This window comes from Streptomyces sp. JW3 (assembly GCF_052216785.1).
Taxonomy (GTDB): Bacteria; Actinomycetota; Actinomycetes; order Streptomycetales; family Streptomycetaceae; genus Streptomyces.
Window position 1 is genome coordinate 1 of sequence record NZ_JBQOUX010000045.1, and the last position, 55,283, is coordinate 55,283.

A 55,283-nucleotide genomic window follows, 5' to 3' on the forward strand; every position below is an offset into this window, starting at 1 on the left:
CCAGCGCCCGGCGGCGGCGCGGCACCACGGCCCGCCGGTGCAGCACGGCGTGCCCGCCGGCCGCGATGGTGTCGAGGATGCCCCGGTAGAGCACGCAGGCGGTGCGGACGCACGGCCGGGCCACCGGGTCCAGCATGGCGAGGCCGGGCAGGGCCTCGCGGTAGACGGACCGGGTCAGGTCCTCGGCGGCGCGCAGCGCGGCGGTGATCCGGCGGTCGGGGCGGCCGGTGCGCCGGCTCCACTGGAGCAGCGCCCGGTCGACGCCGTGCGCGCCGAGCAGGTCCGCGGGGAGGTAGATCCGGCCGCGGTCCAGGTCCTCGCCGACATCGCGCAGGAAGTTGGTCAGCTGGAAGGCGACCCCGAGCGCGGCGGCGTGCGGGGCGGCGGTGGCGCGGGCGGTGACGGTGCCCAGCACGGGCAGCATCTGGAGGCCGATGACGGCGGCCGAGCCGTGCGTGTAGGCGCGCAGGTCCTGGTAGGTGGCGTAGTCGGTGACGGTCAGGTCGGCGCGCATGGACGCCATGAAGTCGGTGAAGTGCGCCGGGTCGATGGCGTAGCGGGCGGCGGTGTGCGCGACGGCGCGTACCACCGGGTCCGCACCGGCCGGGCCGCCGGTGAGGGCCGTGCGCAGCCGGGTGTCGAGCCGGTCGAGGGCGGCGGCGCGCCGCTCGGCGGGGGCGGCGGCCAGGTCGTCGACGATGTCGTCGGCCCGGCGGGCGAAGCCGTACAGGGCGTGCACGGCGGGTCTGCGGTCGGCGGGCAGCAGCCGGGTGGCGAGGAAGTAGGTGCGTCCGTGCCGGGCGTTGAGGCGGCGGCAGTGCGCGTAGGCGGCGCGCAGGTGCGGGTCGGTGATGCCGGCGGCGTCGAGTTCGCGGGCGGTCATCGGCGGCCCCCGGTGATGCGGGCGGCGGCCAGTTTCCCGGACAGCAGGACGGTCGGCACCCCGACCCCGGGGGTGGTGCCGCAGCCGGCGAGGACCGCGTTGGCGGCGGAGCGGACCAGGTTGCGGGGGCGGAACGGGCCGGTCTGGGCGAAGGTGTGGGCCACCGAGAACGGCGTGCCGGCGGCGTGTCCGAGCGCGGTCCAGTCGGCGGGGGTCACCAGGCACTCCTCCTCGATGGCGGCGGCCAGACCGGTCAGGCCCCGGCGTTCCAGGGTGGCGAGCAGCCGCGCGCGGTAGTTGGGCGCGAGGTCGGCCCAGTGCGCGGCCGACGGTCCGATGTCGGTGTTGGGGCAGGGCGCGAGGACGTAGTGGGTGTGCCGGCCCTCGGGGGCGAGCGAGGGGTCACCGGCGGTGGGCCGGGTGATGAGCAGCGACGGGTCGGTCATCAGGGTGCCGGTGCGGGTGAGTTCGTCGAAGGTGCGCCGCCAGGCGGCCCCGAAGGAGAGCGTGTGGTGGGCCAGTTCGGGCCAGGTGCGGGTGGTGCCGGCGTGCAGCACCACGGCCGAGGGCGCGTGCCGCAGCCGCAGCGGGCGGCGCGGGCGGCGGCCGAGCAGCCGGTGCGCGACGGGCAGGTCGGGGGTGAGGACGACGGCGTCGCAGCCGATGCGCCCCTGGTCGGTGACGACGGCGGTGATCCGGTCGCCGGACCGCTCCAGCCGGGTGACGTCCTGCCCCAGCCGCAGGTCGGCCCCGGCGTCGGCGGCCGCGGCGGCCATCGCGCGGGGCAGCGCGTGCATGCCGCCGCGCGGGAACCAGACGCCCGCGACGGTGTCCATGTAGGCGATGACGGCGTACGCGGCCAGCGCCCGGGCCGGCGCCACCCCGGCGTACAGGGACTGGAAGGAGAAGACCCGACGCAGCCGTTCGTCGGTCAGGAAGCGTCCGATCCGGGCGTCCAGGCGGCCGAAGCCGCCGAGCGCCGCCAGCCGGGCGAGGTCGGGGGTGAGCAGGCCGAGCGGGGAGTCGAAGTTGGCGTCGATGAAGCGGCGCATCTGCACCGCGTGCAGCCGGGTCAGCCAGGTCCGCAGCCGCCGGTAGCCGGCCGCCTCCCGGGCCCCGGCGAACCGTTCCACCTCGGCCTCCATCGCGGCCGGCTCGGTGTGTACGTCGAGGGTGGAACCGTCGGCGAAGCGGGCCCGGTAGGCGGGGTGCAGGGGGAGCAGGTCGACGCGGTCGCGCAGCCGCTCGCCGACCGCCGCGAACGCCTCGTCGGCGAGGTCGGGCATGGTCAGCACGGTGGGCCCGGTGTCGAACCGGTAGCCGCCGCGCTCCAGCCGCCCGGCCCGGCCGCCGGGCACCACCGCCCGCTCCACGACGGTCACCCGCCGCCCGGCACCCAGCAGATGCAGCGCGGCCGACAGCCCGGCGAGCCCGGCCCCGACCACCACCACGTGGTCGGTGCGCCCGGCGACCGTACGGGTCATCGGATGCCCGCCCGCGCGCCCGGCGCCAGTGCGACAGGGGCCTCGCCGGCCGCGGGCACGGCACTCCGTGGGGGCGGGCGGGTGCCGCGCGGGGTGTGGTCGGCCCGGCTGGGGCGCATCCCGTGTCCTCCTCGTCGTCAGGAACTGTCCGTACCAGGTGCATTCCGTGCCGTGGGCGCCGCGGATGCGGTCACCCGCCTCGGTGACACCCCGGCGGGGTGGGCTGATGTGTTCCCCCGGCGCGGGCCGCGCCACCCGCTCTTGGGCCGATCATGTACGCCGCTCACCCGCTCGGCGGGTGCCGGGCACCGCACCTCCAGCGCGGCTGCATCCGGGCGGGCCGGCGGAACGGAATACTCCCGCCGAAGCCGCCCCGGGACGCGCGGGCGGCGGGCGGAGAGAGGCGGTCGTGCTGGACACGGACATCGTCATCGTCGGCGCCGGGGCGGCGGGCCTGTCGCTGGCGCACCGGCTGCCGGCGGCGGGCGACCGCCGTACCGCTCCCTCCGTCGCGCTGGTCGGCGCGCCGCCCGGCCCGCTGCGGGTGCCCGCCCGCACCTGGTGCTTCTGGGAGGCGGGACCGGGCCGCTTCGACCCGGCGGTGACGGCGTCCTGGGAGTGGCTGCGGGTGCGCGGGCCCCGGGGCGCGGTGGTCCGGCGGCACATCGCGCCGCTGCGCTACAAGATGATCCGCTCCGCCGACTTCGAGGCCCTGGTCGACCGCGACCTGGCCCGGCGGCCGGGGACCCGGCGGATCGAGGCGACCGTCACCTCGGTTGCCGCCCGGCCGGACGGCACCGCGCGGGTACGGGGCACGGACGCCGCCGGGCAGCCGGTGGAACTGCGCGCCCGCTGGGTCTTCGACTCCCGTCCGCCGCACCGCCCGCCGGCCGCCCGGACCCGGCTGCTCCAGCACTTCCGCGGCTGGTACGTCCGTACCGAACGGCCGGTGTTCGACCCGGCGGTGGTCGACCTGATGGACTTCCGCACCCCGCAGCCCGGCCACGGCCTGTCCTTCGGCTACGTGCTGCCCACCGGTCGGCGCACCGCGCTGGTCGAGTACACCGAGTTCGGCCCCGCCCCGCTCACCCCGGACGCCTACGACCGGGCGCTGGACGACTACACCCGCCGGGTCCTCGGCACCGGCGCCGTACAGGTCCTGGCCACCGAACAGGGGGTGATCCCGATGACCGACGCGGTCTTTCCCCGGCACCCCGCCGGGCCGGTGTTCCGGATCGGCGGGGCGGGCGGCGCGACCCGGCCGTCCACCGGGTACACGTTCGCCGCCGTGCAGCGGCAGTCGGCCGCCGTCGCCGGTGCCGTCCGGGCGGGCCGCCGCCCCGTCCCGCCGCCCCCGCACCCGGTCCGGGCCCGGCTGATGGACGCGGTGCTGCTGCGCGCCCTGGACACCGGCCGGGTGGACGGCCCCGACCTGTTCCTCCGGCTGTTCGACCGGGTACCGGCTCAGCGGCTGCTGCGCTTCCTGGACGGCCGGACCCGGCTGTACGAGGACCTCGCGGTCGGCGCCCGCACCCCGGTCCGGCCGATGCTGCGCAGCGCCGCGGAACTGCCCTGGCTGCGCCGCCGCCCCGCCCCCTGACCCGCCCCGCCCCCGTGACCGTGGAGTTCACCCATGCCGCTCTTGCGCGACACCGCGCTGGCCGCCGCCTTCGACCAGGGCGCCGACAGCTACGACCGGCTGACCGGGCTCAGCCCCGGCTACCACGCCCAGCTGCGCCGCTCCGCCCGTCGCCTCGCCCTGGGCGCCGCCGGCGCACCGGTGTGGCGGGTGCTGGACCTGGGCTGCGGAACCGGCGCCTCGACGGCGGCGCTGGCCGGCGCGCTGCCCGCCGCGCGGATCACCGGCGTCGACGCCTCGGCGGGGATGCTGCGCCGGGCCCGGACCAAGACCTGGCCGTCCCGGGTGCGGTTCGTGCACGCGCCGGTGGAGGACCTGGACGGCGCCGGGGTGCGCGGTCCGTTCGACGCGGTGTTCGCGGCGTACCTGTTCCGCAATCTGTCCGACCCGGACCCGGTGCTGCGCGCGGTGCGCGGGCTGCTGGCGCCGGGCGGTGTGCTGGCGGTGCACGACTACGCCCTGGGCGGCCGGCGTACCGACCGGCTGGTGTGGTCGGCGGTGTGCCGGGGGGTGGTGCTGCCGCTCGGCACGGCCACCGGGAACCGGGGGCTGTACCGCCATCTGTGGCGCAGCGTCCTGTACTTCGACACCGCGCCGGCCTTCGGCGCCCGGCTGGAACGGGCGGGCTTCGACCGGGTCCGGGTACTGCCGCTGCCCGGCTGGGGGACCGGCATCACCCACACCTTCCTCGCCCGCCGCCCGCCCGCCGACCCGGCGGACGTCCGATGAACCGGCGCGCGCGGCAGGTGCCCGGCCGGGACCGGCGGGCCCGGGCGCATCCGCCCCGGCCCGGCCGGGAGCGGGTGACCGGCGAGCCGCCGTCCGTGGCGGTGGTCGGCGGCGGCATCGCGGGGCTGGCGGCGGCCACCCTCCTCGCCGAGCGGGGTGTCCGGGTGGTCCTGTACGAACGCGAGCCGGTGCTCGGCGGCCGGGTCGCCGGCTGGCCTCTCACCCTGGCCGACGGCACGCCCGCGACGATGAGCCGGGGCTTCCACGCCTTCTTCCGCCAGTACTACAACCTGCGCGCCCTGCTGCGCCGTGCCGACCCGGCACTGGACATGCTGACCGGGCTGCCCGACTACCCCCTGGTGCACGCCGCCGGGCTGCGGGACGGCTTCCGCCGGGTGCCGCGCACTCCCCCGTTCAGCGCCCTCGGCTTCGTCGCCCTCAGCCCCAGCTTCGGCCTCCGGGACCTGCTGGCGCTGCGCCCCGCCGCCGCCCTGCCGCTGCTCGACCTCCGTACCGACCGCGTCCACCGCCAACTGGACCGGGTCAGCGCGCACGACTTCCTGGACACCCTGCGCTTCCCCGCCGCCGCCCGGCACCTGGCCTTCGAGGTGTTCTCGCGGAGCTTCTTCGCCGACCCCCGGCAGCTGTCGGCGGCCGAGATGGCGCTGATGTTCCACATCTACTTCCTCGGCTCCAGCGAGGGGCTGCTGTTCGACGTGGTGCGCGAGCCGTTCCCGCGGGCCCTGTGGGACCCGCTGGCCCGGCACCTCGCCGCGCACGGCGCCGAGGTACGTACGGCCACTCCGGTGGCGGCGGTACGTCCGCATCCGGACGGCGGCCACGAGGTGACGGCCGGCGCCGGTGGTGCCCGGCGGTACGACGCCGTGGTGCTGGCGCTGGACGCCGCCGGGCTGCGCACGCTCGTGGGCCGCTCACCGGGGCTCGGCGACCCGGCCTGGCGGGAGCGGGTGGCGCGGCTGCGGACGGCGCCGCCATTCCTGGTGTCCCGGCTGTGGCTGGACCGGCCGGTGGCGCCCGGCCGCCCCGGGTTCCTCGGCACCAGCGGCTACGGCACGCTGGACAACGTCAGCGTGCTGTCCGCGTGGGAGGGCGAGGCGGCGCGGTGGGCGGCCCGGACCGGCGGCGCGGTGGTCGAACTGCACGCCTACGCGCGGCCGGCGGACGCCGTCCGGGACGTCGAGGAGAAGCGGCTGATCGGCCAGTTGCACCGGGTCTACCCGGAGACCCGACAGGCGCGGATCGTCACCGAGCGGCACGAGTGGCGGGCGGACTGCCCGCTGTTCCCCGTCGGCGGATACCCCGACCGGCTCACCGTCCGCACCCCGGACCCGGCCCTCGTCGTCGCCGGCGACCTGGTCCGCACGGGGCTGCCGGTGGCCCTCATGGAGCGGGCGGCGACCTCCGGTTTCCTGGCGGCGGGTGCGGTGCTGGAGCGGTGGGGGGTGCGGGGGGAGTTGCTGTGGACCGTGCCGGACGGGGGGCGGAACGCGGTGCTGCGGGCGCTGGCGCGTCGCGGAGGTGCGCAGGGGGTGCGTTGACGGCTGCGGGTGCGCGGTGGTTGCTCGCGCCCCTTGAGGGGCATGTGCCGGACGTGCCTGAAGGGGCGCGGGGAACTGCGCGACCAGCCAGGACACACCCGCACCCGCCCGCGCACCGAACCGCCCTACCGGGCCCGCGGCCGCCGATCCCCCACCCGGTCCCGCCCGGTCAGCGCCCGCTGCAAGCGCCCCAGCCCCGCCCCCCGGTACCGCCGCAGCGCCGCCCGCGCCGCGTTCGCGCCGGGCGCCCCGTGCACGCCGCCGCCGGGGTGCGCGCCGGCGGAGGCCAGGTAGAGCCCGGCCACCGGCGTCTCCGGCCGCCCGGTGCCGGGCACCGGGCGGAAGAACAGCTGCTGGTGGATGGCGGTGGTACCGCCGTTGATCGCCCCGCCGTACAGGTTGCGGTCCAGCGCCTGGAGCGTCGGCGGGGCCAGGATCCGCCGGGCGCGGATCAGCGTGCGGAAGCCGGGCGCGAACCGTTCCACCTGGCGTTCCACCCGGTCGGCCATGACCTCCTGTTCCTTGGCGTCCCAGCCGCCGGTGAGGCCCTCGTCGCCGGCGTCGCCCCGGATGTCGTGCGGGACGTGGGTGTAGGCCCAGGCCGACTCGGTGCCGCGCGGTGAGCGGGACGGGTCGGCGGTGGTCATCTGGCCGAACAGCGAGAACGGCCGGTCGGGGACCTGCCGCTGGGAGATCTGGGCCATGAACCGGGTCAGCTCGTCCAGCCCGTCGGCCAGGTGCACGGTGCCGGCCCGCGCCGCCGCCTCGGACCGCCACGGCACCGGGCCGTCCAGCGCCCAGTCGACCTTGAAGGTGGCGAAGTCCCACTGGAAGCGCCGCAGGTCGTCCAGGAGCTGGGCGGGCAGGTCCGCCGGGTCGAGGAGGGAACCGTACAGGTCGGGCACCGACACGTCGGCGAGCACGGCGCGCCGGGCGGCGACCGTCTCGCCGTCTGCGGTCACCACCCCGACCGCGCGGCGGTCGCGGACCAGCACCCGGTCGACCCGCCGGCCGCAGTGCAGGGTGCCGCCGCGGGCCTCCAGCCGGCGGGCCAGCGCCCCGGTCAGGGCGCCGGCCCCGCCGACCGGGACCGGAAAGCCGTAGGTCTGTCCGAGCATGGACATCAGCCAGCCGAAGCCGCCGCTGCCGGCCGCCTCCGGGGACAGGTCGGCGTGCAGGGCGTTGCCGGCCAGCAGCAGCCGGCCGCCCTCGCCGCGGAACTCCTCCTCGCCCAGCCGGCGCACCGGCAACAGCAGGGTGCGGGCCAGCCGCAGGGCGCCCCCGGCGCGCAGCCGCACCGCGAGCCGGGCGGTGGCCCGGACCGGTGGGAAGGGGGTGAACAGGGCGTCGAGGATGTCGGGCCGGTGCCGTTCCCAGACCGTGTGCAGCCGGTGCCAGGCGGCGCCGTCGCCGGGCGCGAAGGCGTCGAGGGAGGCCGCGGTGGTGGCGACGTCGCGGTCGAGGACCGCGCAGCCGCCGTCGCCGAGCGGGTGGGCCAGCACGTGCGGCGCGTGGCTCCACCGCAGCCCGTGCTCCTCCAGCCGCAGCCCGGTCAGTACCGGCGACGCGGCGGCCAGCGGGTAGAAGGAGCTGCACAGGTCACTCACGAAGCCGGGGGCGACCCCGCGGTCGTGGCGGGCCGCGCCGCCCGGTTCGGGCTGCTCCTCCAGGACCGTCACGCTCCAGCCGGCGTCGGCCAGCAGGTTCGCCGCGACCAGCCCGTTGGGTCCGGCGCCGATCACTACGGCGTCAGGCACGGCCCGCTCCGGGCCGGGCAGCCGATACCGGGCGGCGCCGCCCGCCGGCCGCTCCGTCCCGCGCCGCTCCCTCCCGTGTCTCGCACAGCTCCGCGAGCCGGGCGAGCATGGCACGGTGGCGCAGCTGGATCAGCAGTTCCACGCCGGCGTTGTGCAGGACGCCGCCCGGCCCGCGCAGCGGGTGCTCGTCGACGATGACCAGGCAGTCCTCGCCCCAGGGCCGCAGCTCGACGGCGATCCGGGCGGTGCCGAGCCGGCCCGCCTTGGCCTCCAGTTCCAGGGCGGTGCCCGCCTCGCAGCGGCGGACCACCGTCTCGTTGGTCAGCCGGGCGGGGCCGAGGCACACCTCGTAGTGGATGGTGGCGCCGACCTCCGGCCACTGGCCCTGTTCGGGGGTGACCTCGGAGGGGCCCACCACCCATTTCACGTAACTGTCGGGGTCGGCGAGTACCGCCCACACCGCCGGCGGGCTCGCCTGCACGAGTCGATGACGAACTGCCACGCGCTTCTCCCATGTCCGGTACCGGTGACACCTGCGCGTCGCACTGAGTGCCCCGTCCGCGCCCGGACAACCCGGCTGCGCCGAAGACGCTGCCCGGCGGCTCAGGTCCCGGGCCCGCTGTCCAGGCCGTCCCGCAGCCGGTGCAGGCCGCGCCGGGCGTGGCTCTTCACGGTGCCCAGCGGCCAGCCGGTGCGGGCGGCGATCTGGGTCTGCGACAGGTCGTCGTAGTAGGCCAGCCGCAGGACGGTCCGCTGGGCGGGCGGCAGCTTGGCCAGTTCCTGCCGGATGACCAGCCGGTCGAGCACCGTCTCGGGCCGGGCCGCCGGGTCGCCGGGCCCGACCGCGAGGGCCTCGCCGGCCGCCGCCAGCAGCGCGGTCCGGCGGTAGCGGGCGGCCAGTTCGTCGGCGATCTTGCGGCGGGCGATGCCCACCAGCCAGTTCTGGAGCGAGCCGCGCTCCGGACGGTAGCCGTGCCGGCCGCGCCAGGCGGCGGCGAACACCTGCTGGGTGACGTCCTCGGCGTCCCGGGCGTCGCCCAGCGTGCGCCGGGCCAGCCCCCGGACCAGCGGCGCCCAGGCGCGGTAGGCGGCGGCGAACTCCGCGCCGCCGGCCGGTTCGGCGGTGTCGGTGCCGCTCATGCCCGCTCCTCGTGACGGTGACTCCGTGCTCGTCCGGCACCGCGGGCGCCCGTCGCCGGGTGCGGGCGCCCGCGGTGCCGTCATCGTCGGAATCGGCGCGCACGGCGGACAACTCGCATCGCTTCTGCGTCGGATGACCACCCGTGTGCGGGACCCGGCCGGCCGCCGCGTTACCCGGCCGCGCGCACACGGGACACATGGACGGCACATGGACCCGCCGTCACCAGGAGGTCGCCCCCGATGCACTCGCCGAACCCGCCGCACCCGCCACACCCGTCACCCCCGGTGACCGCCGCGACCGCCGTGGACCCGCCGGACCCGGCACGGGACCCCGGTCTGCGGCAGGCCGTCGAGGCGGTCGCCGGTCTGCCCGCGCGGTGGACGCCGGCCGCCGAGCACACCGCGCGCGGCCTGTGGCGGCTGCCCCGGGCGGCCGACGCCGTGGCGCACGCGCTGACCGCGGGCGGCCCGGCCGGGCGCGACCGGGGCTGGGTGATGGTGCGGACCCGGGTGACCGAGGAGATCGCCTCGGGACGCGACTGGACCCGGGAGGCGGCCGGCTGGCTCTCGTTGGCCGAGGCCGGCTGGGCGGAGTCGGCGTGGCTGACCGGCGACCTGGCCTGGCGGGCCCGCGCCGAGGAACGCAGCGCGCTGATCTTCCTCACCGCCCGCCATGTGGCGGGCACCGACCCCGGCACACCGTTCGGCCGGGCCCTGTGGCACTGCTTCCTGACGACCCTGCGCTACGACTTCCGGTGCGCGGACATCGAGGACTTCTTCGCGGGGACCCTGGCCGGCGCACCGGACGACGACGGAGCCGGCCTCGACCCGTACAGCGCCGCCATGCGGGCCTTCGCCCTGCTCGGACGGTCCCGGGTGGCCGGGCTCCCGCTGCTGGCGGCCGTGCTGGCCCGCGCGGCCCACGACGAGAAGGTCGTGCACGCCCTGCTGCACGGCCTCTGGCTCGGTGAGGACCTGCCCGAACAGCCGGGCCGGATGCTGGAGTTGCTGAGCGCCCCGGCGTTCGCGCACGGCCTGGGGGCCGAGGCGCTGCTCCGCAAGGCGTCGGCGCTGCGCCGGCTGCGGCGGTTCGACGAGGCGCTGACGGCCGTGCGGTCCGCCATCGACGGCCTCGGCCCCTGCGAGGTGGTCGTGCACGGCGACTGCGTGCGCGAGCGCGCGCTGATCCTGGTGGAACGGGATCTGTACGGCTCCTGAGCGCCGCGGCCCGGCAGTCGCCCCGCAGCGGCGCGGGGAACTGCGCCCGGCATTGGCATGGACCTGACGCTCACGCCTGGCTAAACTCTGCCCAACCCCATCTGAGAGCGCTCTCAAACAGCGGTTGTTCCACCCCCACCTTGCTGGAACGACGAAGGGCAACTCCCGTGAGACGCAGCAGACTCAAGCACGCCGGGCTGGCCGTCCTGCTCATGCTCGGCAGCTGGACCGCGGCCGGCTCCCTGCCGGCCGCGGCGAACGAGGAGGCACCGGCCTCCGCCGGTCTCCTGAAGGCCATGCAGGACGACTTCGGCCTCACCCGCGCCCAGGCCGAGGAACGGCTCGCGGCCGAGGAACGGGCCACCGGCCTGGAGCCGGCCGCCCGCCGGGCCGCCGGCGGCGCCTTCGGCGGGTCGTGGTTCGACGCCGGGACCGGACGGCTGACCGTGGCCGTCACCGACGACGCGTCCGCCACGACGGTACGGGCCGTGCGGGCCACCGGCGCCCGGGTGCGCACCGTCGAGCACAGCGCCCGCGCGCTCGACGCCGCCAAGACCCGGATCGACGCTCTCTCCGCCCCGTCCGGCGTCGGCGGCTGGCACGTCGACCCGGCCGCCAACTCGGTGGTCGTCGAGGTGGTCGAGGACGAGCGGGCCGACAACGATGTCCAGCGCTTCCTGGACCGGGCCCGCGCGGCCGGCCCGGTCACCGTGCGCACGGTGCCAAAGGCGCCGGGCACGTTCGCCGCGGGCACGGTCGGCGGCGATCCGTACTACACGGGCAACGTGCGCTGTTCCATCGGTTTCTCGGTGTACGGCGGCTTCGTGACGGCCGGTCACTGCGGTGGCGCGGGGGCCGGGGTGAGCGGCTGGGACGGCTCGTACATCGGTACGTTCCAGGGCTCGTCGTTCCCGGACAACGACTACGCCTGGGTCAGCGTGGGCAGCGGGTGGTGGACGGTGCCGGTGGTGCTCGGCTGGGGCACCGTCTCCGACCAGTTGGTGCGGGGCTCGGCGGAGGCCCCGATCGGCGCGTCGATCTGCCGCTCCGGGTCCACCACGCACTGGCACTGCGGCACCGTGCTGGCCAAGAACGAGACGGTCAACTACAGCCAGGGCGCCGTCCACCAGATGACGAAGACCAGCGTCTGCGCCGAGGGCGGCGACTCGGGCGGCTCCTTCATCAGCGGCGACCAGGCCCAGGGGGTCACCTCCGGCGGCTGGGGCAACTGCACCAGCGGCGGCGAGACCTGGTTCCAGCCGGTCAACGAGATCCTCAACCGCTACGGGCTGACCCTGCACACGGCCTGACCGCGGCGGCGGCACCGGGGCCCGTCACCGGCGGATGCTGTTGGCTACCGGCGGGCGGGCCCCTTTGCGCGGGCGCCACGCGGCAGCGGGCCCCTTTCCGCGGGCGCCACGCGGCAGCGGGCCGGCGCACGCCCGACGCGCTCACCGTGCGGCTCGTGCCCGTCCCCGCCGCACCGGCCCCGGCCCCGGCGCCAGAGCGACGCCCTCAGTCGTCCCCCGCGCCCCAGCCCGCCGTCCCCCGCGCCTCGTACCCGCCCGCCGTGGTCAGCCGGCGGTAGGCGGCGCGGGCGTGTCGTACCCGGGCCAGCGCCGTACCGACGAGGGCGGCGGTGAACAGGCAGATGAGCCAGGCCGCGTCCCGGGTGCCGGCCCAGGTGAGGGTGCCGGCGGGCGGGATGGCGAAGCCGTTCAGGGACAGCCAGCACAGTACGGCGGTGCCGGGCGCGGCGGTGAACCGGGCGCACAGCCCCAGTACGGCGGCGAGCAGCGACAGGACCGACAGTGCGAGCCCCGGGCGGCCGGGGCCGACGACGCTGTTCAGCAGAGCCACCAGGACCAGCGCACCGGCGAACGCCCCGGTCCACACCAGCGGAGCCGCCACGGGCTGGGGGACGGGACGCGCCCCGCGTCCCAGGGGCACCCACTCGACCATGCTGACGGCTCCTTCCGGTCCCGGGCGGCGTCGACCACGACGTCGGCCGCCCCGCGGGCAGATTGTCCCACCGGCACGCGGACCGTACGGCGGCCCGGCCGAATCACGCCGCTGATCCGGCCGGCGGTGCCTACCGCTCGGCCTCCACCGGCCGCGGGGCGGCCGGTGCCTGGGGCCCGGCGCCGTCCGTACCGGCGGCACCGCCTCCGCCGCCCGGCCCGGCGCGCCCGGCGCGAAGTCCGCCGGCGGCCCGCAGGCCCGCGGCGAGTACCTGGGCCCGCCCCGCGACGATCGGGCCGAGCACGGCGAGCACCAGGACGTACCCGGCGATGAAGGGGGCGAGCCGCGCGTCGAGCCCCGCGCCGGCCGCCATCGCGGCCAGGATCAGCGCGAACTCGCCACGGGCGACCAGCGTCGTGGCGATCTCCGCGGCCGGTGCGGAGCCGTAGCGGTACACCCGGGCCACGCACAGCCCCGCGACGACGTTCATGACGAGGGTGAGGGCCGCCGCCGCGGCGACCGGTCCGGCGACGGAGGCCAGGTCGCCGGGGTCGATGGCGAGGCCGAAGGCGAAGAAGAAGATGGCGGCGAAGGCGTCGCGCAGCGGGTGCACCAGTTCCTTGACGCGAGGCCCGGAGGGTGTGCCGGCCAGGATCAGGCCGGCCATGAACGCGCCGATCGCGTCGGCGACCCCGAGCACCTCCGAGACCCCGGCGACCAGCACCGCCGCTCCGAGGAAGCTGATGACCAGCAACTCGTTGTCGGGGGTGGCGATCAGCCGTCCGGCCAGCCGGGTGCCCCAGCGGGCCGCGGCGGCCAGTACCAGCAGGAACCCGAAGGCCCTGCCCGCCTGGAGCGCCGTCTCGCCGAATCCCTCGGCCCCGCTGATCACCGGCTGGAGGGCGGCGAGGTACAGCGCGAGGAAGATGTCCTCGACCACGATGACCCCGAGGATCAGCCGGGTCTCCGGACGGCTGATGCGTCCGGTGTCGATGAGGATCTTGGTGACGATCGCGGACGAGGAGATGCCCAGCACCCCGGCGAGGACCAGCGCCTCCCGCACTCCCCAGCCCAGGGCGAACCCGAAGCCCAGGCCGGCCCCGACGTTCAGCACCAGGTAGCTGCCGCCCGCGGACAGCAGCCGCCGGCCGCCGCACCAGTCCGAGCGCCGAGAGCATCTCGAAGTCGTGCGCGTCCTCCACCAGGACGAAACCCGGCGTGTGCGGGCCGAGCAGGATGCCGGCGAGCATGAACAGCGGGATCGTCGGAAGTCCGATCCGGCCGCCGAGCCGGGCCAGGAGCGCGGCGGCCAGGAAGGCGCCGCCCATCGCGAGCAGCGTGTCAGCGTGCCCCGTGGCACACCGCCTCGGGCCGCGCGGGGAGTAGGGATCGCTGCACGTGACGGGGGTGGATGCGGGTCCTCCTTCGGCTGTCTTCCGCTGGGCCGGCACCGCTGGGCGGCGCAGGGGAACGCGGGCGCGAACGGCCGTACGGGGAGGACTCGACGGCGGCTTGCGACGGCCGGCCGGTCCGGTCCGGAGCGCGTCGGCGCGCCCGGCCCGACCGGGGCGTGCGGCCCGCGGTCCCGGCCGCTGCCGCCCGGCTGTGTCCGGGCTCCGCGACCGCCTCCCCCGCCCCGGCGGCCCGGGGCGCGGCGTGCCCCCACCGTCACATGGCCGGGTCGGCGGCGGCCATCGGGGGTGACACCCAATTCCGTAGGGGCCGGCTAGGGGCCGGCCCCCAGTACGCCGCGGCGGCCGCGCGAGGGGAGCCGCGGCCGACTCGGGGATGCCGGCCGCGGCCCGCCCTGCCGTACCGGGCGCGGGAGGACGCGCGCCCGGGTACGACCTGCGGCTTCCCGGCCTCCGGGACGGGACACTCCGCCGTCCGGGTGCTCCAGGTCGGAAACCGCGCCGCGCGGCTCGCCCCGGCGGCCGAGGAGGACCGGCTGCCGGCCGGAACTGCTGGGCTCCGCTCGGTGGGCGGCACGGATCCACGGATCCACCGTGTTTCTGTGCGTCAGGGCGCCGCCGGGGCATCGGCATCGGTTCGCCCCGGGGCCGCGGCCGCCACCGCTCCGGCCATCGGTCGGGTCATCGGTCGGGTCATCGGTCGGGTCATCGGTCGGGTCATCGGTCGGGTCATCGGACGGGGCATCGGACGGGGCATCGGTCAGGCCGTCGCCCCGCCTGCCGGTCGGACGGGCTGTCGGACCGCCTGTCGGACCGCCTGTCGGGCAGTCGCGTCAGGACTCGCGGTGGGTCGTCGCCCGGGCGATGTCGTGCAGTTGCCGGTAGGCGTCCGCGGTCGGCCGGGCGAGGGAGAGGGCGCGCAGCGCGGCCGACCGCTGGTGCCGGGCCTCGTCCTCGGCCGCCTGCCGGCCACCGGCCTCCTCGATCAGGTGGCGGGCCAGCTCGATGTCGTCCGCCCGCAGTGGCCGCGGGGCCCGGTACAGGTCGCGCAGCCGGGCCGCCGCCGGGCCGGCGGCGGCCAGCGCGGCCACCACCGGCAGGGACTTCTTGCCGGCGGCCAGGTCGGCGCCGACCGGTTTGCCGCTGCGCGCGCTGCGGCCCCAGATGCCCAGGACGTCGTCGGCGCACTGGAAGGCGACGCCGAGCCGGCGGCCGAACTCGCGCAGCCCGCCGACCCGGGTGGTGTCCGCGCCGGCCAGCATCCCGCCGAGGGCGCAGGCGCAGCCCATCAGCGCGCCCGTCTTGCCGGCCGCCATGGCCAGGTAGTCGGCGACCGTCACGTCGGGCGCCTTCTCGAAGGCGACGTCGCGGCTCTGGCCCTCGACCAGTTCCAGCAGGGTGCCGACCAGTTCCCGGATCGCCGTGGCGGCCTGGCCCGGCGGTACGTCGGCCAGCACGCGCAGGGCCGTGGCCAGCAGCGCGTCACCGGTGAGCACGGCGGCCGGGGTGCCGAACAGCGACCAGGCGGCGGGGCGGTGGCGGCGCAGCGCGTCGCCGTCGATGACGTCGTCGTGCAGCAGCGTGAAGTCGTGCACCAGCTCGACGGCCACCGCGCCGGGCAGCGCGGCCGCGGGGGCGGCCCCCATCGCCACCGCGGACAGCAGGGTCAACGCCGGGCGCACCGCCTTGCCCCCGCCGGTCGGCGCCGCACGCGGCGCGCCGTCGGCCTCGCACCAGCCGCGGTGGTAGGCGGCCACCAGGCGCTCCGCGGCGGGCAGCGTCCGCACCGCCTCGCGCAGGGCGGGCAGCAGCGCCTCGTCGACCCAGTCCAGGCGCGGGAACACACTTGCCGGGGACGGGTCGGTGATGTGCGACACGTACAACTCTCCTCACGGTGGCGCCAAGACGGGGGACGGGGCGGCAGGCCGGGCGGGGACCCGGCGGAGCGAGCGGCACCGCGCCGCCCGACCGCCCGACCGCCCGGTCAGTCAATCGGCCGCCGGGTCCGGCGAAGTGGCCGCGGCGGTCCGCCCGGCCAACGATCACCGGAGCAGCGCAGCCCTGTGACCATGTGGCCGGCCGACAATCGGACAACGGGGCGGACGTGCGCCGGCCCCGCCGCGGGGGTGTGCGGCGGGGCCGGCTCACGAACGGTGTGGGCATCCTGGACACGCGGGGATCACCGGGCACATGGCCCCGCGCGCCGGGCGCCGTCGCCGACGGTCGGTCAGCACGGCGTGGTGACCATGAGTTTCTCGAACGAGGCCATGCAGTCCGGGCAGTGCCGTGCCCGCTCGCCGTCGGCCGCCGCGATGCGTGCGCGCAGTTGCTGCCCGCACAACGTCGCCGCGGCCTTCTTGGCCATCACATGCCACACCAGGGCTCCGCCCGGCTTTTCCGGGCCTACGCACATCTCGTACATATCGGCCTCCCAGGTTGGACGCCGCTGTCACTCTCCAGGAGACACCGAGTCCGGCCGTATCCCTACCGTGCGGGGGCCATTCGGGTGAACGGCCCGGTCGGGGCCGGGCCGGCATCCACCCGGTGGGGAGAAAACGATCAGCCATCCGGCCCCACCCGCGTGGACGTCTGACGCGTTGTCGGAATACCGCAGGGGTACCGATGGGTCCGACCCGAGGAAGCTGATGGCGACACAGACGGAACCGCTCGCTCCGGTGCGGGCGGCAGTCCCCCGCGGCGGCGGCCGGGTGGTCATTTCCTGGCTGACCACCACCGACCACAAGAGGATCGGCCATCTCTACCTGATCACCTCGTTCTGCTTCTTCCTGATCGCGGGCGCGCTGGCGATGGTGCTGCGGGCGGAGCTGGCCCGGCCCGGGATGCAGGTGCTCTCCACCGAGCAGTACAACCAGACGTTCACCATGCACGGCGCGATCATGCTGCTGCTGTTCGCGACGCCGACCTTCGCCGGGTTCGCCAACGCGGTGATGCCGCTCCAGATCGGTTCGCCCGATGTCGCCTTCCCGCGGCTGAACATGTTCTCGTACTGGCTGTTCGCCTTCGGCGGGCTGATCGTGCTGGCCGGTTTCCTGACCCCGCAGGGCGCCGCCGACTTCGGGTGGACGGCGTACACGCCGCTGAGCGGGGCGGAGCACACCCCGTACGTGGGCGGTGATCTGTGGATCATGGGGCTGGGGCTGTCCGGGTTCGGCACGATCCTCGGCGCGGTCAACTTCATCACCACGATCATCTGCATGCGGGCGCCGGGCATGACGATGTTCCGGATGCCGATCTTCACCTGGAACGTGCTGCTGACCTCGGTGCTGGTGCTGCTGGCCTTCCCGGTGCTGGCGGCGGCGCTGCTGGTGCTGGAGGCGGACCGGCGGTTCGGGGCCCGGGTCTTCGAGCCGGCGAACGGGGGCGCGCTGCTGTGGCAGCACCTGTTCTGGTTCTTCGGCCACCCGGAGGTCTACATCCTGGCGCTGCCGTTCTTCGGGGTGGTCAGCGACATCATCCCGGTGTTCGCCCGGAAGCCGATCTTCGGTTACGCGGGGCTGGTCGGCGCGACCATCACGATCACCGGGCTGTCGGTGGTGGTGTGGGCGCACCACATGTTCGCGACCGGTGCGGTGCTGCTGCCGTTCTTCTCCTTCATGAGCTTCCTGATCGCGGTGCCGACCGGGGTGAAGTTCTTCAACTGGATCGGCACGATGTGGCGGGGTTCGCTGTCGTTCGAGCCGCCGATGCTGTGGGCGGCCGGCTTCCTCGTGACGTTCCTCTTCGGCGGGCTGACCGGCGTGCTGCTCGCCTCTCCCCCGCTGGACTTCCATGTCACCGACAGCTACTTCGTGGTGGCCCACTTCCACTACGTGCTGTTCGGCACGATCGTCTTCGCGATGTTCGGCGGGTTCAGCTTCTGGTGGCCGAAGATGACCGGGAAGATGCTCGACCCGCGCATCGAGAAGATCCACTTCTGGACGCTGTTCGTGGGCTTCCACACCACGTTCCTGGTGCAGCACTGGCTGGGCGCCGAGGGCATGCCGCGCCGGTACGCCGACTATCTGGCCGCCGACGGCTTCACCGCGCTGAACACCGTCTCCTCCATCGGCGCGTTCCTGCTGGGCCTGTCCACGCTGCCGTTCCTGTACAACGTGTGGCGCACGACGACGCGCGGCGCGCCGGTCGGGGTGGACGACCCCTGGGGGTACGGGCGTTCACTGGAGTGGGCGACGTCCTGCCCGCCGCCCCGGCACAACTTCCACGCGCTGCCCCGCATCCGCTCCGAGTCACCCGCCTTCGACCTGCACCATCCGGCCCTGGTCCGGCTGGACGAGAAGGAGAGCACGGGTCAGCGGGACGTGATCGACGCCCCGGGGCACGAGGGCGAACGGTCCTGATGAGGGGAGGGGCCGGGAGGGTGCGGTCCGTCAGGGCTGGGGCAGCCGAGTACGTGCACGGCCGCTGGATGCCCTGACTTTTCTCAGGGACACCTGGCGTCCCGGGCTCCCTACAGTGCTGAGTGACCGACCGCACATGAGCACTGGGGGAAACACATGCCGACTCGTCCCTTCGCCAGGGCCGCGCTCCTCACGGCCGGGACACTGATCCTGCTCGCGCCGCTCACCGCCACCACCACCGCCGCCACGGCTGCCGTCACCTCCGCCGACGCCGGGCGGGAGGACGCCCGGGTGCCGGCCGCGCCGTACGCGGTCGAGCCCTACGAGACCGTCAACGTCCGCTCCGGTCCGGCCCGGTCCTACGCGAAGGTCGGGTCCGTCGCGGCCGGGCAGCCGCGCGGCGCCTACTGCTGGACGCACGGCGAGACCATCACCGACAACGGCTACACCAACGACGTCTGGGTGCAGCTCCTGGAAGGCTACGTGAGCGCCGTCTACCTCAAGGGCGACGCGTACGGCGACCTGCCCGCCTCGGCCACCTGCTGACACCGCACGGACCACACACCTACCCGGGGGAAACACCATGAAGCGACTGATGCGCCGCTCCGCCACCGCGCTGGCCACCGCCGCACTGGCGGTCGGAGCACTCGCCACGACCGCCCAGGCCGCGCCCGCCGACGGCGACCCGGCCCTCACCGACGTCTACATCTGGGCCACCGACGTCAACCTGCGCGCCCGGCCGGACACCTCGTCCGCCGTGCTCGCCGTCCGCTCCCGGTACTGGCTGGACGCGGTCTGCCAGACACCGGGCCAGTACGTCGAGGACCCGGCGGTCGGCGGCAACAGCTGGTGGACGGCGGTCCAGGAGTACGCCGGCAGCGACATCGCCTGGGTCAGCAACCTGTACCTGCGCGGCGGCGAGAAGATCGCCGGAGTGCCGGACTGCTGACCGGCGCCGGCGGGCCGTCCCGGTGACGGGGCGGCCCGCCTCCGGGTCCGGCGGTCAGCCGGTGTGGCCCCGTACCTGTTCCTCCAGCCGCCGCAGGCTGCTGTCGAGGGCGGTGGCCACCGCGTCCCGCCCCGGGTCGTGGCGGTCGTCGAAGAAGGACAGGTGGACCGTCACCTCGCTGGTGCCGCCCTCGACGCCGGCGACCTGGAGCCAGCCCGCGTAGGCGCCCTCGTCGCGGGTGCCCCATTCGAGCCGCAGCTGTTCGGGCCGGGCCCGCAGCAGCGCGGGGGTGTCCCGGTCGGCGCGGTCCTCGTGCACGGTGACGGCGGGCGGGTCCTCGACGTGGACGTGCAGTTCGCGGGGCAGCCAGCGGTCCAGCCGTCCGGCGTCCGCGGCCCGGTCGAAGACCCGTCCGGCGTCGGCGGGCATGGTGCGGGAACGCTCGTACTCGGTCATCGCGGCACTCCTCCTCGGCTCGGCTGCCCTCCCGACACCCGCGTGCCCGGTCCGCCGCGACCGATGCGTCCGGCCGTACCCGACCGGCAACCCCATACCCGCAACATCCCCTCGGCCCCGATGCCCCGAGCCCCACCGGCACCCACGTGCCCGACCCCGCACGGCCGAAGCGTCCGGCCGCATCCGACCGGCAGCCCCATGCCCGCGCCCCCCTCAGCCCCGACGCCCCAACGCCCCACCGGCACCCACGTGCCCGACCCCGCACGGCCGATGCGTCCAGCCGTATCCAACGGGCGGAGCCCGGCCCCCGGTGTCAGACTGGCGCGCAACGTGCCCCATCCGGCACGGCGTGCCCCACTGCTCCGTACGGCCAGGGAGGACGAGGTGTCGACGTCAGAGCCGGACGACGTGCGGCTGCACGAGTTCCTCGCCGACCCGGGGCATCTGACGATGGACCTGTCCACCGCGGTGGCCCGCTGCGCCAAGGCCCTGGGGCTCCAGCATGCCCTGGTCTACCTCGTCGACCTCCAGCAGCGGCACCTCGTCCCACACACCGACGTGGCCAGCTCGCTGCCGGTCGACGGCTCGCTGGCGGGCTGGGCGTACCGGACCCAGTCGCTGCGGGTGGAGGAGGCGGAGGCGGGCGGGATCACCGCGTGGCTGCCGCTGCTGGACGGCGCCGAGCGGCTCGGGGTGCTCGCCGTCAACCACCCCGCGCTCACCGCCGGGGCGCTCACCCGGGCCCGGGCGCTCGCCTCGCTGCTGGCCATGATGATCACCTCGAAGCGGGCCTTCGAGGACTCCTTCGTCCGGCGTACCCGCACCGAACGGATGCAGCTCCCCTCCGAGATGCTGCGCGCCTTCCTGCCGCCGCGCACCATCGGCGACGGCACGGTGGTGTCGACCGCCGTGCTGGAACCGGCCTACGAGATCGGCGGCGACGCCTTCGACCACTCGCTGACCGAGACCACCCTGCACGTCGCGGTCCTCGACGCCATGGGGCACGATCTGGCCTCCGGTCTGACCAGCGCCGTGTCGCTGGCCGCCTGCCGCAACGCCCGGCGCGCCGGCGCCGGCCTGCCCGAGCTGGTGCGGTCCGCCGACGAGGCGCTCGCCCGGTGGCTGCCGGAGAAGTACTGCACCGCCGTCATCGCCCAGCTGGACCTGGCCACCGGCGTGCTGCGGTGGAGCAACTGCGGGCATCCGGCGCCGCTGCTGATCCGCGACGACCGGCTGCTGATGGACGCCCTGGAGCGGGAGCCCGACCCGCCGATGGGGCTGCCGTCCCAGCTGGCCGTCAAGCCGCGGCAGATCCACGAGATGCCGCTGGAGCCCGGTGACCGGGTGCTGATGTACACCGACGGGATCACCGAGGCCCGGACCCGGGAGGCCAGGCTGATGGGCCTGGAACGGTTCGCGGACTATGTCATCCGGGCGACGGCGGGCGGGGAGCTGGCGCCGGAGACGCTGCGCCGCCTGATCCACTCGATCCTGGACGCGCAGGCGGACCGGCTGCGGGACGACGCGACGCTGCTGATGTTCGAGTGGCGCCCGCCGGCCCGCTGAGGGCGGCCGGACACCGGCTCGGACCGGGCGGCCGGACACCGGCTCGGACCGGGCGGCCGGACACCGGCTCAGGCCGGGGCGGCCCGAGACCCGCTCAGACCGGGTGGCCGCGGGCCCGCAGCCAGCCGTGCACCGTGTCCTTGTCCGCCGGGGTGATGCGTTCCGGGCCGGCGAGGTACGGGCCTTCGTCCTCGTGGAAGCCGGTGTCGGTGACGCGGGCGGTGACCCAGGTGGCCAGATCCCGCGCGGACCGGCCGGACAGCGCGCCCCGCTCCCAGCCGGCCCGGGCCTCGCGGGCCGCGGCGGGGTCGTGCCGTTCGGTCTCCGCCAACCACGCCGCCACCAGCCGCTCGACGGTGCGGTACTCGTCGCCGTTCATGCCGTCCGGGTGCCCCGGGGCCGGGTGCCCGTACCGCCCCGTGTCGACGGTGGTCCGCCGGGTACCCGGACGGCAGCTCGCGGCCCGGGGGGACCTCTCCCCTCGGCGGCCGCAGGACGGCCCGGTCCGGAAAGGGGACAGCGATGACGCAGCCCGCCGACGAGCACGCTCTCGACCAGCGCGCCGGCGTGTCCGAACTGCGCGTGGCGGGCGAGACGGTGCCCGTCCCGTGCGCCCCGCCACCGGCGGAGACGGACCTCCCGCTCGATCGCAACCAGGCGATCCTCCAGGCCGCCAAGCAGGTCGGGGCGCTGCTGAAGAAGACCGGGCTGCCGTTCGCCCTCGCCGGCAGTGTCGCCGTCTACGCGCACGGCGGTGTCCAGAACCTCCAGCACGACGTCGACTTCTGCATCCGGCCCGAGGACGCCGACGCGGTCGCCGAGGCGCTGCGGGCGGCCGGCGTGTCCGTGTACCCGCCGCCCGAGGACTGGCTGCTGAAGGCCGACTGTCTCGGCCAGCAGGTCGACCTGATCCACGCGCTCGGGCACGAACCCGTCAGCGCCGGGCTGCTGGACCGGGCCGAGGAACTGTCGGTCGACTCGGTGCTCATGCCGGTGCTGTCCCCGACGGACCTGCTGCGCGGTCTGCTGGCGGCCTTCTCCGAACACCACTGCGACTTCGGTGCCGTACTGCCGATCGCCCGCACCCTGCGGGAGAAGATCGACTGGGCGCGGCTGCGCCGCGACTGCGGGGCCGACCCGATGCCCGCCGCCTTCTTCTACGTCCTGGAGCGGCTGGAGATCATCCCCGCCACCCCCGCGCAGGAGGAGCGCCGATGAGCGCCGAGAACGTCGAGTACCGCGTCGCCCACCTGCACGACCGACTGGCCGCCGAGGAACTGGGCGAGCTGGGTGTCCGGGCCGAGGTCCGGGCCGGGGCGGTGGTGGTCACCGGTACGGTGCCCTCCGCCCAGTGCCGCGAGACCCTGCTGCGGGTGGTCGACGAGGAGCTGGCCGGGCTGACCGTGCACAGCGACATCGTGGTGGCCGAGACCGCCGGCCCCGACCGTGCCGAGGAGCTGTGATGATCCGTGTCGCCGCCGTCGGAGACATCCACATGGGCCTGGACAGCCAGGGGCTGCTGCGGCCCGCCTTCGAGACCCTGCCCGACTGCGCCGACCTGCTGCTGCTCGCCGGCGACCTGACCCGGCACGGCACGCCGGAGGAGATGGACGTGGTGGCCCGCGAGGTCAGGGACCTGCCGGTGCCGGTGGTGGCCGTGCTCGGCAACCACGACCACCACGACGAGCAGCCCGAGAAGGTGACCGAGATCCTCCGGGCGGCCGGGGTGACGGTCCTGGAGGGCGAGGGCGCGGTGGTCGACTGCGCGGGTACCCGGGTCGGGGTGGCCGGGACGAAAGGGTTCGGCGGCGGGTTCGTCGGGCGCAGCGCCGGGGAGTTCGGCGAGCCGGTGATGAAGGAGTTCGTCCGCACCACCCGGCGCAGCGCGGACGCCCTGTGCGCCGCGCTGAAGGACCTGGACGGCCAGGAGTGCGCGGCGCGGATCGCGCTGACCCACTTCTCCCCCGTCGCCGACACGCTGGCCGGCGAGCCGCTGGAGATCTACCCGTTCCTCGGCAGCTATCTGCTGGCCGAGGCCATCGACACGGCGGGCGCCGACCTCGCGGTGCACGGGCACGCGCACATGGGGTCGGAGCACGGGATGACGGCGGGCGGGGTGCGGGTGCGCAACGTCGCCCAGCCGGTCATCAAACGGGCGTTCAACGTCTATCAGCTGGCCCTGGGCTGATGGTTCGGGATCAGCCGGAGGTCTTCGGGTCCGCTTCCGTGGTGCGCCCGAGCGCGGCGGTGTCCGCTCCGAACGAGGGCACGTCGATCGCGTGGAAGCCCAGCCGGTCGTAGAAGGCCCGGGCCGGGGTGTTGGCCGCCGTCATCACCAAGTGGACGGCGGGCACCTCCTGTTCCCGCAGTGCCCGCAGGAACGTGTGCATCAGGGCCCGTCCGTGTCCGCGGCCCTGCCACTCGGGCAGCAGGTCGATGTGCAAGTGGGCCGGGTAGGCGGCCAGTTCGGGTACGACCATCCGCTCGGGGTGGTGCAGCAGACCGGCGATCACCGCGTCCGGGGAGTTGGGGGTGCCCACGGGCGCCGGGTAGCGGTCGGCCACCCCGGGCAGCCACCGGGTGCGGAAGTCGGCGGCGAAGCGCGGGGTGTCGGCGGTGCCGAGGACGTAGCCGACGGCCTGGCCCGCCCCGTCGTCCAGCACGAAGGCCAGGCCGGGCTCCAGGTGGGCGTACGGGGCGGCGAAGGTCGCGGGGAGGACTCCGGGGTCGGTGTAGTGCGGGCGGCTGTCCCGGCCGTTGTGCCCGGTGCGGACGCAGATGTCGTCCAGGGCCGCGGCGTCCTCGGGACGGTACGGGCGTACGGTGGCGGTGGCAGTCGAGGTCACCGCAGTATCCTGCCCCACTGGGAGCGCTCCCACAAGACATCCGCTTCAGCCGTCCGCGGACGGGTACCCGCCCGCGCCGGGGAACCGGAACAGGCGGGAGAGCGGCACATGGACGAGACCGCGGACCGGATCGCGCGGCCCTGGGGCGACCGGACACCGTACGGGCGGCACGGCGACTGGCCGGAGCGGACGGACCTCCGACTGCGGGACGGCGTGCCGCCGGACGCGGTCGAGCGGTGGGTGCCGTCGGCGTCGATCCTGCACTCGGACGGCGACGCGATGGACATCGCGGTGGCCGACGGGCGGATGGTCGGAGTGCGCGGGCGGACCGTGGACCGGGTCAACCGGGGCCGGCTCGGCCCGAAGGACCTGTTCGGCTGGCAGGCGAACGCCGCTGCGGACCGGCTGACCAGGCCGCTGGTGCGGCGCGGCGGACGGCTGGTGGAGACCGACTGGGACACCGCGCTGGACCTGGTCGTGGCACGGTCGCGGGAACTCCTCGACACGCGCGGTCCTGGCTCGATCGGCTTCTACACCAGCGGCCAGCTGTTCCTGGAGGAGTACTACACCCTCGCCGTCCTGGCCCGCGCCGGGATCGGCACGAACCACATCGACGGCAACACCCGGCTGTGCACGGCGACCGCGGCCGAGGCGCTGAAGGAGAGCTTCGGCTGCGACGGCCAGCCGGGGTCCTACGACGACTTCGACCACGCCGATGTGATCGCGCTGTTCGGGCACAACATGGCGGAGACCCAGCCGGTGCAGTGGATGCGGGTCCTGGACCGGCTGGAGGGCGCCGACCCGCCGCGGCTGGTCTGCGTGGACCCCCGGCCCACCCGGGTCGCCCGGGTCGCGGCCGTGCACCTCGCGCCGCGCGGCGGCACCAACGTGGCGCTGCTGAACGCGCTGCTGCACGAGACGATCCGGCACGACCGGGTGGACCACGGCTTCGTCGCCGCGCACACGGTCGGCTTCGACGAACTGGCCGCCCGGGTCGCCGACTGCTCCCCGAAGTGGGCCGCGGACATCTGTGACGTACCGGCCGCCCGGATCGAGGAGGCGGCCGAACTCGTCGGCACCACCGACGCGTTGCTGTCCACCGTGCTCCAGGGCGTGTACCAGTCGCACCAGGCGACGGCCGCGGCGGTGCAGGTGAACAACCTGCATCTGATCCGCGGCATGCTGGGCCGACCGGGCGCCGGTCTGCTCCAGATGAACGGCCAGCCCACCGCCCAGAACACCCGCGAGTGCGGGGCCAACGGCGACCTGCCGGGCTTCCGCAACTGGCAGAACGACACCCATGTCGCCGATCTGGCCAAGGTGTGGAACATCAAGCCCTCGTCGATCCCGCACTTCGCGCCGCCCACCCACGCGATGCAGATCTTCCGGTACGCCGAGCAGGGCTCGCTGCGGATGCTGTGGATCAGCGGCACCAACCCCGCCGTCTCGCTGCCCGAACTGGCTCGCATCCGCTCGGTCCTGTCGCAGGACCGGCTGTTCACGGTCGTCCAGGACCTGTTCCTGACCGAGACGGCACAGCTCGCGGATGTAGTGCTGCCGGCCGCCACCTGGGGCGAGAAGACCGGCACCCTCACCAACGCCGACCGCACGGTGCACCTGTCCGAGAAGGCGGTCGACCCGCCCGGCGCGGCCCGGTCCGACCTGGACATCTTCCTGGACTACGCGCGGCGCATGGACTTCCGGGACCAGGACGGCGGACCGCTGATCGGCTGGCACGACGCCGAGTCGGCGTTCGCGGCGTGGCAGCGGTGCAGCGCGGGCCGCCCCTGCGACTACACCGGTCTGTCGTACGCCCTGCTGCGCGAGCGCGGCGGCATCCAGTGGCCGTGCCACGCGCAGGCCCCCGAGGGGACCGCGCGGCTCTACACCGAGCGGATCGACTGGGCCCACCCGGACCGGTGCGAGAGCTACGGCAAGGACCTGGTGACCGGGGCGGCGCAGGAGGTGGTGGAGTACCGGTCGCTCAATCCCGACGGCAAGGCGGTGCTGAAGGCCACCGCGTATCTGCCGCCGCACGAGGGAACGGACGCGGACCATCCGTTCCAGCTCAGCACCGGCCGCACCCTGTACCACTTCCACACCCGGACGAAGACCGGGCGGGCGCCCGAGCTGAACGCCGCCGCGCCCGAGGTGTGGGTGGAGGCGTCGGCCGAGGACGCGGACCGGCTCGGTCTCGCCGAGGGCGACCTGGTGGGCGTCAGTACCGCGCGCGGGGCGGTGCGCGGGCGGCTGCGGGTGACGGACATCCGGCCGGGGATGCTGTTCGTCCCCTTCCACTACGGCTACTGGGACACCGCGTCCGGCTCCGGTCCGGTGCCGGACGCGCCCGGCCGGGCGGCCAACGAGACCACGGTCACGGACTGGGACCCGGTCTCCAAGCAGCCGCTGTTCAAGACGTCGGCCGCCGCGCTCACCCTGGTCGCCCGGGGCGACGGCACCCCGGCCCCGGCCCCCGACGTGACCGCCTCGGCCCGGACCGCACGGGGAGGCACCGCGTGAACGGCATCGCCCTGACCCTGCGGGCCCTGCACCACGGCGAGGAACGGCTCGCGCACGAACTCGTGACCGTGGCCGACCGGCACCGCACCGAGCACGAGGTGCGGCACGTCGCGCTGGACCTGGCGCAGTGGTCCCGTGAGCACGTCCGGCGGCTGGCGGCGAGGGGCGCGGAGTACGGCCTCGACCTGGACGGCGCGGTGGACGAGGACGACGGCGGGTCCGGCGTACTGCGGCGGAAGCCGGCCCGGACGCTGGGCCACCGTCCGGAGCCCGGCCTGCTTCTCCTGCGCGACCTGCGCGACCTGCACCTGGCGGCCGCCGAGAACTCCCTGTACTGGGAGATGCTCGGGCAGGCCGCGCAGGCGTCGAAGGACACCGGGCTCCTGGAGCTGGTCTCCGGCTGTCACCCGCAGACCCTGCGGCAACTACGCTGGACCAACACCATGGTCAAGACGCAGTCGCCGCAGATCCTGACGAGCCGGTGACCGTCAGCTCACCACCGTCTGGACGTACGGCACCAGGCGGACCGGTCCGACCAGGCCGTAGTCCTGCCGGGCGGAGCTGCCGAACACGTCCGGGCGGGCCACCCGCAGGCGGTTGATGAGCGGGGTGGCGACCTCGATCTCGAGGGTGTTGCGGCCGCGCTTCAGGTACGGGCCGAGGTCGGCGACGGGGTGCAGGCGGTCCACGGGGGCCGTCCGGGTGCCGTTGACGGTGACCCGGAAGGTGTCGCTGACCTGCCCGAGTTCCAGGTGGGCGCCGTGCGAGGCGTCCCAGTCGGCGGGCAGGGTGACCGTGGTGCGGTAGCGGCCGACGCCGGCCGAGTCGGCCAGTTCGGGGATCCGCGACCAGGGCAGCAGCGTGTCGAGTTCGACTGTGCGGCGCACGGTCTCGATGCGGGTCGCGGAGGTGCCGGGGAGCCGGTCCTCGACCTCCAGGGTCCAGCTCGCGGGCGTGATCGGCCCGGGTACCTCCCGGACCTCGGTGGTGACCGCGCGGCCCCGCGACAGCCGGGTGGTGAAGGTGCCCGCCGCGCTGGTGCGCACGGCCAGGCCCTTGGTGGTGAACAGCGCCTCGTCCGCGTCCGTGGCCAGCGCGTACGGGCGGTTGCCGCCCCGGTCCCCGAACAGTCCCGGGCGGCCCAGCGCGACGATGGTCGCCTGGCCGGGCTGGAGGGTGACACGGACGGTGACCTCGTCGCCGTCCTCGGTGTACCGGGCCAGCCGGGCCGCCTCGCCGGTCCACGGGTTCAGCAGGTACGGCACGGTGGTGCCGCGCAGGGTGCGGCGCAGGGTCACGTCGTGGTCGATGGCGGCCACCGCGGGCTTCACGGTCTCGGCGTGCTTGCCGTTGACGAGGTAGTAGAAGTCCGCGTCGTCCGTGACCCGGTGGGCGTTCAGCAGCGTGGAGGAGACGGCGTGGCGCACGTCGGGCGTGACGCCGAGGCCGGTGAGGGCGTCGCCGACCGCCGTCTTGTCGGTGACCCGGGTGACGTGGGGCAGGGCGAGCAGCCGGGCGAGGACGTCGCGCAGCCGCTCCGTCTCGCCGTCGGCCGGGACGCCCGGGGTCAGTGCCTGGTCGAAGGCGCCGAGCAGCACGACGGGGAGCCCCTTGGCGGCCAGCGCGAGCAGCTTGCGGGCGTCGGCGAGGGCCAGGGTGGGGGTGGAGGAGTAGAAGAAGTCGCCCTCGACGAAGAGCGCCTTGTAGGCGGGGCCGTCGGGGGCGAGCCGGCCGTCCTTGACGGTGGCGGCGGGCAGGTCGAGGAGCGGTCCGCTGAGGAACTGGTGGGTCCAGCCGAGCGTGATGCCGGTGGCGGTGAACCAGGAGGCGCCGATGCCGGTGGCGGTGTAGCCGGTCTGCCGGAAGACGGCGACGTCGGCGCGGGTGACACCGGACTGGAGGACGCGGTGCACCCGGCCCAGGTAGCCGGCGATGTCCGGCAGGTGATCCCAGGTGGGTTGGCGCGGGCCCCAGGACTCGCCGTAGCCGGGGGCGCCGTTGTAGGGGCTGAAGGCGGCGAAGCCGGGCCAGGCGGCGCCGGGGACGGTGGCGTAGGAGAAGCCGTGCACGACGGTCTGGTTGACGCCGGCCGCGTAGGCGCCGCCCATCGTGCGCAGGAACCGGTCCCAGGTGGTGCTGTACGCCGACCCGTTGTAGGCGCCCGCCTCGCAGGAGAGCACGGTGTGGCCGGCCAGGTCGCGGCCGCCGGCCAGGCAGCGGTAGTCGTCGAGGTTCTTGAAGCCGAGCGACTCGCCCTCGGCGATGTCGAGGATCGCCGCGGTGGCGATGGCGTCGGTCTGGAGGCCGTACGGCTGGGCGCGCAACCGCATGCCGAGGGAGTGCGCCCAGTCGCGCAGGGCGGTGACGTGGTGGCGGTTGAAGAGGCCGGAGACGGTCTCCCAGAAGTCGTGCCGGAGCTGCCGGGTCTCCTGGGCCTCGAAGGCGAACACCTGGTTGCTGTCGTCCAGGACCAGGGCGGGCAGGTAGGGCAGCAGGGGGCGGCCGTGGTCGCTCTCGAACGCCTCGGGCAGCTTGGGCGTCCAGACCAGGCCGTCGGTCTCCAGTTCGACCGAGTCCTCGAAGAAGGCGCCGCCCGCCGCCTTCAGCAGCTTGCGCAGGGCGGACGTGAGGATCTCCCGCTCCCAGTAGTCGGTGACCGCCTGGGCGCCGGCCGCGCTGAAGTGGTCGACGACGTAGGCGGCGGGCGCGGAGTGCGGGCCGGACTCGGGCTGCTGGCCCGAGCCGCGCCGCCAGTAGGAGATCAGTACGTACTCGCCGTCGGCGGGCGCCGTCCAGGTCAGGGCGGAGTCGGTGACGGCGGCGGTGAGGTCCTGGACGGAGGCGAGGTCGAGGCCGGTCTCCTTGCGGGTGGAGTTGGCCGTGTTCACCCGGGCGGCCTGGACCGCGACGAGGGTCTGCTGCGTGACGCCGGAGGCCGCCTCGCGCACGGGCGCCGGGACCGGGCCCTGATACGTGGTGCCGGCCGGTACCGAGACGCGGCCGTGGACGAGTTCCTGGACGGCGGCCGGGTCGTCGGGGGTGACGCCGGGGACGGCGGTCGGCCAGCTCGGGCCGAGGGTGATGTCGACGGTGAGGCCGCGCCGCACGGCCCGGCGCAGGGCCGCCTCCACCCCGTCCCGCCAGGGTCTGCTCCCCCACCCGTGGTGGGCGGTGTCCAGCACCGACTTGTCGGTGACGCTGTGGTGGACGGCGGAGATCTCCACGCCGCCGAAGCCGGCGTCGGCGATCTGGTCGATCTCCCGGGCGATCTCGTCGGTGTCGACCAGGCCGTCCGGCCACCACCAGCGGAACTTGGGGCGCACCGACCGGGGCGGCTCGGCGAACCAGGCGGCGCCGGGGGCCTGGCCGGTGGACGCGGACCGGGTGGTCGCGGCCGCGCCGCTCGCGGACTGCGCGGCTGCGGCGGGTGCTCCGACGGCGCCACCCACGGCGGCGGCGACACCGGTGCCGAGACCGGCGGCGAGGATACGGCGGCGCGGCAGTGCGGAGCGCGGCTCGTTGAGTTCGTGCATGGTGCGTCCCTCGACTCGTTCACAAAGTCTGAAACGTTTCAATCACGTATCAGTGCGGGAACGCTAAGTGGCCGGTCCGGACCGGGTCAAGATCCGTGCACGAGGTTGTTGATCCGCCGGTGCCGGGCGCCGATTGGTGCGGACCGGGCGGGGAACCCGGCGACGGCCACAGGAGCACCTCACGTCTGGAGCACACCATGAGTCTTCTGCGCCTGGCCGGCCGGCCGATGCTGGCCTCGATGTTCGTCACCGGCGGCCTGCACTCCCTGCGCAGCCCGAAGGACGTCGCCCCGGCGGCCGAACCCGTGGTACGTCCGGTGGCGGACCGGGTGAACGCGCTGCCGGACGGCACCGAGCAACTGGTGCGGATCAACGGGGCGGTCCAGGTGGCGGGCGGCATCATGCTGGGGCTGGGCCGCTGTCCCCGGCTGGCGGCGCTGGCCGTCGCCGCGACGCTGGTGCCCACCACGCTGGCGGGTCACCGCTTCTGGGAGGAGGACGATCCGGCCGCCCGCGCCCAGCAGCGCATCCACTTCTTCAAGAACCTCTCCATGCTGGGCGGGCTGCTGATCGCGGCCGACGACACCGGCGGCGCCCCCTCGCTGCTGTGGCGCGGCCGGCACGCCGCGAAGGACCTGCGGCGCGACGCCCACCTGGTGCACCGCTCGATGAGGGCGACGGCGGGCCCGGCGGCCACGGCGGGCGGGGTGCTGGGCAGGCTCGGGCGGCACTGACAACGACCGGCCGCGTCAGAGCGGTGACGTGCTCAGCAGGTCGAGGGTGAGGGCGGCGGTCCAGGAGAAGTGCCGGGCGCCGCGGGCCGCGCCGGTGACCGGATCGACGTACTCGGCGAACCGGGACCGGCCGGCCTCGGCGAGGAAACCCCGCCGCAGGCGTGCGGCGTCCGCGTCCAGGCCGTGGGTGCGCAGTCCCCGGTGGATCAGCCAGGTCGTGTTGAACCAGGCGGGGCCGCGCCAGTAGCGCTGCGGGTCGAAGGCCGGGCCGGTGAGGTCGTAGCTGGGGACCAGCCGGGTGGCGGGGGCGGCGAAGCCAGGTCCGGTCAGGGTGCGGCGCACAGCGCCGGTCACGTCGGCCGGCAGGTCCGGGACGAGCAGCGGGACCAGGCCGGTGACGGCGCGCTCGTCGACCAGGGTGTCGGCGGCGAGGTCGCGGACCCGGAAGAGGCCGGCCCCGGCGTCCCAGAGCCGGGCGACCAGGCTCCGGGTGAGGGCGGCGGCGCGGGCGGTGTGCGGGTCGTCGGCGCGGCCGAGGGCGCGGGCCATGGCGGCGAGGGCGTGTTCGCCGACGGCCAGCAGCGCGTTGAAGCAGGGGTCCTCGACGGCGAAGGCGGGCCGGGCGGCGCGGTCGTCGTAGCCGGCCTCGCGGTAGTCGGCCGCGAGGCGGACGTAGCGGCCGTAGTCGAGGTCGGTGGGCCGGTCGTGGGGGTGGCCGTGGGCGAGGTCGGCGCGCCGGAAGGTGTCCGGCGGGGCGGGCTCGACACGGGCCAGGGCGCGGTCCCAGCAGGGGCTGTTGTCGGTGCCGGGCTCCCAGGGGTGCACGACCGCCGCGAGTCCGCCGCCGCCGAGGTCGCGGCGGGTGAGCAGGTAGTCGTGCCAGGCGGCGAGCCGCGGGTAGGCACGGGCGAGGAAACCGCGGCGGTGCGACTCGGCCGGATCCGCCCGGTGCACCAGCCAGGCGGCCAGGGCGTGCACCGGGGGCTGGACGATGCCCGAGGTCTCCGGGGCGGCGGGAGCACCGGAGAGCCGGCCGGCCCGGGAGGAGCGCCAGAAGTCGGGGCTGGGGAAGTAGGCGTCCGCGGGCACGGCCGGGTTGAACACGATGTGCGGGATACGGCCGTCCGCCCACTGCGCGGCCAGCAGCGACTCCAGTTCGCGCTGGGCGCGGCGGGCGGAGAGGTGGCGCAGCCCGATGGCGACGAACGCCGAGTCCCAGCTCCACTGGTGCGGATACAGGGTGCGGGAGGGGACGGTGGAGGCGCCCGTCCAGTTGTCGGCGAGGACCCGCGCGGCCCCGCGCCGCAGGGCCGGCGCCGGGACAGCGGCCCGGTCGAGAAGGGCCGCGCCGCGCCGGTCCCCGGTCCCCTTCGGCGCGACGGCTTCCGGCTGAGCGGGGCGGGTGATGTGAACGACGCGTTCCACGGATGACTCCGGTGTGTTACGGATGCGGTTGCGTCGACAATATCCCCAACTTATGTCGTGTCAACACGCAAAACTGATGGCGTGATGTCTTACAGATGCGCGTAACGGACGGGGAGTTGCTCCGCCGGGCCGACGACCGGCGTGCCGACCGCGGCGGCCAGGTGGGCCGGGCCCGAGGAGGCGGTGACGAGCAGGTCGGCGCAGTGCAGGACGCCCGCGAAGGCCCGCGGGGTGGTGCGGGCGCCGAGGTCGACGGCGGTGTCACCGCTGACCGCGCGGGTCAGGGCGGCGTCCTTGGGTCCGCCGGTGACGACGACCCGGTGACCCGCGTCGCAGAGCCGGGCGACGATCCCGGCGGCCCGTACGGCGTCCCAGACCCGGGCCGGATCGCCCGCTCCGGGGTGGACGACCACGTACGGGCCGTTGCCGGTGAGGGGCGCGGTGTCGAGGACCGGCCGGACCCGGAGCCGCCCGTCGTCCCCGGCACGCAGCCCGAAGCCGAGTTCGGCGACCGCGCGCAGCGCCGCCCGCGTCTGGGGCCGGACGGGGGGCGGTGTCGTCCGGTGCGGTTCGGCGTCGGGGCGGGCGAGGCAGGCGAGCGGGGCGTCGGGCAGGACCGGGCGGGCACCTTCGGCGGGGCCGTCGTCCGGGGCGGGGCGGAGGCTGCCGCGGGGGCCGCCGTATGGGCCGTCGCTCCGGCCGATGGTGACGTGCCGTATCCGTGCCGAGCGCGGCAGTCGGGCGGCCGGCCACGGGTGGGAGCGCTCCGGAACCAGGACGAGGGCGACGTCGTACGTCTCCCGCCGCAGCCGCCGGAGCAGGATGTCGGCGCTGTCGGCGCTGTCGGCGGGCGCGGTGGCGGAGGGGCCGGAGCTGTCCGGGGCGTCCGAGGTGTCCAAGACCAGGACGTCGTCGACGTGGGGCAGCAGTCGGGCGGCGGGCGCTCCGCGAGCCGCGCACAGCATCGTGACCGTGCCCGCCCGGGTGGCCAGCGCCCGGACGGCAGGGCCGGCCAGCAGGACGTCGCCGAAGCCGCCGGGGTGGGCGACCAGCGCCCTCACGCCCACCACCCCTCGCCGCCGCGCACCACGGTGGCCGGCACCGGTTCGGGCCGTTCGGTGTGCGCGGCGACGGTGCGCGCGAGGCCCTCCTGCCAGGTCACGCCGGGCATCCAGCCGAAGATCTCCCGGGCGAAGCCGGTGACCGGGCGGGGCTGCTCGGGGCCGTCGGGCGGCCCGCCGGTGCAGGTCAGGGGCGCGTCGGAGCCGGTCAGTTCGATGATCCGGCGGGCGATCTCGCGTTCCGTGGGCGCCTCGTCGCCGCCGAGGTCCACCGGCCGTACCGACCGGCCGGCCGCGACCAGCAGGATGCCGTCGACCATGTCGTCGACGTAGCACAGGGAGTGCCGGCGGCTGCCGTCCCCGGCGACCGTGACCGGGCGGCCCGCCAGGGCCTGCCCGAGGAAGGTGCCCGGCACTGCGCCGCCGTCCGTGCGCATCCCGGGCCCGCAGGCGGTGAACAGCCGCACGATGCCGGCGTTCGAGCCGGGGACGCCCGCCCGCGCGGCGACCAGGGCCTCGGCGAAGCGGACCGCCTCGGCGTACGCGCCGTGCGCCGAGAAGGGGTCGTCGGGGCCGGGTCCCGGGGCCGGTGGCGCGGAGGCCAGCAGGAACCGGGCGCCGTCCCGGGCGGCGACGGCCAGTGCGGCGCGGGTGCCCGCGCTCGTGGCGTCCAGCAGGTCCAGCGGCCGGTCCGGCCAGGCCGCCGGGCAGCCGGGGCCGGCCAGGTGCAGGACCAGGTCGTAGGGCCCGGCGAGGGCGTCCAGCAGTCCGGGGTCCGCGACGTCCCGTTCCAGGAACCGGAACCCGGAGCGGCCCGCGAGGTGGGCCACCTTCTCGGCCCGGCCGGTCGAGAGATCGTCCAGGCAGTCGACTTCGGCACCCGAATCCAGCAGCCGGGTGCACAGGTGTGCGCCGAGGAACCCCGCGCCCCCCGTCACCAGGGCGCGGTCCCAGGGGGCCCGGGCCTCGGTCTTCGTGGCGAACGCCGCCATCGGCATCATGAGGAGACCTTCCTTCCTCCGCGCAGCGCTGACGACCGGGCCCCGAGTGCCCCACCGAGTCGTCTTCATGCTCTGACGCCTGCCGCGCCCCGTGCGGCACAGGGGTCAGGGACAGCGTCCCGGCGTCCGGTCCTCCCGCCCCGGCGGCCGCCCGCCTGTGATCAACCACACTCACCGGACCAACTGCCGGGCGGGAGCGGCGGGTTGCCGGAACGCACAGCCACCCGGCGGGCCGCTCCGGCACCGACTCGCCGTCCCCCTCTGCCACCATGGTCGGCGCCGTACTCCGGCCTTGTGGAGCACCGACCGCGCAGCGAAGCCGGCGACCTCGCTCCGGTCCCCCTCCCCCGCCGGGTCCCGCCCGGCCTTCCCGAGTGACGCAACGTGCCTTCCTCCGCTCCTTCCTCGCCCCCGTCCCGTTCCCCGTGGCGGGCCCTGCGCCATCGCGGCATGCGCTGGTGGTCGCTCGCGAACTTCGTGTCCAACGCCGGTACGTGGATGCAGCTCACGGTGCAGAACCTGCTGGTCCTCCAGATCACCGGGTCCGCCGCCGCGACCGGCCTGTCGATGTCCGTGCAGGCCGCGCCCGCCCTGCTGATCAGCGTCTTCGGCGGTGCCGCCGTCGACCGCTGGCCGCGCCGGCTGACGGCCGCCGTCAGCCAGGCCCTGCTCGGCGCCATCGCCTTCACCACGGCCGTCCTGGTGGCCCTGGACCGGCTCGACCTGACGTCGCTGATGGTGCTGGCCGCCGTGACCGGTGTCATCGCCACCGTCGACGGTCCGGCCTGCGCCCTGCTGGGCAACGACCTGGTCCCGGCGGCGGACCTGCCCTCCGCGATCGGGGTGGGCGCCCTGGTGCACCAGGCGGGCCGGCTCACCGGCGCCGCGCTGGCCGGGGTCGCCGTCGGCTTCCTGGGCACGGCCGCCGCCTACGCGGCCAACGGCGTGTCGTTCCTGTTCGTGGCCTGCGTCATCCCGTTCCTGCGTCCGGTGCGCGGGGCGGCGGCGCGGGCCGAAGCGGGCGGGAAGCCGTCCCGGCGCCCCGCCGCCGAGCCCGGGATGAGCGTGCGCGAGGGGCTGGCCTTCTTCGCCCGGCGGCCCCGGCTGCTGGCGCTGGCCGGGGTCACCGGGATCAGCGCGGTCTTCGGGCGGAACTACCAGCTCACCCTGGCCGTGCTGGTCACCGGTCCGCTCGCGGGCGGCGCCGGGTCGTTCGGCACGGTCTCCACCGTGCTCGCGGCCGGCGGCATCGTCGGCGCGGTGCTCGGCGCCCGGCTGCGGCGGCCCTCGGTGCGGCTGGTGGGCACGCTGGCGGCGGCCGGCGGACTGCTCCAGGTGGTGGCGGGGGTGGCGCCGTCGATGGCCGTCCTGCTGGTCATGGTGGCGCCGATGGCGGTGGTGGAGTCGGTCTCCGACACGGCCGGCACGGCGGTCCTCCAGACCGATCCGCCCGCCCATCTGCGGGGCCGGGTGCTCGGTGTGTGGGGCAGCGTCGGCACGGTGTGGAGCCTCGGCGGTCCGCCGGTGCTCGGTCTGCTGATGGAGCTGGCCGGCGCGCGGGGCGCCCTGGTGACGGGCGGCCTCCTGATCGCCGCCGCGATCGGCGCGGGCCACCTGCTGCACGGGCGGCGCGGGCCCGTGCCGGTCACGGTACGGACCGACCACGTCCAGGCCCCGGCCCAGCCGACCCTGACCCCGGCCGCTTGACCGCACCACGGCGGCGGCCAGGGCTCCTCCACGCCGGCGCCGTCGACCGTCGCCTCGGGCAGGCCGCCGCTCAGGCGGCCGGTGCCGAACCCCGGCGCGGGCCCGTGCCGGTCACGGTACGGACCGACCACGTCCAGGCCCCGGCCCAGCCGACCCTGACCCCGGCCGCTTGACCGCACCACGGCGGCGGCCAGGGCTCCTCCACGCCGGCGCCGTCGACCGTCGCCTCGGGCAGGCCGCCGCTCAGGCGGCCGGTGCCGAACCCGTGGCCAGACGGGACAGGAGCCGCGCGCGGTGCAGGTCGGCGACGGGGGCGAGCAGATCGGGGTGCCGCAGCAGAGCCGCCGCCCGGCGGTCGGCGGCGTCGGGAGCCAGCAGCCGCCGGTACTGCGCGGGCGGGCCGGCGGGCACGGCGTGACCGCCGGTGAGCGACGCGACGACGCGCTCCCTGGCCGGCGGGACCACGCCCGAGTCCGCCGGCCCCGCGCGACCGCCGGCCCGCCCGGCCGCCGGCGCGGCACGCCGTTCGGCGTCGGGCAGCGCGGCCACCGCCCGTGCCGTCAGGTCCGGGTCACCCAGCAGGCAGGCCGCCCAGCTCGCCAGCGCCTCGTCGACCCAGCTGCGCCAGGCGTGCTCGTCCCCGTCATCGGTCCCCGCGGCTGCCGCGCCGGCCACGGCGTCGTCCGCACCGAAGATCCGGTCCAGCCGGGCGGAGCCGCCGGGCCCCGCCACGCCGACCAGGGCGGCGTCCAGCGGTGTCGGGTAGCGCAGCCGGGCCGCGAGGGTCACGGCCTGGCGGGCCTGCGCCTCGCAGAGCGCGGCGGAGAACGCGCCGCCGCACGCCGGGTAGGAGCGGGTCAGCCACTGGGCGGTGGCCGCGATGACCGGGGAGAGTTCTGCTTGCACTGCCGAGCCGTCCGAACTGGTCTTCGAGAACTGGGGCACCCGCCACGCTAGCCCGCGGCTCCCGGCGCGGTCCGTGGCCCGGATCTCCCCGACGCCGTGGCCTCGGCCACATCTCGGCCGCCTCCGCGCCCCGCGGACCTGGGCGGACGCGCGCCCCGCCCGGCCCGGAATGCGATCCTGGGCGCTCACCGATCACCGATCCGCACTACTGCTCATCGATCACCGATCCGCACTGCTCGCCACCGACCGTTGGAGCACCACTGAGTACCGCCGTCCTCTCCGAGGCCGTCCCGGTCGCCCTGCTGCTGGGCGTGCTGGTCTGCGCCGTCGTACGTCCCCGGGGCCTGCCGGAGGCCGCGGCCGCCGTGCCCGCCGCCGCGCTGGCCGTGGCACTCGGCACGGTCACCCCGGACGCGGCCTGGGCGCAGGTCCGCAGCCTGCTGCCGGTGGTCGGCTTCCTCGCGCTGATCCTGGTGCTGGCCCACCTGTGCGCCCGGGACGGCCTGTTCGAGGCGGCCGGCGCACTGGTGGCCCGCCGGTACGGGGGCAGCCCGCGCCGGCTGCTGGCCGGGGTGTTCGTGCTGGCCTGCGCGGTCACCGCCGTACTCAGCCTGGACGCCACGGTCGTGCTGCTCACCCCCGTGGTGCTGGCCACCGCCGCCCGGGCCGGCGCCCTGGCGCGGCCGCATGTGTACGCCACCGCGCACCTGGCCAACTCCGCCTCGCTGCTGCTGCCGGTCTCCAACCTGACGAACCTGCTGGCGTTCACCACCAGCGGGCTGACCTTCACCCGGTTCGCCGCGCTGATGGCGCTGCCCTGGCTGGTCTCGATCGCCGTCGAGTACGCGGTCTTCCGCCGCTTCTTCCGCGCCGACCTGGCCGTGCCCGTCGCCCCTGCGCAGGAGCGGCCCGCCGGGCGGGCGGAGCCGGCCGTCCCCCGGTTCACGCTCGTCGTGCTGGCGCTGACGCTGGCCGGGTTCGCCGTCACCTCGCCGTTCGGTCTGGAGCCGGCGTGGGCGGCGCTCGGCGGCGTGGTGCTGCTCGGCGGCCGGGCGCTGCTGCGCCGCCGGGCCACGGCGGAGGAACTGGTCGGCGCCGCCTCCCCGCTGTTCTGCCTGTTCGTGCTGGCGCTGGGGGTCGTGGTGCAGGCCGTGGTGGCGGGCGGGCTGGCCGACGGGCTGGCCCGGGTGCTGCCCTCGGGCCACTCGCTGCCGGCGCTGCTCGGGGTGGCGGCGGTGGCCGCCGTGCTGGCCAACCTGATCAACAACCTGCCGGCCGTGCTGGCCCTGCTGCCGCTGGCGGCACCCGCCGGCCCCGGCCCGGTCCTCGCGGTGCTGATCGGCGTGAACCTGGGCCCCAACCTGACCTACGTCGGGTCGCTGGCCACCCTGCTCTGGCGGCGCATCCTGCACCGGCACGGCATCGCCGCCGACCTGGGCCGTTTCACCCGGCTGGGGCTGATCGCCGTACCGACGACGCTGGTGGCCGCGACGGTGGCGCTGTGGGCGTCGCTGCGGGTCATCGGCACCTGAGCCGCGCGCGCCCCGTCACCAGGGCGTGCTCGGCAGGGTCGGACGGCGGACCGCCTCGGCGGCGTCCCGCAGGTGCAGGGCGACGGTGATCAGGGCGCGCAGCGCGGAGGGGCGCAGGTGCTGGGCGCTCTCCGCGGCCAGCACCAGCAGACAGCCCGCGGCCTGCTCGACCACCGGGAGGGGGATCTCGAAGTCCTCGTCGTCGGCGCCGCGGAAGGCGCGCCACGGGGCGGCGGCGCCGTCGATGGCCCGCTGCACCGCGTGTTCAAGGTGCTGCGCGGCCTGCTCGCAGACGGGGGGCGGCAGGATGATCGTGCGGGAGAACGCTGAACTGGTCATGGTCCCACTGGTCCCCCGCAGCCGGGGCGTTCGATCGGCGCCCGCGGCGGTATTCACCGGGTCGGCCGGTACCCGTGGTTCCGGCACCCGTGACTAGGGTGAGGCCATGGACACCTTCGGGGACACGACGGACGGTGACCGCCCCGGTGCCGCGGCGGCGCGGCTCACCGGACGGGCGGTGACGGGTGAGCGGCGGCGGACCGCGGGGCTCGCCGAGGTCGTCCTCGACGACGGTACGTCGGTGATGGTCAAGCGCGGCGACGCGGCGGACGCCGTACGGGCGGAGGCGGCCGGGCTGCGCTGGCTGACCGCCGCGCGGGCGGTCGCGGTGCCCGCGGTGCGCGGCGCGGACCGGCACTGGCTGGTCACCGACCTGGTGCCCGCGGGCCGGCCGGACGTCCGGGCCGCCGAGCGGTTCGGCCGGGAGCTGGCCGCGCTGCACGCCGCCGGGGCGCCCGCGTTCGGTGCCGCGCCGCCCGGCGGGCCCGAGGCGGCGTACATCGGCCGCGCGCCGATGCGCAACACGCCCGCGCCCGGTGCCGACTGGCCCGGCTGGTACGCCGAGTACCGGGTGCTGCCGTATCTGCGCCGCGCGGTGGACGAGGGCACCGTCCGGCCGGCCGAGGCCGCCGACGTCGAGCGGGTCTGCGCGCTCCTGCCCGAGCTGGCCGGGCCGCCCGAGCCGCCGGCCCGGCTGCACGGCGACCTGTGGAACGGCAATGTGCTGTGGGGCGCCGACGGCGCGGTCCAGCTGATCGACCCGGCCGCGCACGGCGGGCACCGGGAGACCGATCTGGCGATGCTGCGGCTGTTCGGCTGCCCGCACCTGGAGACGGTGCTCGCCGCCTACGACGGGGCCGCGCCGCTCGCCGCGGGCTGGGCCGGACGGGTCGGCGTGCACCAGCTGTTCCCGCTGCTGGTGCACGCCGTGCTGTTCGGACGGGGCTACGCCGAACAGGCCGTCGCCCTCGCCCGCGCCGCCCTGGCCGGGTGAGGGTCAGCGGGTGACGACGTGCCGTTCGTTCGGCACGCAGTGGGTCATCGTCAGCCCCTCGACGTCGCGCGGCGGGTTCTTGCCCAGGTTGGACAGCCGCTCGCGGTCGTCGTCGGTCAGGTCCTGACTGGCCAGCGGTTCGAGGCCGGCCACGTCCTGCGGCGAGATGCCGAGGCCCTCGCCGACCCGCAGCCCGAGGTCGTTCTCGACCAGCAGGAAGTGCCACACCATGCGCTCCTGCACCGGACGGTCGCACTGGGAGAGCAGGTTGACGAAGTTCTTCACCAGGTCGTCCCGCTCCCACTGCTCCAGCAGGCAGTAGCGCTGGCCCGCCTGGAGGTAGTCGTTGGTGCGCGGGATGCGCTTGCGGGTGACCCGGCCGCGGATCTCCGGCCCCTGCTCGTCGTGGGTGGGGTACTCGCCCTCGCGCAGGCCGCCGTCGGTGATGGACGGCTCGTAGTTGACGGACGGGTTGTCGCCGCCGTCCGTGTGGTAGGTCATCAGGCCGTCGCGCTGGTTGGTGTGCACGGTGGCGTTCTTGGCCTGGTTGACCGGCAGCTGGAGGTAGTTGGGGCCGACCCGGTAGCGCTGGGTGTCGCTGTACGAGAAGGTCCGGCCGACCAGCATCTTGTCGTCGGAGAAGTCCAGGCCGTCGACGAGGACGCCGGTGCCGAAGGAGATCTGCTCGTTCTCGGCGAAGAAGTTCTCCGGCATCCGGTCCAGCACCATCCGGCCGACCGGCCTGGGCGGGAAGTCCTGCTCGGGCCAGGTCTTGGTGTCGTCCAGCGGGTCGAAGTCCAGCTCCGGGTGGTCGTGGTCGTCCATCATCTGGACGAGCAGCTCCCACTCCGGGTAGTCGCCGCGCGCGACCGCCTCGTAGAGGTCCTTGGTGGCGTGGCCGGTGGAGTCCGCCTGCACGCCCGCGGCGTCCTCCTCGGTCATGCTGCGTACGCCCTGCTTGGGCATCCAGGTGTACTTGACCAGCTTGGTGTCGCCCTGCGCGTTCACCCATTTGTAGGTGTTGACGCCGAAGCCCTGCTGGTGGCGGTAGTCGGCCGGGATGCCGCGCGGGCTGAACAGGTTGACCAGCATGTGCATGCACTCCGGCGTCTGCGACATGAAGTCGAAGATCCGCCGGGGCTGCTGCTCGAAGGTGACCGGGTCGGGCTTGAGGGCGTGGATGACGTCCGGGAACTTGATGGCGTCGCGGATGAAGAAGACGGCCAGGTTGTTCCCGACGAGGTCCCAGTTGCCGTCCTCGGTGTAGAACTTCACCGCGAAGCCGCGCGGGTCGCGGGCCGCCTCGGAGGAGTCGCGGCCGCCGATGACGGTGGAGAAGCGCAGGGCGACATCGGTGCGCTTGCCGCGCTCCTGGAACAGCTTGGCCCGGGTGTAGCGGTCGATCGGCTCGTCGCCCCAGGCGCCGTACGCCTCGAAGTAGCCGTAGGCGGTGACCCCGCGGGCGTGCACCACGCGCTCGGGGATGCGTTCCCGGTCGAAGTGGCTGATCTTCTCGAGGAACTGGTAGTTCTCCAGCGTGGCGGGCCCGCGGGCGCCGACCGTGCGCTGGTTCTGGTTGTCGTAGACCTGGTGTCCCTGCCGGTTGGTGAGCACCTTCCGGTCGTCGTCGGGAGCGGGACCCTGGCTCGATACGTCGGTCATCTTCGTTCGGCTCCTTGGACTCGTGGCCGCCGCGGCGACGCGCGTGCCGAGACGGCGGCCGGCGGCCGGTCGCGTGGGCGTCCCGGGTACCCGGCCGCGCGGGGTCAGTCACTCGTGACACTGGCATGCCCCCGAGTCCCCCGCGACTGGCCGCGGAGGGCGGACCGGCGCATCGTGGACCCATGATCCCGAGCACCGCAGGCCCGGCGGCCGTCCCGCGCGCGGGACGGGACACTCCGACGGGCGCGTCCGCGCGGGCGAGCCCGGCCACCGCGGCCGTGCCGGTGTCCGGGCCCCGCGAAGTACGGCGGTCAGCCCTCGGCGAGCCGGGCGCGCAGCAGCTTCTTGCCCAGTTCGGCGCCCTTGCGGCTGTCCGCCTGGGCCTTGCGGAACAGCTCCGCCACCTCGGTGTCCTTGTTCCGCTCGGCGTCCTGGATGTACGTCTCCAGGCGCAGCGCGTTGTTCAGGCACGACTCGACGTACCAGATGAGGTTGTAGTCCTTGTCCTGCGTACCGGTCACCCCGCCGGTCTCCGCTCCGCTGGTCATACGGACCTCCCTTTCCCACGTCCGGTCGGACGGGACCTTCTTCGGAGCGGCCCGGGTACCCCGCCCGGGGCGGCACACGGCACCGGAACCGGCCATCCGGCCGGTGGCGGCTGCCGACCAACTCGCGTCCCGTTGGGACATATGTCCCAACGGGACATTCGAGGTGTATCGTGAACGGCATGACGGCAGCGAAGCCCACGGACCCCGCGGACGTCCCCGACGACCGGCGTCGGCTGAAGGCGCGGCGGACCAGGGACGCGCTGGCCGACGCCGCCCGCGACCTGATCCTGGACCGGGGCCTGGCCGCGACCACCGTGGAGGCCGTCGCGGAGCGCGCGGACGTCACCCGCCGCACCTTCAGCCGGCACTTCGCGGGCAAGGAGGACGCCGCCCTCGACTTCGTGCGCCGCGACGGCGACCGGATCAACGCGCTGCTGCGCCGCCGCCCGGCCGCCGAGCCGCCGCTGCCGGCGTACCGCAGGGCGGTGCACGCGTGGCTGACCGACCCGGCGGAGCCGCCGTTGCAACTGCGCCCGCGGATGCGCCGGCTGCTGGCCCTGGTCGACAGCGAGCCCGCCCTGTTCGGCGCCTACCAGCGCATCCGGGTCGACGCCCAGGAGGAGTCGATCCGCATCATCGCCGCCCGGCTCGGCACCGACGCCGCCCGCGACGTGCGTGCGGCCGCCGTCGTCGACGCCGCCGCCGGCGTCCTGGTCGCAGCCCTGCGGGTCTGGGCCCGCACCGGCGACCGCAACTCGTCCGCCGGGGACCTCGCCGCCCTGGTGGAGCGGGCCTACGACGCCCTGACTTCGGAGATCGCGACCGCGACCGCCGACAGCATCACAAGAGAGTGAAAGCACCATGAGCACTTCGGGCACCCCCGTCACCGACTACGGAACCGAGTTCTCCGGAAAGACCGCGCTGGTCACCGGCGCCGCCTCCGGCATCGGCCTGGCCACCGCCCGCCGCCTGGGCCAGGGCGGCGCGAAGGTCGTCATCGCCGACTACAACACCGAGGGCGCCGAGAAGGCCGCCGCCGACCTGACGGCGGAGGGCATCGAGGCCGCCGCCGTCACCCTGGACGTGACCAGCCCCGAGTCCGTCGAGGCAGCCGTCCGGTTCGCCGTCGACACCTTCGGCTCGCTCGATCTGGCCGTGAACAACGCGGGCATCGGCGGCCCGAGCGCCCCGGTCGGCGAGTACGACGTGGACGCCTACAGCCGCGTCGTACGCACCAACCTGGACGGCGTCTTCTACTCGATGCGCTACGAGCTGCCGGTCATCGAAGCCGCGGGCAACGGCGGCGCCATCGTCAACGTCGCCTCCATCCTCGGCAAGGTCGGCTTCGCCGGCTCCGCCGCGTACGTGGCCGCCAAGCACGGCGTGGTCGGGCTGACCGAGACCGCCGCCGCCGAGTACTCCGCCAAGGGCATCCGGGTCAACGCGGTCGGCCCCGGCTTCATCGAGACACCGCTGCTGAAGACCATGGACCAGGACGCCTACAACGGCCTGGTCGCCCTGCACCCGGCCGGCCGCCTCGGCACCTCCGAGGAGGTCGCCGAGCTGATCGTCTTCCTGCTCTCCGACCGCGCGTCCTTCATCGCCGGCAGCTACCACCTGGTCGACGGCGCCTACACCGCCGTCTGATCCCCACCGCCGACACGGGGGACGACAGAACGAAGGAGTTCGACCATGAAGGCACTTCAGTACCGCACCATCGGGGCACCCCCCGAGGTGGTCACGGTCCCCGACCCGGAACCCGGGCCCGGACAGGTGCTGCTGAAGGTCACCGCCGCCGGGGTGTGCCACTCCGACATCGCCGTGATGGAGTGGCCCGCCGAAGGCTTCCCCTACGAGCTGCCGCTCACCCTCGGCCACGAGGGCGTCGGCACGGTCGCCGCGCTGGGCGACGGGGTGACCGGCCTCAGCGAGGGCGACGCGGTCGCCGTCTACGGGCCCTGGGGCTGCGGCACCTGCGCCAAGTGCGCGGAGGGCAAGGAGAACTACTGCCTGCGCGCCGACGAGCTGGGCATCTTCCCGCCCGGCCTCGGCCGCCCCGGGTCGATGGCGGAGTACCTGCTCATCGACGACTCCCGGCACCTGGTCCCGCTGGACGGTCTGGACCCGGTGGCGGCGGTGCCGCTGACCGACGCCGGGCTGACGCCGTACCACGCCATCAAGAAGTCGCTGCCGAAGCTCGGCCCGGGCTCGACCGCGGTGGTCATCGGCACCGGCGGCCTCGGCCACGTCGCCATCCAGCTGCTGCGCGCGCTCAGCTCCGCCCGGGTGATCGCCCTGGACGTCAGCGAGGACAAGCTGCGCCTGGCCCGTGAGGTCGGCGCCCACGAGACGGTGCTGTCCGACGCCGGGGCCGTCGAGGCGGTCCGGAAGATCACCGGGCCGATCGGCGCGCAGGCGGTGTTCGACTTCGTCGGCGTGGCGCCGACCGTCAAGACGGCCGGCGGTGTCGCGGGCGTCGAGGCCGACGTCACCCTGGTCGGCATCGGCGGCGCGCCGTTCCCGGTCGGCTTCGGCCTCACCCCGTTCGAGGTGTCGGTCTCCGCGCCCTACTGGGGCAGCCGCAGCGAGCTGATGGAGGTGCTGGCGCTGGCCCGGGCCGGCGTGCTGTCGGTGCACACCGAGACATACTCGCTGGACGACGCCCCGCTCGCCTACCAGCGGCTGCACGACGGCAAGGTCAACGGCCGCGCGGTGATCCTGCCCAACGGCTGACCCGACGAGAACGCGGGGGCGCGACCGGTCCCCCGTTCCGGTCGTGCCCCCGCGCCGTGCCCCCGCGGTGTTCGAACCTAGGGGGCGGCCCGGCCGCTGTGAAGCGTGCCGGTGCCCGCTGTCCGGCCGCGGGGGCTCACCCGTGCACAGGTGCGTCCGGATGGTCCGGGTTCGTACCGCACAGCGGTGCGTGGCCGAGGTCGCCCACGGCCAGGTGGGCGAGGACCACCTCGTACAGGTCGCCGCCGCCGGCCAGCAACTGGCGCTCCAGGACCGGTTCGGCGCCGCGCACGTGCTCACGCACGGTCTGCGGATGCAGGCCCAGGGTCCGCGCGGTCCGCTCGGCGTTGCCGCCGGCCGCGATCCAGGTGCGCAGGGTGCGGCGCAGCCCGCGGGGGTCCGGCTCCAGCCGGCCGAGCAGGTCGCCGGCCCAGGCGCGCAGCGGGGGCCCGGTCAGCAGATCGGTGAGGCAGGTCCCGCCCGGCCCGCCGGTCTCCCCTTCGGCGGCGAAACCGGCCTCGGCGTTCAGGGTGAGGTGCGTGGTGGCCCGGACGGTCAGGTCGGCGAAGTCGGTGTCCAGCAGCGCCGCGACCCGGTCCATCCGGGCCCGGACGGTGTTGCGGCTGATGCCGAGGATCTTGGCCGCGTTGACCGCGGTGAACTCCAGGCCGAGCCGGGTGGTGGCGAGCAGTTCGGCCCGGGTGTGGTGCGGCAGCCGGTCCAGCGGGCGCAGTACCCGGGCGGTCCAGCCGCGCAGCGCCGCCGGGTCGATCAGCCGCTCGGGCGGGGTCCGCTCGGCGTACCCGGCGGCCCGCTCCGGACGGATCCGGGCGACCGCCAGGGCGCTGACCGCCTGTCCGTAGGCGGTGGCGGTGCGCACCAGGCTCTGCCGGACGCTGCCGCCCAGCAGCGCCCCGGGGTGCCGGCGGATCAGCGTCCGCAGTTCGTCACCGGTGCTCTCGCGGGGCGCCACGACGATCACATGGCCGTCCATGGCGGGGCAGCGCACGACCAGGGCGCGGTCCCGGGTGGCGTCCCGGCACTCGCGGGCCAGCCGGTCGCGCCGGTCGGGCGCGGTCTCCACGACGTGCACCCTGGCCGTGTCGGTGTCGAGCAGGCCGGGCCAGAAGCCCGCGGCGACCCGGCGGGCGGAGACGATCTCCTCCACCATCAGCAGTTGCAGGATGGCCAGGCGCAGGTCGGAGGTGGCCCGCTCCAGCCGGTAGCCGGTCGCGGCGGACGCGCGGGCGACCAGCAGCAGGGTGAGCGCCTGCGCGGTGTGCGCGACGATGCCGGCGGCCGTCCGGTCGAAGGGCGCCGCGCGGGCCACCGCGAGCACGGCGGCCGGTTCCGCGCCGCCACGCTCCACCCGGACCAGCCGCAGGTGCCGTCCGGCGTCCTCGAAGGCGGCGGAGGCGATCCGGCCGGCCGTCAGGTCCCGCAGCGGGCCCGCGTCGCACTCCACCGGCGTGCCGGCCAGCAGCCGCCCGGTGCCGTCGCGCAGCGCCACCGTCGCGGGCAGGGTGCCGGCCAGCCAGTCCACGACGCCGCGCACGTCGTCCCCGCCCGGTCTCAGCCGGCCGAGCAGTTCCTCCGCCCACCGCACCCGCCCGCTGTCGTCCTGCCGGCCCGTCACGTCGTCCCTCTCCTGTCGGGTTGTTCCGTTCCCCCCATCATCCCGGTCGGTCGGTCCGTACGGTTCCGGGGGCTTAAGCTCGGCGGATGGCGAAGTACTTCGACGTGCACCCCGACAACCCCCAGCCGCGCAGCATCGCCCAGGTCGCCGACAGCGTCCGCTCGGGGGCGCTGATCGCGTACCCGACGGACTCCTGTTACGCGCTGGGCTGCCGGCTGGGCAGCCGGGACGGCATCGACCGCATCCGTTCCATCCGCCGGCTCGACGACCGGCACCACTTCACGCTGGTGTGCCAGGACTTCGCACAGCTCGGTCAGTTCGTACGGATCGACAACGACGTGTTCCGGGCGGTCAAGGCGTCCACGCCCGGCAGCTACACCTTCATCCTGCCCGCGACGCGCGAGGTGCCGCGGATGCTCCAGCACCCCAAGAAGAAGACCGTCGGCGTCCGCATCCCCGACCACGTCGTCACCCAGGCGCTGCTCACCGAGCTGGGCGAGCCGCTGCTGTCCAGCACGCTGCTGCTGCCCGACGAGGAGGAGCCGCTGACCCAGGGCTGGGAGATCAAGGACCGGCTCGACCACGTGCTGGACGCGGTGGTCGACTCGGGCGACTGCGGCACCGAGCCGACCACGGTCGTCGACTTCTCGGGCGGCGAGGCGGAGATCGTCCGGTACGGCGCGGGGGACGCGACGCGCTTCGAGTGAGCGGGCGCGGGTGCCGGTGCGCGGCCGCTCGGGCGCAGGTCACCGCCGGTCCCGCCGGCCGGCCGTGGCACGATGATCCCGGTCCGCCCGCGCCCCGGGCGGCCGTGTGCCGACGTCACCACAGGAAGGCAGCCCAGCCATGACCTCCGTAACGGGAAACGCTGTCGACATCGCCACCGCGGACGGCACCGCCGACGCGTATCTGACCCGGCCCGACGACGGGCGGGCGCATCCGGCGGTGCTGCTCTACATGGACGCCTTCGGTCTGCGCCCGCAACTGCGGTCGATGGCCGACCGGCTGGCCGGGGCCGGGTACACGGTGCTGGTGCCCAACGTCATGTACCGGCACGGACGGGCGCCGGTCGTCGAACTGCCCGAGTTCATCGACCCGCAGGCGCGGCCGGAGATCTTCCAGCGGCTCCGCCCGATCATGCAGGCCCACACCACCGAGTCGGCGGTGCGGGACGCGGACGCCTACCTCCGCTGGCTGACCGCGCGCCCGGAGGCGGCCGACGGGCCGGTCGCGCTGACCGGCTACTGCATGGGCGCCCGCCTCGCACTCCTGACGGCGGGCTCCTTTCCCGACCGGGTGGCCGCGGTGGCCGGTTTCCACGGCGCCGCGCTGGCGACCGACGCCCCGGACAGCCCGCACCTGCTGGCCGACCGGATCACCGCCGAGGTGTACTTCGGCCACGCCGACCAGGACCAGTCCCTCCCTCCGGAGCAGCAGGAGCGGCTGGCGGCGGCGCTGACCGCGGCCGGGGTCCGGCACCGCTGCGAGGTGTACGCGGGCGCGGCCCACGGGTACACCCAGGCCGACACCGCCTCGTACGACGAGGCGGCGACCGAGCGGCACTGGGCGGCCCTGCTCGACCTGCTCAAGCGCGCGTTCTGAGGCGCGCGCTCTGAGGGCGTCGTTCCGGAAGAGGACGTTTCCTCTCGTTACCCGGAAAGCCTTGCAATTGCACGGCCGGGCCCCGTAGAACTCTCCTGCACCACATGCCGTGGCTCTGGGGGGGAGTTGGCTCATGGAAGGCACGGTCGACGGTTTCCGGTACGGGCTCGTCACCCCGGTGGCGGCCTATCTGATGGCCTGTCTGGGCGGTGCGCTCGGGCTGCGCTGCACGGTCCGCACGCTGCTCAACGCCCAGTCCTTCAAGGCGGGCTGGCTGGGGCTCGGCGCGGCCTCGATCGGCTGCGGGATCTGGACCATGCACTTCATCGCCATGATGGGCTTCCGCGTCGCCCAGACCCGGGTCCGCTACGACGTCCCGCTGACCGTGCTCAGCCTGCTGGTGGCGGTCGTGGTGGTCGGCGTCGGGGTGTTCATGGTGGGTTACCGCGGCGCCGGGCGCGGCACGCTGGCACTGGCCGGGCTGGTCACCGGGCTGGGGGTGGCCGCCATGCACTACCTGGGCATGGCGGCGCTGCGGCTGGACGGGGACCTGCGCTACGACCTGCCGACGGTCGGGCTCTCGCTGGTGATCGCCGTGGCCGCGGCGACCGCGGCGCTGTGGGCGGCGGTGACCGTGCGGGGCTTCCTGGCCAGTCTGGGGGCCAGCCTGGTGATGGGCGTGACGGTGTCCGGGATGCACTACACGGGGATGGCCGCGGTCAGCGTCCATGTGCACGGCACCTCGGGCGGCACCTGGGACGGCAACTCGGCCGCCTCGCTGCTGCTGCCGATGCTGCTCGGCCCGGCCGTCTTCCTGCTGCTGGCCGGGGTGGTGGTCATGTTCGACCCGCTGCTGGTGCTGGGCGAGGGCGACTGGAAGCCCCGGCCGGCCCCGGCCGGCCGGGGCGCCGAGCGCGCCGGGCAGCCGTACCCGCCGGCCCCGCCGCACGCCAACTCCGTACCGCGTCGGCGCGGTTGACGGCCCCTCCCCCGCGGCCCGGCCGGACCGCGTTGTTACCGTGCCGGGATGGCTGAATCCTCACGTGACACAGCGGAAGGCGCCGGCTGGGGTGCCGCGGAGCGCGGCGCGTACCGGCGGCTGATGCCCGAGCGGGTCGAGAAGCTCTCCTGGCTCGACCCGCGGACGCTGTGGGCGGCCCGCAACGGCGTACTGGCCTCCTGGTTCGGCGATCCCACCGGCCGCACCCGGCAGCGCTGGGTGGCGCGGCGGGCGGCGGCCGGCGCCCCGGCCGACAAGGTGATCCGCCGGGACGACCCCGACCGGTTCTCCTTCCTGGTGATCGGCGACACCGGAGAGGGCGACGACCCGCAGTACGCGGTCGTGCCGGGGCTGCTGCGGGCGGGCGGGGACACCCGGTTCGCGGTGCTGGCCAGTGACGTGATCTATCCGGTGGGCGCCGCCGACGACTACGGCACCAAGTTCTTCCGGCCCTACCAGGACTACCAGGCGCCGATCTACGCGATACCCGGCAACCACGACTGGTACGAGGACCTCGGCGGCTTCATGCGGGTCTTCTGCGACGACGCCCCGCCGCTGGAGCCGGAGCCGGCCCCGAGGCCGCTGACCCGCGCCTGGCTGCGCGCCCTGCTGTGGCACCGGCCCCGCCCGGACGACGGCCGGCGGCTCGAGGAGGCGCGTGCGCTGCGGTCGGCGCCGGCCCAGCGGGCCGTGCAGCCGGGGCCGTACTGGGCGATCGACGCGGGTCCGGTGCGGATCGTCGGGATCGACACCGGGTTGCTCGGGACGGTCGACGCCGAGCAGGGGGCGTGGCTGCGCGAGGTGTCCCGGGGGCCGCGCCCGAAGATCCTGGTCACCGGCTCCCCGCTGTACGTGGACGGCGAGCACCACCCCTGCGCGATCGAGGGCGGCGGCACGGTGGACGACATCGTCCGCGACCCGGCCCACCACTACGTGGCCGCGATCGGCGGGGACATCCACAACTACCAGCGCTATCCGGTCGAGGTGGCCGGCCGCACCGTCCAGTACGTGGTCGCGGGCGGCGGCGGGGCGTTCACGCACGCCACCCACACCATCCCCCGGGTCTCGGTCGGCGGCGTCACCGAGACGGACTTCCGCTGCTACCCGCTGCGCGGCGACTCCCTCGCCTTCTACAGCGGGCTCTACGGCCGCCGGCTGCGGCTGCGCCGCTTCTTCACCCTCACCGAGGCCGAGGCGACCGCCGTGATCGCCGAGCGGCTCGGGATCGGGCCGACCCGCGCCCAGCAGGACGGGGCGGCCCGGGTCACCCGGCGGGTCCGGCTGGTCGCCGGGCTGCTGGGGACCGGGCGGCGGCCGGAGCAGCGGAAGCGGTTCCGGCTGCCGGTGCGGAAGATCTACACGCAGTTGTTCTCGCCGGGTTCGGCGACGTACAGCCCGCCGTTCTTCAAGTGCTTCCTGCGGCTGGACGTCACGCCGGACGCGGTCCGGCTGCGCTGCTTCGCCGCCACCGGCAACCGGGCCCAGGAGACCGACCCGCCGGTGGAGGACGAGGTGACGATCCCGCTCGGGTGAGCGTCACCAGCGGCCCGCCGCGCTGCCGGTGAGGGGCTCGGACGGGCGGCCGTCGACGCCGGCGGGCACGTCTCCGTGGAGCATCACGCGGTGCATGATCCGCGGGTGGTCCAGGTGGGCGTTGTCGCTCGGCGCGAGATGGATGGTGGCCCGGTTGTCCCAGAAGGCGACGCTGCCCGGCGCCCAGCGGAACCGGACGGTGTACTCGGGCCGGGTCGCCTGCTCCAGCAGCAGCTGGAGGACCGCCGTGCTCTCCGGGCGGGTCAGGCCGGTGATCTGCTCGACGTAGTAGCCGTTGACGTACAGGATCCGCTCCCCCGTCTCCGGGTGGACGCGGACCAGGGGGTGGACGGTGGCGATCTGGTGGTCGAGCAGCCGGCGCAGGTAGGCGTCGTCGCCCGGGCGGGGCTGGTAGCCGACGCCGAGGCGGTGCTCGGCGCGCAGGCCGTCCACGAAGGCGCGCAGCGGGGCGGAGAGTCCGGCGTAGGCGGCGGCCAGGTTGGACCAGGTGGTGTCGCCGCCGTACGGCGGTACCGTCTCGGCACGCAGGATGGTCGCGGCCGGCGGGTCGACCCGGGCGCCGTGGTCGCAGTGCCAGCCGCGCAGCAGGGAGTGCCGGCGGCGGGCCAGCCACTCGTCGTGTTCCATGCCGAACCGGCCGCCCAGCTCCAGCCGGTCGGCGGTCGTCTCGACCTCGGGGAAGCCGGGCGGCGACGCCTTGCCGCGCCGGGGCAGCAGCACCGGTTCGCCGAACCGGCGGGCCAGGGCGACGTGGGCGGCATGGTCCAGCCGCTGGTCGCGGAAGAAGACCACCTTGAAGCGCAGCACCGCCGCGCGGATCGCGGCCACCTGCGCGTCGTCGAGGTCGCCTGCCAGGTCGACACCGGTGAGATCGGCGCCGATGTGCCCGGCGGCGGGCCGCACCTCGATCCCCGCCGTCGCCTGCGCCGCCCGTTCGGCCCTGTCCGTCGTCATGCGCGCTCCGTCGGTCGTCCGGCCCCCGTCCCGCACAGATCGTGACAGCCGTCGCCCGGTATGGCGACAGTGCCAGGGGGAAACATGGGGGCCGGACCCGATTTCACGATCTCCAGGAAGGCTCTCACCCGTGACCCGTATCCCGGCACACCCCCTGAACGACGGCACCTCGCTCCCCGCGCTGGGGCTGGGCACCTGGCCGATGGACGACGCGGAGGCCCAGCGGGCCGTGGCCGCGGCCCTGGACCTGGGCTACCGGCTGATCGACACGGCGGCGAACTACCGCAACGAGACCGGCGTCGGCCTCGGGGTGGCCGACTCCGGGGTGCCCCGCGAGGAGATCGTCGTCACCACCAAGCTGCCCGGCCGGCACCACGGCTACGAGGAGACCCTCGCCTCCTTCGAGCAGTCCCGGGCCCGGCTCGGCCTGGACTACGTCGACCTGTACCTGATCCACTGGCCGCTGCCCCGCGTCGACCGGTACGTCGACTCCTGGCAGGCGATGATCAAGCTGCGCGAGGAGGGGCTGGTGCGGTCGATCGGCGTCTCCAACTTCACCGCCGGGCACATCGAGCGGCTGGAGCGGGAGACCGGGGTGCTGCCGTCGGTGAACCAGATCGAGCTGCACCCGCTGCTCCCCCAGGACGAGCTGCGCGCCTTCCACGAGCGCAAGGGCATCCGCACCGAGAGCTGGAGCCCGCTGGGCCGCGGCAGCGACCTGCTCGCCGACCCGGCCGTCGCCGCCGTGGCCGACGCCCACGGGGTGACTCCCGGCCAGGCGGTGCTGCGCTGGCACACCCAGCTCGGCGCGGTGCCCGTCCCGAAGTCCGCGGACCCCGGGCGGCAGCGGCAGAACCTCGACGTCTTCGGCTTCGAACTGGACGCGGAGCAGATGCGGACGATCGGTGACCGCCCGCACCGGCGGATCGGCGGCGATCCCAAGACGCACGAGGAGTTCTGAGGCGGGTGCCCGGCCGGCGGTGCCCACCGAGGACCACGCACTGGCTGCCCGGTGGTCCAGCGTGGCTGCTGGTGACGACGGCGGGCGGGCCGGGCCCCTTCGGTGCGCACCGGGCGCATCCTCGGCCAGGTCGCGGCGGACAGCCGCGCCCCTCACTCCTGAGACAGCGACTGCTCGGCCCAGATGGTCTTGCCGCCGCCGGTCGGCCGGCTGCCCCAGCGCTGGGTGAGCTGGGCGACCAGCAGCAGTCCCCGGCCGCCCTCGTCGAAGGCGTGCGCCCGGCGCAGGTGCGGTGAGGTGGAACTGCCGTCGGAGACCTCGCAGATCAGGCTGTGGTCGCGGATGAGGCGGAGCTGGATGGGCGGTTCGCCGTAGCGGATGGCGTTGGTGACCAGTTCGCTGACGACCAGTTCGGTGACGTAGGCGCTCTCGCCCAGGCCCCAGGCGGCCAGCCGCTCCATGACGGAGGTCCGGGTGGCGGCGACCTGCGCGGGGTCGGGGGTGATGTCCCAGGTGGCGACCTGGTCGGCGCCCAGTGCCCGGGTGCGGGCCAGCAGCAGGGCCACGTCGTCGCTGGGGTCCTCGGGCATCACGGACTTGAGCACGTTGTCGCACAGCGCGTCCAGCGAGGGCACCGACGCGGTCAGGGCCCGGCACAGTTCGGCGGTGGCCTGATCGAGGTCGCGGACCCGGTCCTCGACCAGGCCGTCGGTGTACAGGGCGACGACGGAGCCCTCGGGCAGTTCCAGTTCGGTCGCCTCGAACGGCTGCCCGCCGACGCCGAGCGGCGGCCCGGCGGTCATGGCGACCAGGTGCGCGGACCCGTCGGGCAGGACCACGGCGGGCGCCGGGTGTCCGGCGGCGGCCAGCGTGAGGCGGCGGGAGACCGGGTCGTAAACGGCGTAGAGGCAGGTGGCGCCCAGTTCGGCGGCCTCGTCGCCCTCGCCGCCGGCGGAGAGGTGGGTGACCAGGTCGTCGAGGTGGGTGAGGAGTTCGTCGGGCGGCAGGTCGACGTCGGCCAGGGTGCGGACGGCCGTGCACAGGCGGCCCATCGTCGCCGTGGACGGGATGCCGTGGCCGACGACGTCGCCGACCACCAGCGCGACCCGGCTGCCGGAGAGCGGGATCACGTCGAACCAGTCACCGCCGATCCCGGCCGCCGACCCGGACGGCAGATAGCGGTGGGCCACCTCCACCGCCACCTGTCCGGGCAGGCCGGTGGGGAGCAGGCTGTGCTGGAGGGTCAGCGCGGTGCTGCGTTCCCGGGCGAACCGGCGGGCGTTGTCCACGCAGACGGCGGCCCGGCTGGCCAGTTCCTCTACCAGGACCACGTCGTCGTCGACATACGGTTCCCCGGGGTCGGCGCGGGCCAGCAGCACCACGCCGAGGACGGTGCCGCGGGCCCGCAGCGGCACCGCCAGGGCCGAGCGGACCCGGCCGCGCCAGGCCCGGTTGTGCGGGGCCTGCTCGTTGCGCAGCCGCATCCAGCGCTCGAAGTCGGGGTCGCCGGGGCCGCTGAGCACCGCCCGGCCCTCCCGCAGCGCCCGGGCGGGCACCGAGTACGTCGGGTGGACCACCTGTTCGCCCAGGTGGGGGGTGGGCCGGGGGTAGCCCTCGGTGGCGGAGCTGTGCGCCACCCGGCGCAGCGAGATGTCCGTCACCGACTCCACGACCGGCTCGTCGGTGCCCAGCACCCAGTCGAGCAGGTCGACGCCGGCGAAGTCGGCCAGCCGGGGTACGAGGAGGGCGATCAGTTCCTCGGCGGTGCGGACCACGTCCAGGGTGGTGCCGATGCCCGCCGCGGCCTGGTTGAGCAGGGCCAGCCGCTGCTGGGCCCGGTGCTGCTCGGTGGTCTCGATGCCGGCCATGGCGACGGCGGCCACCGCGCCGGACGGGTCGCGCACCGGCCACATCTCCACCCTCCAGGCGTGCTCGTCGAGCGGGGAGGAGGCGGGCGTGAAGGTCTCGTAGCGCGCGGGCCGGCCGGTCTCGGCGACCTGCCGCAGGTGCCGGTGGAAGCCCGAGCCGTCGGCCTCGATGCCCTCCATGATGTCCGAGAGCCGTCGTCCGACCAGCTCCGGTTCGCTCACGCCCAGCAGCCGCAGCGCGGTGTCGTTGGCGCGCAGGTAGCGCTGGCCGGTGTCGTGCACGGACATGGACAGGGAAGCCTGCCGGAAGGTCTCGCCGGCCAGGACGAACAGGTCCGTGTCCGGATGCTCGACGGTGACCGCGTACCCGCCCGGGGTGCCGTCCCCGGTGAGCAGGGGGTGGCCGCGCAGCGCGAGCGCCACCGCGGAGCCGTCCCGGTGCCGCACCAGGGCCGTGCCCGTCAGGGCGGACACGGCACCCGGCGCGAGGTCCTGGGCGAGCAGGTCCCGCGCGGGCCGGCCGACGGCCTCCTCGGCCGGGTATCCGGTCAGTCGCCGGGCGCCCTCGCTCCACCCCGTGACCAGGCCGTCGGTGTCCACGATCGCCGCAGCGGAGGCATGCTCCATGCCGTCCAGGATTATCCCTTTACCTCCCACTATCAACCGCTGTGGGGCCAGAGGGGCGGCCGGTCCGCGATTCCTAGGGCCGGTGAGCGCGCAGTGCGGCCAGGGCCCGGTCGGCGTGCGCGGCCATCCGCAGTTCGCTGTGGACGGCGTCCAGCACCGTGCGGTCCTCGGCGACGACGAAGGTCACCCGCTTGGTGGGGGCGAGGGTGAATCCCCGGCGCACCCCGTACCGCTCACGGACCGCGCCGTCCGCGTCGGACAGCAGCGGCATGCCGAGTCCGTGCCGGCCGGCGAACTCGCGCTGCCGCGGTACGGGGTCGCCGCTGACGCCGACCGGCCGGGCGCCGACGGCGGCGAACTCGGCGGCCAGGTCGCGGAAGTGGCAGGCCTCGGCGGTGCAGCCGGGGGTGAGCGCGGCCGGGTAGAAG

The 55,283-nt window shown here is 75.1% G+C and carries 49 protein-coding genes and 1 pseudogene (1 of these 50 running past the window's edge); 26 read left to right on the top strand and 24 right to left on the bottom strand.

Annotated features, from left to right (window positions below; genetic code table 11):
• Both ACTT8P_RS19580 and crtI read right to left on the bottom strand, forming a co-directional pair.
• The coding region (locus ACTT8P_RS19580; protein ID WP_442832957.1) for a phytoene/squalene synthase family protein at nucleotides 1–883 on the bottom strand (883 nt) is incomplete at its 3' end.
• Nucleotides 880–2,367 carry a phytoene desaturase family protein gene (crtI, locus tag ACTT8P_RS19585; protein ID WP_442832958.1) on the bottom strand — a complete coding sequence of 496 codons (1,488 nt, stop codon included), beginning with the start codon at nucleotides 2,365–2,367 and terminating at the stop codon, nucleotides 880–882. The genes crtI and ACTT8P_RS19580, both read right to left, overlap by 4 nt.
• Before the next feature lie 409 nt (nucleotides 2,368–2,776).
• On the opposite strand from crtI, the gene ACTT8P_RS19590 reads away from it, so the two are divergent.
• The 3 genes from ACTT8P_RS19590 to ACTT8P_RS19600 are packed head-to-tail and all read left to right on the top strand — an operon-like array spanning nucleotide 2,777 to nucleotide 6,294.
• Entirely contained in the window at nucleotides 2,777–3,967 is a 1,191-nt protein-coding gene (locus tag ACTT8P_RS19590) for a lycopene cyclase family protein (protein WP_442832959.1), read from the top strand.
• A 33-nt stretch (nucleotides 3,968–4,000) separates the two neighbouring features.
• Nucleotides 4,001–4,735, top strand: a complete 735-nt coding sequence (locus ACTT8P_RS19595) for a class I SAM-dependent DNA methyltransferase (protein ID WP_442832960.1) — start codon at nucleotides 4,001–4,003, stop codon at nucleotides 4,733–4,735.
• A complete protein-coding gene (locus tag ACTT8P_RS19600; protein ID WP_442832961.1) occupies nucleotides 4,732–6,294 on the top strand; it encodes an FAD-dependent oxidoreductase in 1,563 nt (520 codons plus the stop codon). Before ACTT8P_RS19595 ends, ACTT8P_RS19600 begins: the two co-directional genes overlap by 4 nt.
• Before the next feature lie 125 nt (nucleotides 6,295–6,419).
• Here the strand turns inward: ACTT8P_RS19600 and ACTT8P_RS19605 are convergent, their stop codons facing one another.
• The 3 genes from ACTT8P_RS19605 to ACTT8P_RS19615 form a co-directional block, all read right to left on the bottom strand.
• Nucleotides 6,420–8,051: a phytoene desaturase family protein gene (locus tag ACTT8P_RS19605; RefSeq protein WP_442832962.1), complete on the bottom strand. Its 1,632-nt coding sequence runs from the start codon at nucleotides 8,049–8,051 to the stop codon at nucleotides 6,420–6,422.
• Complete coding sequence (locus tag ACTT8P_RS19610; protein WP_442832963.1) at nucleotides 8,044–8,553, bottom strand: SRPBCC family protein; 510 nt, start codon at nucleotides 8,551–8,553, stop codon at nucleotides 8,044–8,046. The genes ACTT8P_RS19605 and ACTT8P_RS19610 overlap by 8 nt, the downstream gene beginning before the upstream one ends.
• A 101-nt stretch (nucleotides 8,554–8,654) precedes the next feature.
• On the bottom strand, nucleotides 8,655–9,191 hold the full coding sequence (locus tag ACTT8P_RS19615; protein ID WP_442832964.1) for an RNA polymerase sigma factor: 537 nt from the start codon (nucleotides 9,189–9,191) through the stop codon (nucleotides 8,655–8,657).
• Nucleotides 9,192–9,431: 240 nt separating this feature from the next.
• Here ACTT8P_RS19615 and ACTT8P_RS19620 point away from each other — a divergent pair, with 240 nt between their 5' ends.
• Nucleotides 9,432–10,409, top strand: a complete 978-nt coding sequence (locus ACTT8P_RS19620) for a hypothetical protein (protein WP_442832965.1) — start codon at nucleotides 9,432–9,434, stop codon at nucleotides 10,407–10,409.
• A gap of 167 nt (nucleotides 10,410–10,576) precedes the next feature.
• Nucleotides 10,577–11,719 carry a S1 family peptidase gene (locus ACTT8P_RS19625; protein WP_442832966.1) on the top strand — a complete coding sequence of 381 codons (1,143 nt, stop codon included), beginning with the start codon at nucleotides 10,577–10,579 and terminating at the stop codon, nucleotides 11,717–11,719.
• 205 nt (nucleotides 11,720–11,924) lie between these two features.
• On the opposite strand, the gene ACTT8P_RS19630 is transcribed toward ACTT8P_RS19625, so the two are convergent.
• The 4 genes and pseudogenes from ACTT8P_RS19630 to ACTT8P_RS19645 all read right to left on the bottom strand — a co-directional run bounded on the left by ACTT8P_RS19630 (nucleotide 11,925) and on the right by ACTT8P_RS19645 (nucleotide 16,205).
• A complete protein-coding gene (locus ACTT8P_RS19630) occupies nucleotides 11,925–12,371 on the bottom strand; it encodes a hypothetical protein (protein ID WP_442832967.1) in 447 nt (148 codons plus the stop codon).
• Between the two features lie 130 nt (nucleotides 12,372–12,501).
• Nucleotides 12,502–13,699, bottom strand: a pseudogene (locus ACTT8P_RS19635) (cation:proton antiporter).
• Between the two features lie 917 nt (nucleotides 13,700–14,616).
• Entirely contained in the window at nucleotides 14,617–15,660 is a 1,044-nt protein-coding gene (locus ACTT8P_RS19640; protein ID WP_442832968.1) for a polyprenyl synthetase family protein, read from the bottom strand.
• Between the two features lie 350 nt (nucleotides 15,661–16,010).
• Entirely contained in the window at nucleotides 16,011–16,205 is a 195-nt protein-coding gene (locus ACTT8P_RS19645) for a hypothetical protein (protein WP_442832969.1), read from the bottom strand.
• 223 nt (nucleotides 16,206–16,428) lie between these two features.
• On the opposite strand from ACTT8P_RS19645, the gene ctaD reads away from it, so the two are divergent.
• The 3 genes from ctaD (at nucleotide 16,429) to ACTT8P_RS19660 (ending at nucleotide 19,090) form a co-directional block, all read left to right on the top strand.
• Nucleotides 16,429–18,141 carry an aa3-type cytochrome oxidase subunit I gene (ctaD, locus tag ACTT8P_RS19650; protein WP_442832970.1) on the top strand — a complete coding sequence of 571 codons (1,713 nt, stop codon included), beginning with the start codon at nucleotides 16,429–16,431 and terminating at the stop codon, nucleotides 18,139–18,141.
• Between the two features lie 156 nt (nucleotides 18,142–18,297).
• On the top strand, nucleotides 18,298–18,687 hold the full coding sequence (locus tag ACTT8P_RS19655; protein ID WP_442832971.1) for an SH3 domain-containing protein: 390 nt from the start codon (nucleotides 18,298–18,300) through the stop codon (nucleotides 18,685–18,687).
• 37 nt (nucleotides 18,688–18,724) lie between these two features.
• Nucleotides 18,725–19,090 (top strand): peptidase M23, encoded by a 366-nt coding sequence (locus ACTT8P_RS19660; RefSeq protein ID WP_442832972.1) that lies wholly within the window; start codon nucleotides 18,725–18,727, stop codon nucleotides 19,088–19,090.
• 54 nt (nucleotides 19,091–19,144) lie between these two features.
• Here the strand turns inward: ACTT8P_RS19660 and ACTT8P_RS19665 are convergent, their stop codons facing one another.
• Nucleotides 19,145–19,546, bottom strand: a complete 402-nt coding sequence (locus ACTT8P_RS19665) for an SRPBCC family protein (protein WP_442832973.1) — start codon at nucleotides 19,544–19,546, stop codon at nucleotides 19,145–19,147.
• Between the two features lie 450 nt (nucleotides 19,547–19,996).
• On the opposite strand from ACTT8P_RS19665, the gene ACTT8P_RS19670 reads away from it, so the two are divergent.
• Complete coding sequence (locus ACTT8P_RS19670; protein ID WP_442833003.1) at nucleotides 19,997–21,112, top strand: PP2C family protein-serine/threonine phosphatase; 1,116 nt, start codon at nucleotides 19,997–19,999, stop codon at nucleotides 21,110–21,112.
• Between the two features lie 94 nt (nucleotides 21,113–21,206).
• On the opposite strand, the gene ACTT8P_RS19675 is transcribed toward ACTT8P_RS19670, so the two are convergent.
• Nucleotides 21,207–21,491, bottom strand: coding sequence for a hypothetical protein (locus ACTT8P_RS19675; RefSeq protein ID WP_442832974.1), 285 nt, complete (start codon nucleotides 21,489–21,491; stop codon nucleotides 21,207–21,209).
• A 143-nt stretch (nucleotides 21,492–21,634) separates the two neighbouring features.
• Here ACTT8P_RS19675 and ACTT8P_RS19680 point away from each other — a divergent pair, with 143 nt between their 5' ends.
• Genes ACTT8P_RS19680 through ACTT8P_RS19690 form a run of 3 tightly spaced genes read left to right on the top strand, consistent with a single transcriptional unit; the run spans nucleotide 21,635 to nucleotide 23,300 of the window.
• Nucleotides 21,635–22,330: a nucleotidyltransferase family protein gene (locus ACTT8P_RS19680; protein ID WP_442832975.1), complete on the top strand. Its 696-nt coding sequence runs from the start codon at nucleotides 21,635–21,637 to the stop codon at nucleotides 22,328–22,330.
• Entirely contained in the window at nucleotides 22,327–22,575 is a 249-nt protein-coding gene (locus tag ACTT8P_RS19685; RefSeq protein ID WP_442832976.1) for a BON domain-containing protein, read from the top strand. Before ACTT8P_RS19680 ends, ACTT8P_RS19685 begins: the two co-directional genes overlap by 4 nt.
• Nucleotides 22,575–23,300: a metallophosphoesterase family protein gene (locus ACTT8P_RS19690; protein WP_442832977.1), complete on the top strand. Its 726-nt coding sequence runs from the start codon at nucleotides 22,575–22,577 to the stop codon at nucleotides 23,298–23,300. Before ACTT8P_RS19685 ends, ACTT8P_RS19690 begins: the two co-directional genes overlap by 1 nt.
• 10 nt (nucleotides 23,301–23,310) lie before the next feature.
• Here ACTT8P_RS19690 and ACTT8P_RS19695 read toward each other — a convergent pair whose 3' ends face one another.
• The gene (locus ACTT8P_RS19695; RefSeq protein ID WP_442832978.1) at nucleotides 23,311–23,958 is read right to left on the bottom strand and encodes a GNAT family N-acetyltransferase; all 648 of its coding nucleotides are present in this window, start codon (nucleotides 23,956–23,958) and stop codon (nucleotides 23,311–23,313) included.
• Between the two features lie 108 nt (nucleotides 23,959–24,066).
• Between ACTT8P_RS19695 and ACTT8P_RS19700 the strand changes: the two genes are divergently transcribed.
• Both ACTT8P_RS19700 and ACTT8P_RS19705 read left to right on the top strand, forming a co-directional pair.
• The gene (locus ACTT8P_RS19700) at nucleotides 24,067–26,478 is read left to right on the top strand and encodes a molybdopterin oxidoreductase family protein (RefSeq protein ID WP_442832979.1); all 2,412 of its coding nucleotides are present in this window, start codon (nucleotides 24,067–24,069) and stop codon (nucleotides 26,476–26,478) included.
• A complete protein-coding gene (locus ACTT8P_RS19705; RefSeq protein ID WP_442832980.1) occupies nucleotides 26,475–26,963 on the top strand; it encodes a hypothetical protein in 489 nt (162 codons plus the stop codon). Before ACTT8P_RS19700 ends, ACTT8P_RS19705 begins: the two co-directional genes overlap by 4 nt.
• 3 nt (nucleotides 26,964–26,966) lie before the next feature.
• On the opposite strand, the gene ACTT8P_RS19710 is transcribed toward ACTT8P_RS19705, so the two are convergent.
• Nucleotides 26,967–30,011, bottom strand: coding sequence for a glycosyl hydrolase (locus ACTT8P_RS19710; protein WP_442832981.1), 3,045 nt, complete (start codon nucleotides 30,009–30,011; stop codon nucleotides 26,967–26,969).
• Between the two features lie 197 nt (nucleotides 30,012–30,208).
• On the opposite strand from ACTT8P_RS19710, the gene ACTT8P_RS19715 reads away from it, so the two are divergent.
• Entirely contained in the window at nucleotides 30,209–30,745 is a 537-nt protein-coding gene (locus ACTT8P_RS19715; protein WP_442832982.1) for a DoxX family protein, read from the top strand.
• A gap of 15 nt (nucleotides 30,746–30,760) precedes the next feature.
• Here the strand turns inward: ACTT8P_RS19715 and ACTT8P_RS19720 are convergent, their stop codons facing one another.
• The 3 genes from ACTT8P_RS19720 to ACTT8P_RS19730 form a co-directional block, all read right to left on the bottom strand.
• Nucleotides 30,761–32,053, bottom strand: coding sequence for an MGH1-like glycoside hydrolase domain-containing protein (locus tag ACTT8P_RS19720; protein WP_442833004.1), 1,293 nt, complete (start codon nucleotides 32,051–32,053; stop codon nucleotides 30,761–30,763).
• A gap of 206 nt (nucleotides 32,054–32,259) precedes the next feature.
• Nucleotides 32,260–33,231, bottom strand: a complete 972-nt coding sequence (locus ACTT8P_RS19725; RefSeq protein ID WP_442832983.1) for a glycosyltransferase family 9 protein — start codon at nucleotides 33,229–33,231, stop codon at nucleotides 32,260–32,262.
• Nucleotides 33,228–34,232, bottom strand: a complete 1,005-nt coding sequence (locus tag ACTT8P_RS19730; protein WP_442832984.1) for an NAD-dependent epimerase/dehydratase family protein — start codon at nucleotides 34,230–34,232, stop codon at nucleotides 33,228–33,230. The genes ACTT8P_RS19725 and ACTT8P_RS19730 overlap by 4 nt, the downstream gene beginning before the upstream one ends.
• A 384-nt stretch (nucleotides 34,233–34,616) precedes the next feature.
• Between ACTT8P_RS19730 and ACTT8P_RS19735 the strand changes: the two genes are divergently transcribed.
• Complete coding sequence (locus ACTT8P_RS19735) at nucleotides 34,617–35,939, top strand: MFS transporter (protein WP_442832985.1); 1,323 nt, start codon at nucleotides 34,617–34,619, stop codon at nucleotides 35,937–35,939.
• 243 nt (nucleotides 35,940–36,182) lie between these two features.
• Here ACTT8P_RS19735 and ACTT8P_RS19740 read toward each other — a convergent pair whose 3' ends face one another.
• Nucleotides 36,183–36,845 (bottom strand): hypothetical protein, encoded by a 663-nt coding sequence (locus ACTT8P_RS19740; RefSeq protein ID WP_442833005.1) that lies wholly within the window; start codon nucleotides 36,843–36,845, stop codon nucleotides 36,183–36,185.
• 302 nt (nucleotides 36,846–37,147) lie between these two features.
• On the opposite strand from ACTT8P_RS19740, the gene ACTT8P_RS19745 reads away from it, so the two are divergent.
• Nucleotides 37,148–38,377, top strand: a complete 1,230-nt coding sequence (locus ACTT8P_RS19745) for an SLC13 family permease (protein ID WP_442833006.1) — start codon at nucleotides 37,148–37,150, stop codon at nucleotides 38,375–38,377.
• 15 nt (nucleotides 38,378–38,392) lie between these two features.
• Here the strand turns inward: ACTT8P_RS19745 and ACTT8P_RS19750 are convergent, their stop codons facing one another.
• Complete coding sequence (locus ACTT8P_RS19750; protein WP_442832986.1) at nucleotides 38,393–38,716, bottom strand: hypothetical protein; 324 nt, start codon at nucleotides 38,714–38,716, stop codon at nucleotides 38,393–38,395.
• Between the two features lie 106 nt (nucleotides 38,717–38,822).
• Here ACTT8P_RS19750 and ACTT8P_RS19755 point away from each other — a divergent pair, with 106 nt between their 5' ends.
• Nucleotides 38,823–39,710 carry a fructosamine kinase family protein gene (locus tag ACTT8P_RS19755; protein ID WP_442832987.1) on the top strand — a complete coding sequence of 296 codons (888 nt, stop codon included), beginning with the start codon at nucleotides 38,823–38,825 and terminating at the stop codon, nucleotides 39,708–39,710.
• 3 nt (nucleotides 39,711–39,713) lie between these two features.
• Here ACTT8P_RS19755 and ACTT8P_RS19760 read toward each other — a convergent pair whose 3' ends face one another.
• Nucleotides 39,714–41,372, bottom strand: a complete 1,659-nt coding sequence (locus ACTT8P_RS19760; protein ID WP_442832988.1) for a catalase — start codon at nucleotides 41,370–41,372, stop codon at nucleotides 39,714–39,716.
• A gap of 311 nt (nucleotides 41,373–41,683) precedes the next feature.
• Nucleotides 41,684–41,920 carry a hypothetical protein gene (locus ACTT8P_RS19765; RefSeq protein ID WP_442832989.1) on the bottom strand — a complete coding sequence of 79 codons (237 nt, stop codon included), beginning with the start codon at nucleotides 41,918–41,920 and terminating at the stop codon, nucleotides 41,684–41,686.
• Nucleotides 41,921–42,099: 179 nt separating this feature from the next.
• Here ACTT8P_RS19765 and ACTT8P_RS19770 point away from each other — a divergent pair, with 179 nt between their 5' ends.
• From ACTT8P_RS19770 to ACTT8P_RS19780, 3 genes are read left to right on the top strand one after another with little or no spacing between them, the layout of a single operon-like run.
• Complete coding sequence (locus tag ACTT8P_RS19770; protein WP_442832990.1) at nucleotides 42,100–42,774, top strand: TetR/AcrR family transcriptional regulator; 675 nt, start codon at nucleotides 42,100–42,102, stop codon at nucleotides 42,772–42,774.
• A 7-nt stretch (nucleotides 42,775–42,781) separates the two neighbouring features.
• Nucleotides 42,782–43,567: an SDR family NAD(P)-dependent oxidoreductase gene (locus ACTT8P_RS19775; RefSeq protein WP_442832991.1), complete on the top strand. Its 786-nt coding sequence runs from the start codon at nucleotides 42,782–42,784 to the stop codon at nucleotides 43,565–43,567.
• A 45-nt stretch (nucleotides 43,568–43,612) separates the two neighbouring features.
• The gene (locus tag ACTT8P_RS19780) at nucleotides 43,613–44,653 is read left to right on the top strand and encodes an NAD(P)-dependent alcohol dehydrogenase (protein WP_442832992.1); all 1,041 of its coding nucleotides are present in this window, start codon (nucleotides 43,613–43,615) and stop codon (nucleotides 44,651–44,653) included.
• A gap of 136 nt (nucleotides 44,654–44,789) precedes the next feature.
• Here ACTT8P_RS19780 and ACTT8P_RS19785 read toward each other — a convergent pair whose 3' ends face one another.
• Complete coding sequence (locus ACTT8P_RS19785; RefSeq protein WP_442832993.1) at nucleotides 44,790–46,289, bottom strand: helix-turn-helix domain-containing protein; 1,500 nt, start codon at nucleotides 46,287–46,289, stop codon at nucleotides 44,790–44,792.
• An 86-nt stretch (nucleotides 46,290–46,375) separates the two neighbouring features.
• Here ACTT8P_RS19785 and ACTT8P_RS19790 point away from each other — a divergent pair, with 86 nt between their 5' ends.
• The 4 genes from ACTT8P_RS19790 to ACTT8P_RS19805 all read left to right on the top strand — a co-directional run bounded on the left by ACTT8P_RS19790 (nucleotide 46,376) and on the right by ACTT8P_RS19805 (nucleotide 50,424).
• Entirely contained in the window at nucleotides 46,376–46,996 is a 621-nt protein-coding gene (locus ACTT8P_RS19790) for an L-threonylcarbamoyladenylate synthase (RefSeq protein ID WP_442832994.1), read from the top strand.
• 139 nt (nucleotides 46,997–47,135) lie between these two features.
• The gene (locus ACTT8P_RS19795; protein WP_442832995.1) at nucleotides 47,136–47,891 is read left to right on the top strand and encodes a dienelactone hydrolase family protein; all 756 of its coding nucleotides are present in this window, start codon (nucleotides 47,136–47,138) and stop codon (nucleotides 47,889–47,891) included.
• Nucleotides 47,892–48,024: 133 nt separating this feature from the next.
• On the top strand, nucleotides 48,025–48,870 hold the full coding sequence (locus ACTT8P_RS19800) for an MHYT domain-containing protein (protein ID WP_442832996.1): 846 nt from the start codon (nucleotides 48,025–48,027) through the stop codon (nucleotides 48,868–48,870).
• A gap of 48 nt (nucleotides 48,871–48,918) precedes the next feature.
• Nucleotides 48,919–50,424 (top strand): metallophosphoesterase family protein, encoded by a 1,506-nt coding sequence (locus tag ACTT8P_RS19805; protein WP_442832997.1) that lies wholly within the window; start codon nucleotides 48,919–48,921, stop codon nucleotides 50,422–50,424.
• Nucleotides 50,425–50,427: 3 nt separating this feature from the next.
• Here ACTT8P_RS19805 and ACTT8P_RS19810 read toward each other — a convergent pair whose 3' ends face one another.
• Entirely contained in the window at nucleotides 50,428–51,399 is a 972-nt protein-coding gene (locus tag ACTT8P_RS19810) for a TauD/TfdA dioxygenase family protein (RefSeq protein WP_442832998.1), read from the bottom strand.
• A 130-nt stretch (nucleotides 51,400–51,529) separates the two neighbouring features.
• On the opposite strand from ACTT8P_RS19810, the gene ACTT8P_RS19815 reads away from it, so the two are divergent.
• The gene (locus tag ACTT8P_RS19815) at nucleotides 51,530–52,360 is read left to right on the top strand and encodes an aldo/keto reductase (RefSeq protein WP_442832999.1); all 831 of its coding nucleotides are present in this window, start codon (nucleotides 51,530–51,532) and stop codon (nucleotides 52,358–52,360) included.
• A 152-nt stretch (nucleotides 52,361–52,512) separates the two neighbouring features.
• Here the strand turns inward: ACTT8P_RS19815 and ACTT8P_RS19820 are convergent, their stop codons facing one another.
• Nucleotides 52,513–54,855, bottom strand: a complete 2,343-nt coding sequence (locus ACTT8P_RS19820) for a SpoIIE family protein phosphatase (protein WP_442833000.1) — start codon at nucleotides 54,853–54,855, stop codon at nucleotides 52,513–52,515.
• A 73-nt stretch (nucleotides 54,856–54,928) separates the two neighbouring features.
• Nucleotides 54,929–55,283 carry the 3' portion of a peroxiredoxin gene (locus ACTT8P_RS19825; protein WP_442833001.1) on the bottom strand. It continues 113 nt past the right edge of the window, so the window shows 355 of its 468 coding nt (coding positions 114–468); the start codon falls outside the window, past its right edge; it ends in the stop codon at nucleotides 54,929–54,931.

What these genes read in the sequence shown, in the direction of transcription:
- ACTT8P_RS19615 (WP_442832964.1), bottom strand. Translation starts at nt 9,191, where the DNA reads ATGAGCGGCACCGACACCGCCGAACCGGCCGGCGGCGCGGAGTTCGCC.
- ACTT8P_RS19680 (WP_442832975.1), top strand. Translation starts at nt 21,635, where the DNA reads ATGACGCAGCCCGCCGACGAGCACGCTCTCGACCAGCGCGCCGGCGTG.
- ACTT8P_RS19715 (WP_442832982.1), top strand. Translation starts at nt 30,209, where the DNA reads ATGAGTCTTCTGCGCCTGGCCGGCCGGCCGATGCTGGCCTCGATGTTC.
- ACTT8P_RS19710 (WP_442832981.1), bottom strand. Translation starts at nt 30,011, where the DNA reads ATGCACGAACTCAACGAGCCGCGCTCCGCACTGCCGCGCCGCCGTATC.
- ACTT8P_RS19820 (WP_442833000.1), bottom strand. Translation starts at nt 54,855, where the DNA reads ATGGAGCATGCCTCCGCTGCGGCGATCGTGGACACCGACGGCCTGGTC.
- ACTT8P_RS19685 (WP_442832976.1), top strand. Translation starts at nt 22,327, where the DNA reads ATGAGCGCCGAGAACGTCGAGTACCGCGTCGCCCACCTGCACGACCGA.
- ACTT8P_RS19690 (WP_442832977.1), top strand. Translation starts at nt 22,575, where the DNA reads ATGATCCGTGTCGCCGCCGTCGGAGACATCCACATGGGCCTGGACAGC.
- ACTT8P_RS19665 (WP_442832973.1), bottom strand. Translation starts at nt 19,546, where the DNA reads ATGACCGAGTACGAGCGTTCCCGCACCATGCCCGCCGACGCCGGACGG.
- crtI (WP_442832958.1), bottom strand. Translation starts at nt 2,367, where the DNA reads ATGACCCGTACGGTCGCCGGGCGCACCGACCACGTGGTGGTGGTCGGG.
- ACTT8P_RS19810 (WP_442832998.1), bottom strand. Translation starts at nt 51,399, where the DNA reads ATGACGACGGACAGGGCCGAACGGGCGGCGCAGGCGACGGCGGGGATC.
- ACTT8P_RS19630 (WP_442832967.1), bottom strand. Translation starts at nt 12,371, where the DNA reads ATGGTCGAGTGGGTGCCCCTGGGACGCGGGGCGCGTCCCGTCCCCCAG.
- ACTT8P_RS19800 (WP_442832996.1), top strand. Translation starts at nt 48,025, where the DNA reads ATGGAAGGCACGGTCGACGGTTTCCGGTACGGGCTCGTCACCCCGGTG.
- ACTT8P_RS19660 (WP_442832972.1), top strand. Translation starts at nt 18,725, where the DNA reads ATGAAGCGACTGATGCGCCGCTCCGCCACCGCGCTGGCCACCGCCGCA.
- ACTT8P_RS19790 (WP_442832994.1), top strand. Translation starts at nt 46,376, where the DNA reads ATGGCGAAGTACTTCGACGTGCACCCCGACAACCCCCAGCCGCGCAGC.
- ACTT8P_RS19700 (WP_442832979.1), top strand. Translation starts at nt 24,067, where the DNA reads ATGGACGAGACCGCGGACCGGATCGCGCGGCCCTGGGGCGACCGGACA.
- ACTT8P_RS19750 (WP_442832986.1), bottom strand. Translation starts at nt 38,716, where the DNA reads ATGACCAGTTCAGCGTTCTCCCGCACGATCATCCTGCCGCCCCCCGTC.
- ACTT8P_RS19780 (WP_442832992.1), top strand. Translation starts at nt 43,613, where the DNA reads ATGAAGGCACTTCAGTACCGCACCATCGGGGCACCCCCCGAGGTGGTC.
- ACTT8P_RS19600 (WP_442832961.1), top strand. Translation starts at nt 4,732, where the DNA reads ATGAACCGGCGCGCGCGGCAGGTGCCCGGCCGGGACCGGCGGGCCCGG.
- ACTT8P_RS19775 (WP_442832991.1), top strand. Translation starts at nt 42,782, where the DNA reads ATGAGCACTTCGGGCACCCCCGTCACCGACTACGGAACCGAGTTCTCC.
- ACTT8P_RS19755 (WP_442832987.1), top strand. Translation starts at nt 38,823, where the DNA reads ATGGACACCTTCGGGGACACGACGGACGGTGACCGCCCCGGTGCCGCG.
- ACTT8P_RS19595 (WP_442832960.1), top strand. Translation starts at nt 4,001, where the DNA reads ATGCCGCTCTTGCGCGACACCGCGCTGGCCGCCGCCTTCGACCAGGGC.
- ACTT8P_RS19670 (WP_442833003.1), top strand. Translation starts at nt 19,997, where the DNA reads ATGGACCTGTCCACCGCGGTGGCCCGCTGCGCCAAGGCCCTGGGGCTC.
- ACTT8P_RS19805 (WP_442832997.1), top strand. Translation starts at nt 48,919, where the DNA reads ATGGCTGAATCCTCACGTGACACAGCGGAAGGCGCCGGCTGGGGTGCC.
- ACTT8P_RS19760 (WP_442832988.1), bottom strand. Translation starts at nt 41,372, where the DNA reads ATGACCGACGTATCGAGCCAGGGTCCCGCTCCCGACGACGACCGGAAG.
- ACTT8P_RS19645 (WP_442832969.1), bottom strand. Translation starts at nt 16,205, where the DNA reads ATGTACGAGATGTGCGTAGGCCCGGAAAAGCCGGGCGGAGCCCTGGTG.
- ctaD (WP_442832970.1), top strand. Translation starts at nt 16,429, where the DNA reads ATGGCGACACAGACGGAACCGCTCGCTCCGGTGCGGGCGGCAGTCCCC.
- ACTT8P_RS19675 (WP_442832974.1), bottom strand. Translation starts at nt 21,491, where the DNA reads ATGAACGGCGACGAGTACCGCACCGTCGAGCGGCTGGTGGCGGCGTGG.
- ACTT8P_RS19655 (WP_442832971.1), top strand. Translation starts at nt 18,298, where the DNA reads ATGCCGACTCGTCCCTTCGCCAGGGCCGCGCTCCTCACGGCCGGGACA.
- ACTT8P_RS19730 (WP_442832984.1), bottom strand. Translation starts at nt 34,232, where the DNA reads ATGATGCCGATGGCGGCGTTCGCCACGAAGACCGAGGCCCGGGCCCCC.
- ACTT8P_RS19770 (WP_442832990.1), top strand. Translation starts at nt 42,100, where the DNA reads ATGACGGCAGCGAAGCCCACGGACCCCGCGGACGTCCCCGACGACCGG.
- ACTT8P_RS19765 (WP_442832989.1), bottom strand. Translation starts at nt 41,920, where the DNA reads ATGACCAGCGGAGCGGAGACCGGCGGGGTGACCGGTACGCAGGACAAG.
- ACTT8P_RS19795 (WP_442832995.1), top strand. Translation starts at nt 47,136, where the DNA reads ATGACCTCCGTAACGGGAAACGCTGTCGACATCGCCACCGCGGACGGC.
- ACTT8P_RS19620 (WP_442832965.1), top strand. Translation starts at nt 9,432, where the DNA reads ATGCACTCGCCGAACCCGCCGCACCCGCCACACCCGTCACCCCCGGTG.